Here is a 57,424-nt window from a genome sequence, read left to right as displayed (position 1 = left end):
TGCGTGTCCCGGCCCACGAAGAGGGGGCCGGTGATCCCCTGGCCGGCCCGGTATTCGACGATCGCCTGGGTGATCGCAGCGATGTGGCCCTCATTGAACGACGCCTTCAGGGAGGATCCGCGGTGACCCGACGTGCCAAACGCCACCCGCTGTGCTGGGTCACTCAGGTCTGGGACGACGTCGAAATACGCATCCAGAAGCGAGGAAATATTGACGAGATCGCTGGGGAGGGCGACTGTGCCCGCTCGGTTTGCCATGGCTACAGCATGCCAAAGAACCAGAACTAATACAGCACCGACTGAAAAATGTAGCCGAGTGTTCAGTATAGGCAGCGCGGAAGACCCACAAGATCAGGGTTTGCGAGCGTGGATCCGTTCAATCGAGCCAGCCTTAAGCCGCTCCACTTCGACTACAGCGAATCCGGCGGCTTCCACCAAGGGCAACTGACGGCGAGTGAGATGCTCGCCAGTCGCCCGCGCTGTGACGCGCTCCAGCAGCCATTGCAGCGCGTAGATCGGTGGCCAGGTGCTCGCCACGTGATCGAGAAGAAGCAGGCTTCCACCGGGCGCCAGCACTCGCCTGGCTTCGCCGATTGCCGCGGTCGGGTTGGGTATTCCGCACAGCGAAAGCCCGCACAGGACGGTGTCGAACGAGTTGTCGGCGAAGGGAAGTTGCTCGGCGTTGCCGACCCGCAGGTCCACGTCGCGGCCCAGGAGGGATGCTCGGTTGGCGGCAATGGCAAGCATCGCCGGGCTGAGATCGATCCCGGTTACCTGCGAGTCCGCCGCCAGATGGGGCAGGTTCAGTCCGGTGCCGACTGCTACTTCAAGGATCCGACCGGTGGCCCGGGCACCCAGCCATTCCCGGCCGCCGCTGAACCAAACCCGATCCAGAAAGGCGATTTCCCGGTCATAGCTTTCAGCGTTCCGCTCCCAAACCCGCAAAACCCTTGCCGTCTGGTCTTCTGGTGTGCCCACCGAATACCTCCTCGAGGTGATAAGTTCGCCGTGTACTAAGCCAAACGCAGGAAAGGTGCCATCCCATGAGCGAACAGAACGATCAGGAACGCGACGATGCGGCGGAGTCGGTCGGCGGATCCGATGAAATCGATGCCGGCGGATACGGTGGTCCCGGCCCGGAAAACGAACTGCCAGACGGCGAAAAGATCAAGAGCGGGGACGATGACGAGTCCTAAGCCGCCAGTGACTCCGCTCCGCAGGTGATTGCCAAGGACCGGCGCTAGACCTGGATCTCGCGTTTGAGGATTTTGCCGGTCGGTCCTTTAGGCAGAGCCTCCACCAGCACAACCCGTCGAGGGTACTTGTAGGCGGCGACGCGTACCTTGGTGAACTCGAGAATCTCGGCGCTGAGACGATCGCGGGCCGTACCATCAGTTGGCACAGCTTCGGTCTTGATGCCCACTACAGCGACGATCTCCTCGCCGTGGACTTCATCCGGGACTCCAATCACTGTCGCCTCGGCCACCGCCGGATGCTCGTAGAGAACTTCCTCCACTTCACGCGGATACACGTTGTATCCGCCACGGAGGATCACATCCTTCTTGCGGTCCACAATAAAGATCGCGCCGTCCTCGTCGAACCGGGCCAGATCGCCGGTACGGAACCAGCCGTCGGGGATGGCAGCGGCAGTGGCTTCGTCGTTGTTCCAGTAGCCCTTCATGACACAGTGGCCACGGACTGAGAGTTCGCCAACCTCGCCGGCCGGCAACTCGACCCCATCAACGTCGAGCATGCGGACCTCAACGCCATCCACCGGTGTGCCGATCGAGCCAGGCTTGCGATCGGTTCCGCGGCGGTTGAAGCTGACGATCGGGGACGTCTCGGACAGGCCATACCCTTCCAGGAGCTCAGCGCTGAAGACCCGCTCAAACTCGTGCAGCACCTCGACCGGCAGGGCAGAACCGCCGGAGACTGCAACCCGTAGGGACGACAGGTCAGTGGTGGAAACCGCTGGGTGACGGAGCATTGCGATGTACATGGTGGGAACGCCTTCGAAGATGGTCACCCGATCGCGGGCGATGATCTCCAGCGCTTTTCCCGGTTCGAAACGGGGGAGGAGGGTGACGGTCGCGCCGGTCAGGACCGACGCGTTCAGCGCGCAGGTCTGCCCGAAAATATGGAAGAACGGCAAGCCACCGAACAACACATCGCCAACTGCTGTGCCCATCAGATCCCGGGAGATCTCGGCATTGCGGTGCAGGTTGGTGTGAGTCAGGGCGGCGCCCTTGGGCCGGCCGGTGGTGCCCGAGGTGTAGAGCAAGACGGCGGTGTCCTCGGCAGCTACTTCAGCTATCTGTGGCACCGGCTCCACAGCTGAAAGCTGCTGGAGGAAAGTGCCCGAATCCACTGTGATCACCTCAAGGGTGGTTCCTTGGTCGGCCGCTGCTGCCGTCTGCCCAGCTGCGGACTCCGCCTCGGCTGCTACACCTTCCCAGGCGAAAACCAGGCGCGCCCCTGAGTCGCTCAGGTGATAGGCAATCTCGCGAGCCTTCAGTAGTGGGTTCAACGGGACCACTATCGCGCCGAACCGAAGAACACCGTAGTAGATAAATGCCATCTGTGGAATATTCGGCATGATGAGCGCTATCCGGTCCCCAGGGTGCACTCCTTTCTGTGCCATGAACCCCGATACCCGCTGACTCCATTCTTCGAGCGCCGCGAAGGTGAAGTCCATGTCATCCAGCCTGATCGCCACCGAGTCGGGGTGCTGTTGGGCAGTTAGAGCAAGGTTGTTGGCGAGGTTTGGCACGCGATCTCCTTTGATCAGGCTAGTTACCGATGGGTAACATTCTGTTTCATTGATGCGCGGCGCGCAATGGGGTGGTGAATGGTTGACGACGGCGTCACCTCATGTGGGGTTGGCGCCGTTGGAAATCGAGGAGCTTAGCGGACGCCCATCATCAGCTTCTTGATGGCTGGGGTGCCGATGACCAGCAGGCCGCCGAGCACTATCACCGAGATGCCGAGCACAGAGAAGTAGGTGCCCTCAGTTGACGGATCGTAGCGGCTCGCCAGAATGCCTGACACTGTTGTCCCGAGCGAGATCGAAAGGAAGTTCAGCGCAACCATCTGGGTCCTGAAGACTTCTGGTGCCAGTTTGGTGGCCACCGACAGCCCGATGGGGGAAATTAATAGTTCAGCGACAGTGAAGACCAACAGAATGAGCGCCATGGCGATCAACGGGGTGGTGTTCGCGCCGCCTCCGGCAAATGGCAGGAACATCAGGTAGGCGAGGCCAATGCCAATCAATCCGAAAGCGAACTTCAGGGGTGATGATGGCTGCCGGTCGCCCAGCTTGGTCCACATCGCCGCAAAAACGCCGGCGAGCACGATGACGTACACCGGCACGAAGGAAACGATCCACTCGGGCAGAATCTCAAGGCCGAAGAAGTTCCGGTCCAGCCGTTCCTCGGAGTAAACAATGATCAGCGTGAACAGCTGCTGGTAGAGGGCCCAGAACGCGGCGCCGGCAATAAACAGCGGGATGAAAGCCATGGTTTGCTTTCGTTCCGAAGCAGAAACCTTCGAACTGGTGAGGATGACAGCGAAGTAGCCTGCGGCCGCGAGGATGGCCGCCCAGGCCATGACCTGTGCCAGATTGTCGGTGCTGATCCAGCCGATGAGGAAGGCGACAGTCAGCACCGCAACAGCGGCGACTGCGATGGCGATCCAGCGGAGGTATTGGGACCGAGGAAGTGGGTTCTCGACGACGTGCGCGTCGGGAGAGAAGTTCTTGCGGACTATCGAGTACTGCACTAGCCCGATTGCCATACCCACCGCCGCGGCGCCGAATCCGATGTGGAATCCAGCGGTGTCCCGCAACCACCCCGTGAGCAGTGGACCAAATAGGGCTCCGATGTTGATGCCCATGTAAAAGATGGAGAACCCGGCGTCGCGTCGCTGGTCCTCTTTGCGGTACAGGGTGCCGACCAGCGAAGTGGCGTTTGCCTTCAACCCGCCGGAGCCGATGCCGACTAGCGCTAGTCCTATAGTCAGACCTACCCCGCCGGGGAGGAGGGCCAGGGAGATGTGTCCCAGCATGATGAGGACGGCTGAGTAGAACAGGGCCTTTTCGGAACCCACGACACGGTCCGCCAGCCATGCACCGAGAATCGTTGAGAGATAGACACTTCCGCCATAGGCGCCGACCAGGGTCAGGGCAAGGCCCTGCTCAATGCCCAAGCCACCGTCTGTGACTTCGAAGTACATGTAGAACGCAAGAATTGCCTGCATTCCATAGAAGGAGAACCGTTCCCACACTTCAAGACTGAAGAGATGGGCCAGCATTCGAGGGTGGCCGAAGAATGAGATATCCGCCGAGCGGGGCGGGGAATTATGTGGTGGGCTCATAGACACGATGGTGTCACTATGGCGCGGAGGTGTCACCCGGGCTGGCAGCCAATTCCAGTTGGGCTGACACTGCCAGCAGTTGCGCCTCGGCACTGGGCCGTCCGATGAGCTGGATTCCCATTGACAGCCCAGCGGCAGTGGTCAGAGTCGGCAGCGCTATGGCGGGCAGGCCACAGACATTGACCATTGAGGTGAACGGGGAGTACTGGCATTGCCTGAGGTAATCGGTGTCCCCATCCTCGGAGGTGTACCAACCGATCGGGCGAGGTGTCTGTCCGAGCGCTGGGGTAAGGATGAAGTCATACGCCGAGTATTGGGCAATGGTGTCCTGCTCGAACTGCCGCAGGATGTCGATCGCTGTGACCAGGTCAGCAGCGCTGCTGGATAGCGCCCGCCGCCGCATCGTTCGGGAAAGCGGTGTCAGCAGCCGCTCAGTGCCGGGAGGGATGGGCGCTGTCGCCAGCGACGCCGTCCACACGGTCTGGAACGCCTCATGGTAACGAGTGTCGTAGGTCAGTGCTGTGTCCACCACGTCGTGTCCAGCCGAGATAAGCGCCTCGATTCCCTTTTCATAGGCGGCGCGCGCTTCGGGGTCCAACGTGATCTCGAATGCCGAAGCGAACGGAGAGAGGGTGCTGGCCCCAATTCGGAAGGCGCCAACGGCTTGAAGCGCTGCGTCGAGAAACGACGACGGCGCCGGCGCGGCGCTGGTAGCCCGATAATTCGGGGCGTCCACCATCGCGTCGAGGAGAAGGGCGGCATCCGCCGTCGTGCGCGCCAGCGGACCAGCCACCACAAGCTGGCCCAGATCGGCCTGACCCGAGAGCGCCGGTATCCGGCCACGGTTCGGCTTGAGCCCGATGAGTCCGGTGGCCGACGCCGGTATGCGGACCGATCCGCCCCCGTCGCTGCCCGGGGCAAAAGGGATCATGCCCGAAGCTACCGCAGCCGCGCTGCCCCCGGACGAGCCACCCGGGCTCAGGGAGGGATCGAGCGGGTTGCGGGCCGCCGGGGCAATGTCATTCTCGCTGTGGCAGCTCAAGCCAAACTCAGGCACTTGGGTTTTTCCGAGGCTGATGGCGCCGGCGCGGCGCAGGATGGCGACCAGCGGAGAGTCACTGGTCGCGATCACCGGGGGCAGGGCGGCGGTGCCGAGGCTCGTGGTGACTCCTGCGATGTCGGTCAGGTCTTTGTGCGCCAGCGGCATCCCATGCAGCACCGGGAGTGTCCCCGCGGCCGACGAGCTACGACGCTTGTCGGCTGCTGAGGCCTCCTGCATCGCCAACTCTCCGGTCACTGTGACGAAGGAACCGAGCCCCGGATTGATCTCCTCGATCCGACTCAGGTAGTGAGACGTCAGTTCGCGGGAGCTCAGGTCCCCTCGGGCAATGGCTTCACGCTGAGCCAGGGCTGTCAGCTGGTGAAGTTCGGTCACTGACTACTCCCCAGAAGTCTGGTTTCCAATGGTTCCTCGACTGCTATAGCGTCGACGCTGTCCCCGGCACCGGCCCGAACAAGGTAGGCGCTCTTACCGGGAATCTCGCTGACTGCCTCCACGAGTGTGGTCCCGTGATAGACCAGCCCGACGCCGTCGTCAGTGCAGTGTGTTTCACCCAGGGTTCCGGCGGCCACCATGCGGTGGATCAGCGGCCGTCGTGCCTCCTCGGAGTCATAGTGAACACCGTTTCCGTAGGGAAGGAACCCGAGGCCATTCGTGACCGGTTGCAGTTCCGGTCCGAAGGAGTCGGTTGCTCCGCCACGGAACCAACAGATGGATCCAGCTGAGACACCTCCGAGTACTACACCGGCTTGCCAGGCACGGTGGAACAACTGATCGAGATCATGGACGCGCCAGACGGCGAGAAGGTTTGCCACCGATCCTCCACCGACCCACACCACGTCCTGGGACAGCAGGTGGTCCTCCAGCGGATCGATGTTCGGCATCGTGAACAGGTTCAGGCAGGACCCCTGAAAATCAGCGATTCGGGCAGCCTCGGTGAAGCGTTGGTTCCACTCCCGAGAGTCACCTCCAGCGGTCCCCACATAGGTGACCCTGGGGCGGCGCCCGGTGACACCTGAGAGCTCAACGGCGTGGTGCATCAGGAGGTTGAACTCGAGGTCCACTCGCCGTCCTCTCCGATAGCCCCCCGACGTGGCGAGGATAGTGGGTTGATCAGCAGCCATTGTTACCTCCCGAGTGGGTGCAGCGTTGTGGGCGAGGCCCGCCTCCCACTATAGGCTTGGGCGGAATACGACCCATCGGAAGGGGTTTGCTGATGAACGAGTTTGAGAACGTCTCGATCGAGTCGATTGCCGAGAATACCGCCGTCCTGGATGTCAGGGAGGACTACGAATGGGAGGCAGGACACATTGACGGGGCGATCCACATACCGATGGAGCAGATACCCGCCCGGCTGGACGAGCTCGATCCGGATACCGACCTGCATGTGATCTGCCGGACCGGCGGCCGCTCGCAGCGGGTAGCACAGTGGCTGGTGGCCAACGGCTACACGGCAGTGAACGTCAACGGTGGGATGGGTGCGTGGCTTGAGGCAGCTAAGCCGATGGTTTCCGACACCGACCAGCCCCCCACCGTCCTATGAGAATGAAACCTCTGAGGAAACCATGAGCATGGCCGCTACTGAGGTGTCCTACACCTTCCTGGGCCCCGAAGGCACCTTCACAGAGGCGGCGCTGCTGCAGGTTCCGGGCGCCGACGTCGCCCGTCGGGTTCCGGCGCCGACGGTCAATGCAGCGTTGGACCTGGTACGAAACGGCGTCGTCGACGCTGCGATGGTGCCAATTGAGAACTCAGTCGAGGGCGGAGTAAGCGCCACCCTTGACGCTATTGCGCAGGGCGATCCCCTGCGGATTGTCCGCGAGGTACTTGTTCCGATCACCTTTGTCCTCGTCGCTAAACCCGGGGTTCATCTCTCGGACGTACGCACCATCTCCACCCACGGACACGCGTGGGCGCAGTGCCAATTATGGACCTCCCGCAATATTACCGATGCAGAATATATGCCTGGCTCATCGACTGCAGCCGCCGCCGTAGGCCTCCTGGAAGCTGAGTGTCCCTACGACGCAGCAATCTGCTCCCCCTTGGTTGCTGAACGGCTGGGCCTGGCCGTGTTGGGGAGTCACATCGGCGACGTCGCAGATGCCGTAACCCGGTTCATCCTGGTCAGCCAGCCCAATGTGCTTCCTCGACCAACCGGCGCTGACAAAACCACACTGGTGATCCCCCTGCCAGAAGACCACCCAGGCGCGCTGATGGAAATCCTTGATCAGTTTGCCGCGCGTGGAGTGAACCTGAGCCGGATCGAGTCCAGGCCTACCGGCCAGTTCCTGGGCGACTACTTCTTCAGCATCGATGCTGAAGGCCATCTTGCCGATGCCCGGGTAGCTGACGCGTTGAAGGGTTTACACCGGATCAGCCCCCACCTCCGGTTCCTCGGTTCGTATGCCAGGGCCGACCGCCGCGAGCACTCAGTGGCCAGGCACACCACTGATGAAGCCTTCACAGCCGCGCGGATCTGGGTGGAATCACTCCAGCAGAATGATTAGGTGATTGCCTGCAGTCAGCGCACTCAGGCTGCTTGGTCGCCCCGACTCCGGCGCGGGGCCAAAAGCGCCTCGGAAGGTACCCCTGCGCCCACTTTGAAGGAGGTGCGGCATGCTCAGGCAGACCAATAAATGTTGATCGGATTCTGCGGTTAGGCCACGTGTTTACGAAACGTGAGGTATTTCCTCTTTCCCCGACTTACGGTTAGTGCTGCAAGTCACGAAACCGTTTACGTAAACCGTTTGCGTGAAAGATCTTTCTGTGAGGCCTCAGAGGGGAGGAACCCGTGACAACCATTCGGGATGTCGCCAGAGAAGCGGGTGTTTCACCAGCCACGGTGTCCAGGGTGGTCAACGGCCTGCTGGGCTACACAGACGCCACACGCCAGCGCGTGGAACAGGCTGTTGTGAAACTCAACTACGAGCCCGATTCCCTCGCGCGAACCCTCAAGACCCGTCAAACGTCAGTCATCGGCCTCCTCGCGCCAATGGTGTCCGATGCCCTTGCATCCGAAGTGATGCGTGGAGTTGAGGATGCTGCCCGGGAGCACGGCTACGCTGTCATGCTGGGCCGGACGGGCGTGAAGTCCACCTTCATCGCCGGTTACCTGAGGACCCTTCGCACATACCGCGCCGCTGGGGTCATTCTCATCTCGGCCGTTATTACCCCGGAGATGCGTCAGCTCCTTGGCCCCGCCATCCCGATCATCTCGGTTGCCATCAGTGATAATTCCGGTTCACCAAGCGTTGCGATCAACGATGAACTCGCTGCCTATGATGCCACGCGGCACCTCTTGATGCTCGGTCATCGGCGCATCGGTTTACTCGCTGGTGATCCGGTATCCATTTTTGTGGCAAAGCCTCGGCAGCGCGGCTATGAACGGGCTATGACTGAGGCCGGCTGCGCGACGGTCACCGCCGCCGGCACGTTCTTCTACGAAAGCGGTGCGCCGGGTTTGGCGGAACTCCTTCAGCAAGACCCGGGCCTGACTGCCATTTTTGCCATGAGCGATGAAATGGGTGCCGCTGTCGTCAACGAACTTCAAAAACTTGGCCGAAGGGTTCCCGAGGACGTTTCCGTGCTTGGTTTTGACAACACCTCAACCTCGCAGCACGTCCATCCGGCCCTCAGCACCATCGCTCAGCCGCTTGAGGAAATGGGGCAGATTGCAGTGAGGAAAATTCTTCGGTCACGAGATCTCGGTCCACGGGTGGTTCCGCACCGATTGATCAAGCGCGGTTCAACTGCCACGCCCCGGGCCACTTCCTAGCCGCATTTCACAATTCCCTTCGGCAATATCAACAATCACACAAGGAGCAGTACATGAGGCAACGTCGCCACAACCGGCACATCCTTTTCGGCACGGCAGCACTTGCTATCTCCGCCCTCGCACTTTCAGGCTGCGCTGGTGGCGAAGTATCCGATGACGAAGGGACGGCCCTGTCGGAAGCGGAATTTGAGGGTCGCGGCCCCATCAATTACGTCTCTTCGCGGGATGCTTCGGGCGCTGCACAGGACAGCCTCGACAAATGGAATTCTGAGCATCCCGATGAGCAAGTCACCCTGATCGAGCTACCGGACTCCGCAGACCAGCAGCGCCAGCAGCTGATCCAGAACGCTCAAATTGAGTCGGACACCTTCAGTGTGTTGAACCTTGACGTCGTCTGGACCTCCGAGTTCGCGGCGAACCGTTGGATTCAGCCGCTTCCCGAGGACGCGCTGCCCACCGACAGTATGATTCCCGCGACGGTCAATGCTGCGTCCTATCGCGACACACTCTACGGAGCTCCCTACTACACGGATGGCGCACTGCTCTATTACCGAACTGACCTGCTGGAAGCGGCAGGGATTGACTCGCCGCCAGCAACCTGGGATGAAATGGAGGGCGCCTGTGACGCGATCCTTGCTCTTCCCGAGGGCGATGACATGTCTTGCTACGCGGGCCAGTTTGATAAGAACGAGGCGCTCACAGTGAACTTCACGGAGGCCGTAGCGTCGGCAGGTGGCACAGTGTTCGACGAGGACGGTAGCCCGACCGTCGATACGCCCGAAGCCTTGGCTGGATTGACCCAGTTGAGTGATGCCTTCGCCAACGGTCTCGTTGCGAGTGACGCCATCACATACCTCGAAGAACAGGGGCGACGTGCCTTTCAGGACGGCGAAGTGGTGTTCCTTCGCAACTGGCCATTCGTTTACGCCTCTTTGACCGCCACCGACGGCTCAAGTCAGGTGGTAGACAAGTTCGGCATCAGTTCGGTTCCCGGTATAGGAGAGAATCCCGGCGTCTCAACCCTTGGGGGCCGCAACCTCGCCGTCTCGCCGTTCACGGCAAATAAGGCCACAGCCCTGGACTTCATCAAGTTCTTCACCAGCGAAGAGGAGTCCCGTGCGCGACTCGACAAGAGCTCGCGTGCGCCGGTGTATCCGTCGCTCCTCGAGGACCCCTCCGTCGTGGAGCAGCGACCGTTCTACCCCACGCTGCTCGAATCACTTGAGAACGCGCAACCCCGCCCGAAGGTAGTCCAGTATGGCGCTACCACCACGGCGATCCAAGAAGAAGCGTACGCGGCGCTTACTGGCGATAAGGATCCCGAAACAGCGCTTGCCGACATGCAGTCAAAGCTCGAGGAACTGTCCGCCGATTAACTCCTATCGTGTCCGCCCGGAACCGTCCGTGCGGACACGATAGGTACCCGAACTTGTCCAGCACCCAGTGAGGACCCCATGAGCACGAGAATCGCCGCGTCTCCGCGGTCGCCCGGACGAACAAAGTCCGGTAACCGGAGCGCAGGGGAAGGCCGGATGGCAGCGCTGCTGCTCTCCCCGACCCTCCTCGTCCTGGCCCTTGTCATTGCATACCCACTGGTCTCGGCGCTGTACCAGTCCATGTTCCGTGAGCAGTCTGGCCTCGATGCCAGTGGATTCGTTGCCGAAGGCGAAGTCTTCGTCGGGCTTGGCAACTATGCCGACCTCTTCGTAGGTGAGTCGGGCGCCCGCTTCCTTAACGCATTCGGTAACACCACATTCTTCACCGTCACAACCGTCACGCTCGAGACGGTTTTGGGGCTCTGCCTCGCGATCGCGATGAACCGAGCCTTCCGCGGCCGGAGCTTTCTCCGCGCGAGCATCCTGATCCCCTGGGCTATCCCCACTGCCGTGTCGGGTTTGCTGTGGCGGTGGATTTTTCAATCTGACGGCATCGCCAACAGCCTCATCGGCAGCGAAACCCTCTGGACCGCCGAAGGCGTCGCCGCGAAGGTGGCCATCATCGTGGCTGAAGTCTGGAAGACAGCCCCCTTTATCGGTCTCCTCGTCCTCGCGGGCATGCAGATCATTCCAGAGGAAATCTATGAGGCAGCAAAGATCGATGGTGCTGGCTTCTGGCGCCAGTTCCGGTCCATCACCCTTCCGCTCGTAAAGCCGACCCTCCTCGTCGCGGTGCTGTTCCGCCTCCTCGATGCGCTGAGGATGTTCGACCTACCGTTTGTGCTCATTGGTCCAGGTAAGGAATCGGTCGAAACTCTCTCCATGCTTGCCTTCGACGAATCGAATCAGCTGCGGTACGGCTCGGCCTCGGCCTTTGCGGTCATCCTGTTCCTCTACGTGGCGCTCGTTGCAATCGTGTTCGTCAAGCTCCTCGGCGCGGATGTCGCCGGAACCAAGCAGGTGCGGGCATTGCGCCGGGCCACCAGCACCCGAAAGGCCAAGGCTCTCTGATGACCCAGATTCCCGTTCTCACTCCCGTAGACACACCGGCTGAAGCACCCCCGCGGGTGGTCCGCAAACGTGGCTGGAAGTCCTATTCCGTATACCTGGGCCTCGCAGCAATCCTCGTCTACTGCCTGGCGCCGTTTTATTGGATGCTCGTGTCTAGCTTCCGCCGCACAGCGGACATTTTCGACAACAGCCTCCTTCCCCAGCCGTTCTCTGCTGAGAACTACATCAAAGTCTTCGATGGTTCCACCCTGTTTGGGCAGGCGCTGCTCAACAGCCTGATCGTGGCGGGTGTGACCACGGCAGCCGCCCTGGTGCTGGGAATCTTTGCGGCATACGCCATTTCACGGCTCAACTTCCGGTTCAAATCGGTGATCCTCGGGGTCATCATCGCAACGTCGATGTTCCCCGGGATCTCAGTCGTCGTACCATTGCTGAGGTTATTCACCGACATTGGCTGGATCAATACCTATCAGGCGATGATCGTGCCGAACCTGTCCTTCGCCATTCCGTTGGCGGTGTGGAACCTGACGACGTTCATGAAGTCACTGCCGTTCGACCTTGAGGAAGCCGCCATGATCGACGGCTGCAGTAAATGGCAGGCATTTCGAAAAGTTTTGTTACCACTGGCTGCGCCGGGCGTCTTCACTACCGCGATCCTCACGTTCATCCACAGCTGGAATGAGTTCATCATCGCACTATCAATGGTCAACGATCCAGCTGTTCAGACGGCTACGGTCGCCATTTCGAAGTTCACGGGAGCCACCGAGTTCCAGGCTCCGTTTGGCGAGCAGATGGCGGCCGGCGTAATCGTTACCATCCCACTCGTCATCATGGTGTTGATCTTCCAACGCCGCATTGTTGAGGGCCTCACCTCCGGGGCCACCAAATGAACGATCCATGGTGGCAGACAGCTGTCATCTATCAGGTATATCCTAGGTCTTTCGCCGATGGCGATGGCGATGGCGTAGGGGATTTATCGGGTCTTTTGGCCCGACTTCCGTACCTTGCGTCTCTCGGCGTGGACGGAATCTGGTTGACTCCGTTCCAGCCCTCACCACAGGTCGATCAGGGCTACGACGTCAGCGATTACTGTAACGTCGACCCTCTCTTTGGAACCCTTCAGCAATTCGATCAGCTTCTCGATCTTGCCCACTCGCTGGGACTGCGGATTGTGCTCGACGTCGTTCCCAACCACTGCTCATCAGAGCACCCGCTCTTCCAACAGGCGATCAAATCTTCGCCAGGTTCTGCCGAGCGGGCGCTGTTCCATTTCGCAGCCGGACCGGACGCCGTTACACCCCCGAATAATTGGCAGAGTGTCTTCGGGGGGAGCGCGTGGAGCCGCGTGAACCCCGGCTCGGACTCCGACCTGGATTGGTATCTGCACCTGTTCTCCTCGGCGCAACCTGACTGGAACTGGCGGAATCCCCTGGTGGGGGATTTCTTTGCGGACGTGCTGCGTTTCTGGTTCGACAGGGGAGTCGATGGATTGCGCATCGACGTTGCACATGCGTTGTTCAAGGCTGAGGGTCTGCCGGATGCGGCCACGACCGGCGCCGTCATTGACGGGCTCAGGTCTAATCCACTCGTGTCGGACCAGGAGGAGGTCCATGAAGTGTATCGGCGCTGGCGAACGCTAACCGATTCCTATACTCCGGAGCGCTTCCTTGTGGGCGAGGTCAACCTCGAACCGCATCGCGCTGCTCGGTATACGCGCAGCGACGAAATGCATCAGGCGTTCGCCTTTGCGTTTGTCCGTCTTGGCTGGGACACGAATGAGTGGGTTGCTGTTGGGCGCGAGCTTGAAGCAGCCCGGCTGGAACACGGTGCATCACCCACTTGGGCTTTGGAAAACCATGACATCGTTCGCTCGGCAACACGCTTTGGCGGCGGTAGTCGCGGTGCAGCGCGGGCGCGCGCAGGCCTCCTGGCCATTCTTGGTCTGCCGGGTGGTGCCTATATCTATCAGGGGCAGGAACTCGGGCTTCCCGAGGTTGAGGTGCCCCTTGCAGCCCGGGTCGACCCTATGTGGGAACGTGGTGGAGTTTCCCGCGACGGCGCGAGAGTGCCGCTCCCATGGACGGTGTCACCCGAAAGGTCCCATGGCTTTTCTCTCGCCGACTCAACTTCGTCGCCGTGGCTTCCACTTCCGCCGTCGTGGGGATCATCAGCTGTTGAGGTGCATCAGGAGAACCCGGATTCAACGCTTCGTCTGATCATCTCCGCACTTGAATTACGGCGCCAGTTGGCGTTCAAAGGCGTGCTCAACCCGAACGATGCTGGCGCGTGGCGGGTGGAGAACGGAAACCTGCTCATCTGCGAACGCGGGTCGGATTTCTTAGTTGCTGTGGCCATGGGCGATGAACCAGCACGGTTACCCACGGGCAGCGCGGTGATCATTGCTTCCTCACCCCAAGCCGTGGAGGGGTGGCTTGAACCGGATAATGCGGCCTGGGTGCTACAGAACTAAAAAGCCGTGGGGCAGGGACCCCACATTAAGATCCCGACACCCGAGCCCACCGGCCCTCGTGGCTGGGTAACCTGAACTGGTCAAGGGTATTCACATCGGCACATCCAATTGGAGTTATGACCATTGGAGTGAAGTCGTTTATCCCGCGGGGACAGCCTCCAGCAAAGGGCTCAGCTACTACGCGCAGCGGTTCGGAACGGTAGAACTCAACGAGAGCTTCTAACGTCGGCCTCGCGAAACCACGTCCGCGGGCTGGCGGACAAGGCTTCCTGAAGGCTTCTCCTTTCCGTCAAAGCGCCACGGGGACTTACTCATTGCAAGAAGCTGTATCAGTCCGAGGTGTGAGTAGAGCGCATCACCGGCTGCTGGCAAGAACTCGGTGATAAACGCTCGATCCTGCTCGTCCAGCTCCCGCCGGCCTGCAGTCGGAACGACACGGTGCAGCGTATTGCGTCATGAGCGGTGCAAACCTGAAGTGCGTACTACGGGCAACTGCACCGTTTGTCTTTCTGCGGATGCACGGGACCGACTCCAAGCACCTATGCGGCGACTCTTACTCCGACGCCGATCTGCACTGGTGAGCGGGCCGGATCCGAGAGTGGAAGGGGGCGGGCAAGGACATCTCTGTCTACTTCAACACTGACGGCGGCGGCAACGCGGCGTGGAACGTCGAGACCCTGCTGGCCATTCTCCGCGACGGCCGCCTCCAGAACCCGCCGCCCGGTGCCAGATTCCTAGATAGGCAGTAGGCTGATCTTCTTGATCCGGAAAGGTGGCCCAAATGCCTCGACTTCGCCGCAGTGACTGTGAAAAGCCGGGCATCACCCGCCGTCGGCACGGGAAGGGGTTCGGCTACCGGTCAGCAGCCGGGACTCCGTTGCGCGACCCCTCCGGGCTTCGGCGCATCAAGGAGCTGACCATACCGCCAGCCTGGCAGGATGTCTGGATTGCTCCCTATTCCAACGGACATAGCCAGGCGTTGGGCACCGATGCTGCGGGTCGCGGTCAGTACGTTTATCACACAGCGTGGCGGGAAAAGAAGGATCGCGAAAAGTTCGATCGAGCCCTGGAATTCGGGGAGAAGCTGCCAGCAGCACGACGGGTCATTACTTCTCACTTGCGCAGTGAGGGCATGGCTCGGGAGCGTGCTTTTGCTGCTGCCCTGCGGATAGTAGATTCGGGGTCGCTGAGGATCGGCTCCGAACAGTACGCCGAAACCAACGGATCCTTTGGAGTCACAACTCTGCAGGTGGAACACGTCCGTATCAAGGGCCCCGTGATTACCTTCGAATTCCCTGGGAAAAGTGGTCAGCAGTGGGAATCAAGTGTCAGGATGGCGACCTGGCGGCGGCAATGAGGCCCATGCTGAAGCGCGAACAGGCCGACACCGCCCTTGCCTACCGCACTGCCGACGGCGCATGGCATCGCGTCGACGCATCGCAACTGAACGGGTTCCTCCGGCAAGTCACTGGTGAGGGTTTCACGGCCAAGGATTTCCGGACCTGGCAGGCCACAGTCGTGGCGGCCATGGACCTGGCCCGCAGCGACTTGCTGGCCACCAGCAGGACCGCCCGGCAGAAAGCTGTAGCTGCAACGATGCGCGCGGTCGCTGAGAAGCTCGGCAATACTCCGGCGGTTGCGAAGCGCTCTTATGTCGATCCGTGGCTCGTCGACCGCTTCATGGCGGGTGAGGTTATCGAGATTGGCAGCTATTCCGCCTCCGAAAAGGCTGTTCGCGGTCTGCTTAAAGCGTAGTGATGCTTCCCAGTGGAAGCAGTTCATCAGTACGCTTCACTCAAGGCGCCGGGTCGGCGCGCATGTTCAACGAAAGGCGCATCATGAGCGAGCAGGCTAACGAAGGACACGACGTCACCCCGAATGAGGGCGGCGGAGCCACTTCCGACGAAAACTATCGTGGAGACGCTGGAGACCAGGCCAACGACCTGCGGTTCTCCGAGGAGCAGCAACTCATCAACAGCCAGGCAAAAGGGGAGTTCCCCGACTCGGATACCGAGAATCTGGAGCCTGTGCCAGGCGGAGGGTACACCGGCGCCCAGAAAGAAAAGACAACTGAGGGCGGCTACACCGGCGACCAGGACCCCGAGAAAGAGGGCGAATACACCGACGTTGAGGAAGACCCGTCGGATGGCACTGGCCCGCAGGGTGAGTACACGGATGCCGACACCGAGGGCGGCTCCCGCTAGCCGCGTGCCCTTCGCGCCAACGGCGTGGTGCGCTGATGATCTGGTGACTGAAGTGACCTGACGATCAGCGCGCCGGGGTCGACGGTGACGTCCAGGGAGGTGCATCTCCCTGAGAGGTCGCCGTCGAGCTGGGTCTGGGTGGGATCGGACACTGTCACAGTCACCCGTTGCGCCTGGTAGTAGTTGATCACCGGGATAACGCTGTGAGGTCGAAAGACAATCTTGGTGCCCAGCCAGATCCAGCCCAGGATGCTTCTCGGACTCAGGACCACGACATCGATGTAGCCGTCATCGATTGTCGAATCGGGGATCAATTCTATGCCGCCTGGCAGCCTTGCACAGTTGGCGAAGAGAACGCTGTGCACGGTCCGGCTCTGCGGAGGCCCGCCATCGAGGCTGATCGCGACCCTCTGTCGTTTGCCGGGAAGGCTCCGCAATCCGGCTTCGCTGTAGGCCAGCCAGCCGAACTTTTCCTTCAGTACGTCCTTGGTTGCCGCGACCACCACTGCATCCAGACCAATGCCGCCCAGCACGAGGAAGATATGCTCGGCCCGTTCACCGGTAGTGTCGTTGCGCAACTCGGCGCGTCCCATGTCGATCCGCCGCCCACCGCCGTGGAGGGCCCGGTGCACACTTGCACCCAGGTCCGAGACCGGTATGCCCAGATTGCGTGCCAGTAGGTTCCCTGTTCCCAGCGGAATGAGTCCCATGGCGACTCCTTGATGAGCTACTGCGCGGGCGACAGCCCGCACGGTCCCGTCACCTCCGGCTGCGATAACGACGTCGGCCCCCTCGCGGAGTGCCCTTATCGCCTGCCCATAGCCTGGATCCACGACTGTTGTCTCAAGGACGAGGGGCGGTTCCCACCCCGCCCCGGCGCAGGCCAGCTCGACTTGGCTGCGGGCATGCGGGGCATTGAGTTTTCGAGGGTGCAGCACCAGGGCCACCCGCTGCCGGCCCCTGGGTTCCGGCAGATGGAGGGCGCCTGTTACCGCGGGATGTTCTAGCGAATGCAACCGCCGGACCCCCAACCAACTCACTGCGGAGGCGGCCGCGGCCAGGACCAGGGCGAACAGGAGGATCAGGCGAATTGGCATGATGCACTTTAGGGTATCCCCTCAGGGGAGACTGGCGGGGATCATCGCCGGGCGCCATTGATAGTCTAGGCACGTGATCGATGTTAACGAACTCCGCGAAGACCCAGAGAAATTCCGCACTTCACAGCGCGCCCGCCGCGCCGATGTTGCCCTAGTGGACGCGATTATTTCGGCTGACTCCCGCCGCCGCGAGGTGGTCACCAGCGCTGAATCCCTACGGGCAGACCAGAACGCCTTCGGTAAGCGTGTTGCTCAGGCCCAGGGCCAGGAGAAGCAGGCACTGCTCGCGGAGGTCAAGGACCTTGCTGCGTCAGTGAAGGCTGCTGCGGCCGAGGCAGAGTCAGCCAGGCAGGAGCAGGAAACGCTCCTGCGCAGTCTGCCCAACGCCATCCAGGACGGCGTCCCCGCTGGCGGCGAGGATGATTTTGAGGTGATTAGGACGGTCGGCACGCCACGGGACTTCGGCGCCGAAGGGTTCGCCCCACGGGATCACCTGGAAATCGGCGAACTCATTGGTGCCATTGACATGGAGCGGGGGGCAAAAGTTTCAGGCTCACGCTTCTACTTCCTCAAAGGCGTCGGAGCGCGGCTGGAACTTGCCCTGCTCAACATGGCAATGGAGCAGGCGGTCCAGGCCGGATTCACCCCGATGATCACCCCCACCCTGGTTCGACCCGAGATCATGCAGGGCACCGGGTTCGACGTAGCCCACGACGCCGAGATCTACCGGCTGGCTGAGGACGACCTCTACCTGGTGGGCACGTCGGAGGTGGCAATGGCCGGATACCACTCCGACGAGATCCTCGACTTGTCAGCTGGTCCGGTCCGTTACGCGGGCTGGTCCTCCTGCTACCGCAGGGAAGCAGGTTCGCACGGCAAGGACACCCGCGGGATCATCCGGGTGCACCAGTTCAATAAGGTTGAAATGTTTGCCTATACCACTGAAGAGGAGTCCTACGCCGAGCACGCGAGGATGCTCGCGTGGGAAGAGGAAATGCTCGCCAAGGTGGAGTTGCCGTACCGGGTCATCGACACCGCGGCCGGAGACCTGGGCATGTCTGCCGCCAGAAAGTTTGACTGTGAGGCCTGGGTCCCCACCCAGGAGGCCTACCGGGAATTGACTTCCACCTCCAACTGCACCACGTTCCAGGCCCGCCGCCTGAATATCCGTGAACGGCAGCCAGCAGGCCAGAAGGGCACCCGCGCGGTCGCTACGCTGAACGGAACCCTGGCCACGACCCGCTGGATCGTCGCGATACTTGAACATCACCAAAATGCTGACGGCTCGGTTACAGTGCCTGAGGCGCTCAGGCCCTACCTGGGTGGTCTCGAAGTGCTCCCCGTGCTTGGGGCATCCTGACCCGAACCGTCCGGGCAATGAATCTGGTTCACTTGAGTAATGAAACAATTCACCACTACTGGCATCGAGGACCAGCAGGCCCAGCGTAAGCTCATCGCACTTGATGTGGACGGCACCCTGGTCGACCACGACGGAAATATGACTGATGAGGTAATGAAGGCTGCGCGCGCTGTCGTCGACGCCGGGCATGAAGTCATCATCGCCACGGGTCGCTCACTCGGTGCTGCCCTGCCCATAGTTGAAAAGATCGGCCTGACGCGCGGGTACAGTGTGTGCTCCAACGGCGGGGTGACCCTACGTATCGACCCCACCCTGCCTCAGGGTTTCGAAATTATCGACCGGGTCACCTTCGATCCCAGGCCGGCACTCGTCGCACTCAGGGAGAGGCTGCCGACCGCCAAGTATGCGCTTGAGGATGACGAGGGAAATTTCCTGGCGACCGAACGGTTCCAGGATGCCAGCTTCGGATCCCAGACCCGCACAGTCGAGTTTGAGGAGATGCTCGACGCAGCGGCGGTCAGGGTAGTTGTCTTCAGCACGGACAGCACCACCGAGCAGTTTGGTGAGGCGGTCGAAGCAATTGGTCTCCATGGCGTGACCTATTCGGTGGGCTGGACAGCCTGGCTGGATATAGCCGCGGCCGGCGTGACCAAGGCAAGTGCTCTTGAACTGTTGCGCCGCCGGCTGGATATCGACCATGCGCATACAGTGGCCGTCGGCGATGGACGAAACGATATTGAGATGCTCGCGTGGGCCGCTCGGGGCGTAGCGATGGGCCAGTCCCCCCATGAGGTGCTTGCAGCGGCAACCGAGGTGACGGCCAGCGTGGACGACGACGGCGCGGCGAAGGTTCTGCGCACCCTCGTCTAGGTCCGCAGGAGTGAGGAGCCGGCGCTCGATTCATATGGCAGCGACGACGGCGGCAGCGCAACTGGACCTGCGGTGAGGTCAAGGAGCCTGGCGGCGGCAGGCCGGGTGGCCCATTCCTCAACCCAGTGTGACCTGACCACTGCCTTACTGACGGCCTGGGTAGTGATCCCCAACTCGGCAGCAATCAGTTTCTGCTGTCCTCGGGCTCCTGGCGTCAAGAGGTCCAGGACATTCCACTCGGCCTCTGTCCGGGTGAACACAATCTGGCCCAGGAGGCGAAGGACCGCCTCAGCCTCCGCCGCTACCTCAGAATCGGGGCCCTCCACAGCCAGGGGGATGCGCTCGCCGGTCTTTTGGGCCCGGGTGACGGCCCGCCGCGCGTACACCAGGCCGTAGCCTTGTGCTTCAAGAATATTCTCGGGAATTGGCGAGTGGACCCCACCCACGCCAATTCCGACATGCCATCGGCGATGTCGGAGCGCCGTAAGGGCGACGTCGACTGCCGTCGCGGCACTACCGACGACGCCCTGCAATTCATCACCGGTTGAACGCTGGAATGGCACAACTGTCTCGATGTGCCGCAGGCCACGCAACAGGTCAGCGACGAGGTCCCCCACTTCGCGGGAGTCTCGTTGATTGATCGTCAAAACGTAGAGCATGGCTTCAGTATGCCCGAAGCCATGCTCCATAACGGTTTAATCAACCGATAAACGTTGTTTACTGATGGGGGTTGAACTAGCGGTCCTGCGAGATGGTGGTGGCGTTGTCGACGTCAGCGTCGACGTCACGGCCCTGCGGCTCGTCCTCTTCCCGCTGTTCGCCGAGCTGCTGGAAACGCTTCAGCGAGGCTTCTACTTCAGCTTCGGCAGCTTCGCGATCAGCCCAGTCGGCGGCTTCGACCCACTTGCCGGGCTCCAGGTCCTTGTACCGCTCAAAGAAGTGCTTGATCTCCTCAAGGAGGAATGGCGACACATCGGAAAGGTCCTTGATGTGGTTGAACCGCGGGTCCGTGGGGACGCAGAGGACCTTGGCGTCACCGCCGCCGTCGTCAGTCATGTTGAAAACGCCGATGGGGCGGGACTCAACCAGCACGCCCGGAATCAGATCGAAATCCTGCAGCATCACCATGGCGTCCAGCGGATCGCCGTCCTCGCCGAGGGTGTTCTCGAAGTAGCCGTAGTGGGTGGGGTACTGCATGGAGGTGAAGAGCACACGGTCCAGGCGCAGCCGGTGCGTCTCGTGGTCAATTTCGTATTTGACGCGTGATCCTTTGGGGATCTCGATGGTGACGTCGAGGTTCATGGCACTCTCCTGTGGAATCCTGTGGGCAGGGCGCGGCGGTATGCTCCAGTGGCAGCCGCATCGGTCTAATCTTAAACATATAGGTTTGGGGCGCATCCCGTGGGTTCGAACCAGTTCGACCGGCTACCGATTGGGGGACCTGTATGCTTCGTAGTGCCCGTGTTATCACGGTCGGTCTGCTCGTTGCCGTGTTCGCCAGTCTCGCGGTACCCCTTGGGTTTGCCGTTGTGCCGGTGGTGGTTCGGTCCCTGGAGCAGCCAGAGCCGATTCCTGAGCCCCCGGCTGACGAACGTCAATTGCCCCCGGTCGGGCTCACCCCACCTGCACAGGTGGCAGCCCTCGATCCAGCAGCTCCGCTGCCCAACCCCGCCCTTCTTACCTCAGCCCTCCACGCCGAGCTGAGGTTCGAGGGGTCGGGTGTCCTCTCGGGAGTGGTGGTCGACGCCGCTTCGGGGGACGTCCTCTTCGATGATGGCTCGGGCAATCAGCAACTGCCAGCATCGAACCAGAAGCTGCTCACCGCCGCAGCGGTCATGAGCAAGCTTGACCCGGGGCGACGGTTCGAGACAACAGTGGTTGCCGGAGAACTCGCCAACGAGCTGGTTCTGGTGGCCGGTGGTGATGTTTTGCTCTCCTCGGGAGAATCGGACTCGGGCGCGGTGGTTGGCCATGCCGGTCTGCAGAGCCTTGCCGAGGAAACCGTCGACGCACTGGATCCAGCTGACGGCCCGTTTAACATCCTGCTGGACGACACCCTGTTTATCGGCCCAACGCTCAACGCCGGGTGGCTCGCGGGGGATGTGAATGCTGGCGAGATAGCTCCCATCTATCCATTGGCAATCAATTCATCATGGCGCGATGAAGCAGCATCGAGAGGGCCGCGGTCGCCAGACGCTGCGCTCCATGCCGCGGCAGTGTTCCGGGAGGCGGTGGTCGTAGCCGGCAGTGAACTCGGCGTGGAAGTTGGAGCGGAGGTAATCCGATCGCCTGCGCTCGATGGCGACGCCATTCAGCTCGCCGGCGTCGAGTCGGCAACTGTCGAGCAACAGGTGGAACATATGTTGCTGACCAGCGACAACTACCTGGCCGAAACACTTGCTCGACTAGCGGCACGAGCCAGCGGTCAGCCCGCATCGTTCGGGGGCGCTACCGAAACGATTGAGAGCGCCGTTGGCCAGCTGGAGGTGCCAGGGGAGGGCCTGGTGGTCAGTGATGCGGCGGGGCTGTCGCCCCGGAACGAGGTCTCACCCGCTCAACTGGCTGCCCTGGTGCGCGCGTTGGCAGTTTCCGAGGAGCCGGGGCTGGTTTCGATCCTGAACGGTCTGCCGATAGCCGGTCTCTCAGGGACCCTGCAGGACAGGTACGAGCTGCAGGGCCCTGCAGCGAGTGGCGCCGGTCTGGTCAGGGCCAAAACGGGAACACTCAACGCGGTGACCGCTCTCACCGGCTACGTGGTGACTACCGATGGCCGGCTGCTCGTGTTCTCCTTCATGGCGGGAGGGCTTGACGGCAACACCGTAGCGGCGCGCACAGCGATCGACCGGGCCGCCGCGGCCCTGGCGAGGTGTGGCTGCCGATAGTTGCCGCTTGTTCACAGGCTAGTGTGATCGAATGGACCCCATGGAGAGCAACCTTCCGTCCACCGTCCGGCACAAGGTTCCGGCGCAGCTCATCAACTGGGACCTCGCGGCGTCCACCGCCGCGAAACTCACACCTGCGGGGCCCCAACTAAGTGAGCGCGAGATTGCTGCGGCAGTAGCAGACCTCCGCGCAGCAGCCGAGGCCTCGATCGGCTACGTGCACCAGATCACCGGACTTGACGCAGCCAAGGACCTAAGGGACTCCGACCTGCTGATTGTGGACAGGGCATCGTGGGCCAAAGCAAACACTCAAAGCTTCCAGGCGCTCATGAACCCAGCGCTGGAGCATCTTGCTCGAACCAAGCAGGACCAGCTCACAACCGCCAGCGCTGCCCTGGGCGGAACCGTCACAGGCGCCCAGTTCGGTGCCATCCTGGCCTTCCTCTCATCCAAGGTCCTCGGGCAGTATGATCCATTCGGCCCAGCCAAGAACGGAACGGGCGGGCGACTGATGTTGGTAGCGCCCAACATTCTTGCTGTTGAGCGGGACTTGAACGTTGAGCCAGCCGACTTCCGGTTGTGGGTGTGCCTCCATGAGCAGACCCACCGGGTGCAGTTCGCAGCTGCACCGTGGTTGAAGGACCACATGCTGCAGCACATCTCCGAACTCAGTGAGGGGCTTCTTGAGAAGGCGGAAGGCCTCTCGGAACGGCTGACCAAAGCAGCCAAGGGCCTCACCAGTGCCGGAGCGAAAGCTGACGCGGACCTGGACGCTACCAGCCTGAAGAGCGACAACGATCTCGGGATCCTCTCCCTGCTGCAGGACCCGCAGGACAAGGCGAGAATGTCCCACCTCACCGCCGTGATGAGCCTGCTTGAAGGGCACGCGAACGTAGTGATGGATGCCGTCGACTCCAGTATTGTGCCAAGCGTCAAAACCATCCGCCGCCGCTTCAACGCTCGTGGCAAGTCCCGCGGGCCGGTTGAGAAATTCCTCAGGCGGCTACTGGGGCTCGATGCGAAGATGCGGCAGTACAGCGATGGGGCACGGTTTGTGCGCCGCGTGGTGGACCGCGCGGGCATGGAGGGGTTCAACAGTGTGTGGACCAGCGCTGAGAACCTTCCCACCGAGGAGGAGATCCACGCCCCCGACAAGTGGATCACCCGAATGGGACTGCACAACGGTGGTTAGGCGGCCGCGGCTCAGCCCGGTGGTAGGCAACGCGAGGAATCTGCTTCGACATGCCCTGGCAGCGAGCACCGCTCCGACGGGCTCGCTGATTCTGGTCGCATGTAGTGGGGGCCCTGATTCGCTTGCTCTGGCGTCAGTCGCCGCTCATCTGGCCCGCTCGGGCAACTACCGGGTGGGTGCGGTAGTGGTGGATCATGGGCTGCAACCCGGCAGCACTTCCGTCGCCGGGCGGGCAGCACGAACACTAACTGAGCTGGGACTGGAACCTGTAAGCGTTCGTGCTGTCACAGTCGATGGCCGGGGGAGGGGCCCCGAAGCGGCGGCGCGGGCCGCCCGCTTCGACGAACTGGACGTCGCTGCCGCCGAGCTGGGCGCGTCGGCCGTCCTGCTCGGCCACACGCTCGATGATCAGGCTGAACAGGTGCTGCTGGGCCTCGCTCGTGGATCAGGCACCAGGTCCCTTGCCGGAATGCCAGCGCAGCGTGGTCTATATCTGCGGCCTTTCCTGGGGCTACGACGGGAAGAAACGGTCGAGATCTGCCGGTTCGAGGGCCTCGAGCCGTGGCATGACCCGTCCAACTCGGATCCCAGCTTCGCCCGCTCCCGGGTCAGGACGATGGTGCTGCCCTATCTGGAGGACCAACTGGGACCCGGTGTGGCCCGTGCGCTGTATCGCACCTCCCGCATCCTGGCGCAGGATGCTGACTACCTGGATCGGCTGAGCCAGGAAAGCTATGAGCAGCTTCACGTGATCGACGGCGCCGAGATCCTCCTTCCCGAAGAGGAACTGAGGTCACTACCGCCGTCACTGCGGCAACGCGTCCTGGCGCTGGCTGCGGTCCGGCTGGGCGGGGAGCAACCAAGTTTTGAGAGAATCCGAGCGACTGAGACATTGCTCGAGCGCCGGGGATCCGCTGGGCCGGTGCAGCTCGGTGGTGGCGTGAGCGTGCACCGCCAGGTGCGGGGGAAGTCTGTTCCCCAAGGGGACCCAAGCTATGGCAGTCTTATCTTTAGAAACAACCGCGCGCTTCCCCAAGCCGTCGGTGCCGCCCAATCCAAACCTTCAGGAGCAACTGGTGGATTCACAGGACGTCCATGACGACCTCAAGCATGTTCTCTACACGAAAGAGGAAATCCAGAAGCGGGTAGCTGAGTTGGCGGCGCAGATCGACGCTGACTACGCCGGCCGGGAGATCCTGATCGTGGGTGTGCTGAAAGGCGCAGTGATGATCATGGCTGACCTGGCACGGGCTCTCCATTCCCACGTGACCATGGATTGGATGGCGGTGTCCTCCTACGGATCAGGGACTCAGTCATCGGGGGTGGTGCGCATCCTCAAGGACCTCGAAACCGATCTGATGGGCAAGCACGTACTCATAGTCGAAGACATTATCGATTCAGGGCTGACCCTCTCCTGGCTGAAGTCCAACCTGCAGTCCCGCGGACCGGCGTCAGTCGAGATCTGTACCCTGCTGCAGAAGCCCGAGGCCGCGAAAGTCAGCATCGATGTCAAGTACGTCGGCTACAACATCCCGAACGAGTTCGTCGTCGGATACGGTCTGGACTTTGCTGAAAAGTACCGCAACCTCGACTTCATCGGTACTCTCGCGCCGCACGTTTACGAGTAAGGCCTCGCCACCCCGGGGCTAGGGCGCTGACGAAATCTGTCCGCCCATAGGGAACTTATGCGTGATTTGGTGCGTGGTTGTGTGCAGACGGTGTAAAGCTTGTGTAGCTTCCGTTGCGCGCCGACCGCGCAACGCCGCGATATTGGCTCGTTAAGCAGGAGGGACAGGGTCTCGAAGCCCTGAGACGCATGAAATTTAAGAACCTTTTCAAGGGGCCCATCTTCTGGATTGTGCTCGCGGTCGTGGCGCTGCTGATCATCCTGCCCAACCTGTTCAGCACCAGTAGCTCGCGGGTGGATACCAACGTGGGCCTCGACCTCCTGAACGACAACCAGGTGGAACAGGCGAAGATCTACGACGGCGATCAGCGGGTGGACCTCACCCTGCGCGACGACTACGAGGATATGGGCCGCAGTGTCCAGTTCTTCTTCAGCACTGCCCGTGCCGAGGACGTCGTGGCAGCGATCAACACCTCCGACGTCGATGGCTTCACCGACCAGCCTGCTGAAAGCAACTGGTTCACCGGCCTGCTCGGACTCCTGCTACCCCTCCTGATCATCGGTGCCATCTTCTGGTTCCTGCTCTCCCGGATGCAGGGCGGCGGATCGAAGGTGATGCAGTTCGGCAAGTCCAAGGCAAAGCTGGTATCGAAGGACATGCCCCAGGTCACGTTTAACGACGTGGCCGGCGCTGACGAAGCGGTTGAGGAACTCCACGAAATCAAGGAATTCCTCCAGGAACCAGCTAAATTCCAGGCACTCGGCGCCAAAATACCAAAGGGCGTCCTCCTGTATGGCCCACCGGGTACCGGTAAAACCCTGCTGGCACGAGCAGTGGCTGGTGAAGCGGGAGTGCCGTTCTACTCGATCTCCGGGTCAGACTTCGTCGAGATGTTCGTCGGCGTTGGCGCTTCCCGTGTGCGCGATCTATTCGAGCAAGCGAAGGCGAACGCCCCGGCGATCATCTTCGTCGACGAGATCGACGCGGTCGGTCGCCACCGTGGCGCTGGCGTTGGCGGCGGCAACGATGAGCGGGAACAGACGCTCAACCAGCTCCTGGTTGAGATGGACGGCTTTGATGCCACCTCGAACGTCATCCTCATTGCAGCAACCAACCGACCCGACGTCCTTGACCCAGCACTCCTGCGGCCCGGGCGTTTCGACAGGCAAATCGGAGTAGAGGCCCCCGACATGCTGGGCCGGGAGCACATCCTAACGGTTCACTCTCAGGGCAAGCCCATGGCACCCGATGTTGACCTCCGCTCAGTGGCCAAGAAGACCCCCGGATTTACCGGCGCCGATCTGGCGAACGTCCTCAACGAGGCTGCACTACTCACCGCACGGTCAAATGCCCAGTTGATCGACGACCGCGCCCTCGACGAATCAATTGACCGAGTGATCGCCGGGCCCCAGAAGCGCAGCCGGGTGATGAAGGAGCTGGAGCGCAAGATCACTGCCTATCACGAAGGCGGGCACGCACTGGTTGCTGCAGCACTGCGGAACACTGACCCGGTTACCAAGGTCACCATCCTGCCGCGTGGCCGCGCGCTCGGGTACACAATGGTGCTGCCCAGCGACGACAAGTACTCGATTACCCGCAACGAGCTGCTCGACCAGCTGGCATACGCCATGGGCGGCCGGGTCGCGGAGGAGATTGTGTTCCATGACCCGTCCACCGGTGCGTCCAATGATATTGAGAAGGCAACTGCAACCGCGCGAAAGATGGTCACCCAGTACGGCATGAGCGAACGGATCGGCTCGGTCAAGGTCGGCCAGGGCGGTGGCGAGCCGTTCCTCGGCCGGGATATGGGCCACGAACGGAACTATTCGGACCACATCGCCTACATCGTCGATGAGGAGATCCGTCGGCTGATCGACAACGCCCATGACGAGGCGTATGAAATCCTCACCGAGAACCGTGACGTACTGGACCGCGTCGCGCTGGAGTTGCTGGAACGGGAGACCCTGAACCAGGCGGAAATCGCCGAGGTATTCACCGAGATCCGCAAGCGCGACATCCGCGACGTCTGGCTCTCAAAGGATTCACGGCCAGTTCATGCCCTGCCGCCGGTAGTCTCCAAGAAGGAACGTGAGGAAGCCAATGTAGCCGGCGAACCCGCGCCCGAAACTGTCGCACCGCAGGACCAGATAGCCGATGCGCAGATCGTTGGCGACTTCGATGTCCACGACACCGAGCTACCCTCCCCAGAGTCAGGGGAGGGGTCCCGGGGCACAGGCGGCGCCGAAGGTTCCCAGCCCTAGCCCGTGGCAGGGCAGGCACCGCGTAGGATTGGTCCAGTGACGGATTTTGACGATGAGGTGTTCTCGGCGGCTCTCAAGGCTGCAGGCTCGCCGGTAGACCAGCCACGGATCCAGCGGGCAGTGAGAGAAATTCTTGCGGCCATTGGGGAGGACCCCGACAGGGATGGGCTGGTGGAGACCCCCAAACGGGTGGCGAGGGCGTACGCCGAGTTCTTTGCGGGGCTGCACCAAGACCCCGCTGAGATCCTTTCAACCACGTTCCAGATTGATCATGAAGAACTTGTCCTGGTCAAAGACATCCCTTTCTACTCCACCTGTGAACACCACCTCGTACCGTTCCACGGGTCTGCGCACATCGGGTACATCCCGTCGGCGGAAGGGCGGGTCACCGGGCTGAGCAAGCTGGCTCGCCTCGTCGAGGTCTTCGCGCGTCGACCCCAGGTGCAGGAGCGCCTCACCACCCAGATTGTCGAGGCCCTCATGACGCATCTTCAGCCAAAGGGTGCCATTGTGGTTATCGAATGCGAACACATGTGTATGTCCATGCGTGGAGTGCGCAAGCCTGGAGCAAAAACTGTCACATCAGCCGTCCGCGGCCAGGTGCGCGATCCCGCCACCCGCGCCGAAGCCATGAGCCTGATACTCGGAAGATAGGACACCAGATACCGATGGATTCACTCGCTGCGGCGCCAGGAACCGGGCCCGCGACCTCACCGCTACCAGTCCTCAGGGTCTCCAAAGTGGCGAAGACCCTGAAAGACCTCCCCACTGACCGCTCGCTGGTCATGGGTGTGCTGAACGTCACCCCAGATTCCTTCAGCGACGGCGGACGGTTCGGGAGCTCCGACGAGGCCATTGCTGAAGGCCTCAGGATGCATTACGCCGGCGCGGACATCATTGATGTGGGCGGTGAGTCAACCCGCCCCAACGCTGACCTGACTCTCCCCGATGAGGAACAACAGCGGATCCTGCCGGTGGTCAAGGCATTGGTGAAGGCCGGCGCCCTCATCAGTGTGGACACCATGCACGCTTCAACTGCCGCGAAAGCCATCGATGCTGGCGCAGCAGTGGTCAATGACGTATCGGGGCTGGATTTTGACCCGGCGATGCCCGCCCTGATCGCCGAACGGAAAGTGCCCTACGTTCTGTTGCACCGTCGCGGCACCGCTGCAACCATGGGCTCACTGGCCCAGTACGAGAATGTGGTCGAGGAAGTCATCACCGAGATGAGCCGCGTGCGGGATGCTTTCGTCTCAGCAGGGGTCGATCCCAGCCTGATCATCCTTGATCCCGGCCTCGGGTTCGCCAAGAACGAAGATCACAACTGGTCGATTCTGCGCGCCATTAACCGGCTCAATACGCTCGGTCATCGGGTCTTGATCGGCGCCTCACGCAAGCGGTTCCTGGGAACTCTGCTGACCTCCGCTGGTAAAGCAGCTGCTCCGCAGGAACGGGACCACGCAACAGTTGCCGTCTCGGCGCTGGCCGCTGCGAACGGTGCCTGGGGCGTTCGCGTGCACGACGTCGGGCCCAACCTGGATGCCGTCAAGGTATCTGCCGCGTGGACTGACCAGGCGCCGGGATGACTGTCGTCGCGCAGGACACCATCACCATTACCGGGGTAACAGCGGTTGGCTTCCACGGCGTGTTTGACTTTGAACGGCGCGAGGGCCAGCCGTTCGTCGTCGACGTCGTACTCCACCTCGATCTCCGCCCGGCTGGGAACACCGACGACCTCACCACCACAGCACACTACGGCGACGTGGCGGAGCAGGTGGTCGCCGCCATCACCGGGGCGCCCCTGAACCTGATTGAAGCCCTTGCTGAGCGGATCGCAGTCCAACTGCTCGCCTCATTTCCGGCCAGTACTGTCGAAGTGACTGTCCACAAACCCCAGGCCCCAATCCCAGTGCCGTTTGATGATGTTGCGGTGCGCATCGTCCGTGACCGGATCGGACAGGAAACCCCGTGACCGGGCGGGTGCGCGCGGTGCTGGCGCTAGGAAGCAACCTTGGCGACAGTCACGGCACCCTCTCACTCGCCGTCGCCGATCTGGTGGACAGCTCACGGGTGCGATTGCGTGAGGTTTCACCGGTGGTTAGATCTTCTCCTGTCGGCGGCCCGGCGGACCAGCCCGAATATCTGAATATGGTAATCGAGGTCGAAACGGACCTGGAACCCTACGAATTCCTCGCCCACTGCCAGGCCGTCGAGAACGAACACCACAGAACCAGGGATGTCCGGTGGGGGCCGCGAACCATTGACATCGACATCATTACCTTTGGTGACTACACCTCCGACGACGAGCGGCTCACCATCCCGCACCCCCGGGCCGCTGAGCGTGCCTTCGTGCTCCAACCCTGGGCGTGGATGGACTCAACGGCGCGACTTGACGGGCGCCTGGTGACTGAACTGGTCGGCGAAACCGATCTCGCTGGAATCCGACCATACGAGGGGTCTTACACCCAATGGGTTCCCTGAAGGCCAGCTGGCTGGCGGCTCTTGGGGCGATAGCGGGCATCGTGGGCTGGCTGGTGAACTGGTGGGCGAGCCAGAATGGGTTCACCGTTCCGACTCTTCCTCTGAGTTCGCTGCTGACCGTGGCGGCCATTCTGACAGTTACCCTGGTCTTCGGGTTCCGGGTACTGCGCTGGCGAAACGGCAAACGCGACCGCCCACTGGATCCGATCCTCGCCGCTCGCACAGTGGTGTTAGCCCAGGCGACCGCTTATGCTGGCGCACTGAACGCCGGTTGGCACCTCGGAATCCTGGTGGACCAACTCTCGCTCGTCGCCGTGCGTGGAGTGACCAGTTCGGTCTGGGGAACTGTGGTGCTGGTGCTCAGCGGCGGAGTAATGATCGTCGTTGGAATAGTTGTCCAGGGATTCTGTCGGCTACCACCCGACGATGGCGCCGCCGGCGCTGGGAAACGTGGTCTTGACGACGAGGGGGAGTATGCGTAAGGAACCTATTGATCCGGCCGGGCTTGACTGGACACGGGTCTCACCGAAGTACCTGACTGTACGGTTGCTCGGGTGGGCAGTTGGCACGATTATCAACGTCGCAATCTTCAGCATCCCTCTGGTCCTGCGTCTCACCGATGTCTGGTCGGGCTTCCCGCCGATGTGGGTCGTCTGGGCGTTGCCAATCGGCACCCTGATTCTCTCGATCTGGCGGGGAATCCTCCTTCCCCGGCAGGTGCGGGCCATTGGCTATGCGGAGCGGAATGAGGACCTCTTGATTCGGACGGGTGTCTTCTACCAGCGCACCATGGTGGTCCCCTACGGGCGGATGCAGTACGTCGACGTTGCTGTCGGTCCGATCGAGCGGGCATTCGGGCTGTGCACCCTCAAAATGCACACCGCGTCTCCGGGTACCAACGCGTCGATTCCGGGTCTGCCAGCAGACGAGGGCGCGCGGCTGCGTGAGCAGTTGTCCGCCCGTGGTGAGGCGAAGCTGGCCGGACTGTGACAACCCAGGACCAGACACCACCCGAAAACCCGGTAGCCCCAGACGGGTCGCTGCTGGCGACGTCGGAGGACCAGTGGAGTCGCGTTCACGTCATCTCCCCGCTCGTGCGGGGTTGGATTGCTCTGGTCGCAATCGCCTTCTTCGCCGGACAGGACCTGTTTGAAGGCCTCCTCAGCGGGGACGGCATGCCGAACTTTTCTGACAGCGGGGCACGGCTGCCCTGGGCGATCGCAATCCTTGCGGGGATCGTGGTGCTAGTGGCAGTGGGCTTCCTGTTGTCCTGGTACTTCACCCGCTACCAGGTGACTGAACAGCATGTAAGGGTCAACTCGGGGGTGCTGTTTCGTCAGAATCGGCAGGCGCGGTTGGACCGGGTCCAGGCTATTGACGTAGTCCAGCCATTCCTGGCCCGGGTTTTCGGCTTGGCGGAGTTGAAGTTCGAAGTGGCCGACGCCGGTGAGTCAGCCGTCAAACTCGCTTTCCTCAAACTCAGCGACGCCCAGCGTTTGAGGGCAACGATTCTGGCCCGCGCCGCGGGAGTGAGTATTGATCCGGACCATCCAGATGATATCCAGGAAGCACCCGAGCGTGAGGTGCTCGCTCTTAAACCGGGGCGGGTCATCGCCGCGGCACTGCTCTCCGGGACCACCCTCGTCCTCATCATCGGAGTCGCTGTGATACTCATCTTTTCGGTGACACTTGACGAGGCTGCTCCGCTGGCGGTCATCATCCCGCTGGGTCTCGGTGTGGCAGGTGGCTACTGGGGCAGCATCAAGAATGGGTTCAACTTTCGGGCTGCCATTTCCCCGGACGGCATCAGAGTCCGTTACGGTCTCCTGGACACTCGGACCCAGACCGTCCCGCCCGGGCGGATCCAGGCCGTGGGTATTAGCCAGTCACCGCTCTGGCGGATCAAGGGGTGGTACCGGATGACAGTCAATGTCGCAGGATACGGCGTGTCAGCCTCCGGCGATGCCCAGGCTAGGGCCACCCTGCTTCCGGTGGGGACCCAGGCGGAAGCCCTGCAGATCCTGGCGCTGGTGCTCCCGGACCCCGGTACAGGTGAACCCTTTGAGGTGTTCAGTGCTGGCATGGCGGGTAGAGACAGCCGCGCTGGGTTCGTCTCCACCCCGCGGCGGGCTCGATGGATCGGTCCGCTCGAGTGGCGACGCAATGGCTTCGCGGTGACAGATACGGCTCTTCTGATCCGGTCGGGGTACTTTTGGCGGAACCTCGCAGTGGTGCCACACGAGCGCACCCAATCGTTGGCTCTCCACCAGGGGCCCGTGTACCGCCGTTTCCGGGTCGCCGACCTTTTGCTCCACACCACACCCGGGCCGGTCAGTCCGCGAATTCAGCAAGTAGACGAGGAGACCGCGTGGCAGCTCTTCAACGAACAAGGGGTTCGAGCCGCCGAGGCACGCCGTCGCAGTCTGCCCGAGCAGTGGATGAAACCAGTTGAGGGGGCGGAGGAGGCGCTGATGCCTCAGGTGCCGTCGTATGACGCTTCAGCCCCGGTCAAGGACCTGACGGAACCGGCGGAAGCGGGTCCCGCCCCAGCGGGTGAGGATGAAAGCGCCCATAATGGTCAGCGCTAGCGGAGCACGGCGGCCCGGCCGACTCGGGGTAGGAATCATTGGCGCGGGCAAGGTGGGGGCAGTCCTCGGCGCAGCACTGCGCGCTGCTGATCATGCGGTAATCGGAGTCTCCGCGGTATCCGAGGCAAGCCGGGAACGCGCGGAGATGCTCCTGCCGGGTGTCCCGGTGCTGGAAATACCGGACATCATTGAGCGATCTGAACTGGTGTTGATTGCAGTTCCCGACGATGCCCTGTCTGAGCTCGTGGACGGCCTGGCCAAACTCGGGTCTTGGCAGCCGGGACAGCTGATCGCTCACACCTCCGGACGGTTCGGTATTTCGGTGCTCGAACCGGCACGGCAGATGGGAGCCATTCCCTTGGCACTGCACCCGGCAATGACCTTCACCGGGATGAGCCTGGATCTGGCACGCCTGCCCGACTGCAGTTTCGGAATCACAGCGCCGTCAGCTGTCCTTCCGGTTGCACAGGCGCTGGTGGTGGAGATGGGTGCCGAGCCAGTGGTGATCGATGAATCTCAACGGCCCCTGTACCACGCCGCGTTGGCGCATGCATCAAACCACCTGGTGACGATCACCGCGCAGTCCACCCAGCTTCTTACAGACATCGGGGTCGAGCAACCGCACCGAATGCTTGGACCGCTGATGAGAGCTTCCTTGGAGAACGCGTTGTCAGCAGGGGAGGGAGCCCTCACCGGCCCGGTCGCCCGTGGCGATACGGGAACCGTTGAGGCGCACATTGAGGCACTGAACTCCCAGTCTTCCGAGGACATCAGCGCTGCCTACCGAGGGCTCGCGATTGCGACGGCTCAACGTGCGGTTGACCGGGGACTCCTGAGCCGGGCCCAGGGCGCGGCAATCACTCGCGCTCTCACCATCGATGAGGCGGATCCCTCGTGAGTGAGCACAGGATCCCCCGATTGGTCAGGACCTCTGCGGAACTCCTGGATGCAACCACCGAACTTCTCGACGGTCGCCCAGGCTCACGCAGGGAGGGACAGCGCGCCAGTCTTGGGCTTGTCCCGACAATGGGCGCCCTGCATGAGGGGCACGCTGCGTTGGCGAGGGCTGCACGGGAAAGCAACGATGTAGTTGTTGCATCGATTTTTGTGAATCCGCTCCAATTCGGCGAACAGGCTGACCTTGAGCGCTATCCGCGACAACTCGATCAGGACCTGGAGCTTTTGGGTAGTTGCGGAGTGGACCTCGCGTTTGTACCCGCAGAGGCCGAGATGTACCCAGCTGGGCCCCCACTGATCACAGTGAACTCTGGTGCACTTGGTACTAAATTTGAAGGAGCCGCCCGGCCGGGTCATTTCGACGGAATGCTCACAGTCGTGGCAAAACTATTGCACAGTGCAGCGCCAGCGGTCGATGCCGGTTTTCGCTGCTATTTCGGGCAGAAGGACGCGCAACAGCTGGTCCTGATCCGCCGGATGGTCAACGATCTGGACTTTCCCGCCGAGATCGTGGCAGTCCCAACGGTCAGGACAGCTGCGGGGCTGGCCCTTTCCAGCCGGAATTGTTTTCTCACCGATTCAGAGGAAAGCGCGGCGCTTGTGCTATCCCGAGCGCTGCGCCTCCTCAAGGGCAGGGCCGAACGCCACGAGGCACTGGACCTTGATTCCGCGGTGGCGTTGGTCACTGGCCAGCCACTGGTGACACTGGATTATTTCGAGGTCGTTGACCCAGCGACCCTCGAGCCGTTGGCAGTTAATTGGCGGGATACCCCCTTCACCGGTGAGGCTCTGGTGCTCATCGCGGCCAGAGTGGGGTCTGTTCGACTGATCGATAACGCTCAGTTGGGATGCTGATCCGGCCCGTCTTCCAACTCCTTCAAATGCGTGCGGCGGAACGTAGCCGGTAACCTTATATATCGTGACCACAGATAATTCCAGCACCGCCACAGAAACGCCCCTGCACGATGCGGTGGGCAGCTCCGACGAAACCACCGAGCAGATGCGCATCCGCATGGAGAAACGCGCGCGCCTGCTCGAACGCGGGGATGAGGCGTACCCGGTAAAGCCGGAACGGACACACTCGCTGGCCGAGCTGCGAAAAAGGTTCGGTCAGCTCACCGCTGAGGAAACGACTGGCGAGATCGTCTCGGTGGTAGGCCGGGTGGTGTTTATCCGCAACACCGGAAAGCTGTGTTTCGCCACGCTGCAGGAGGGCGGAGGCGCCCGGCTGCAGGCGATGCTCAGCCTGGCGGAGATCGGTGAACAGTCCCTGGCTGACTGGAAAGCACTGGTTGACCTCGGCGACCATGTGGTGGTGCGCGGCGAGGTGATCAGCTCCAAGCGTGGCGAGCTTTCGGTGATGGCCGCCGGCTGGGGTATGGCCTCGAAGGCCCTGCGCCCCCTCCCCACCCTGCATGCGGGTGTCAGCGAGGAAACCCGTGTCCGGCAGCGCTATGTCGACCTTATGGTGCGCGAGGAAGCGCGAGAAATGGTTCGAAAGCGGGCCGCGATAGTTCGATCCATCAGGGAAACTTTGCATTCCATTGAATACGTTGAAGTGGAAACACCAATGCTTCAGTTGGTGCACGGTGGCGCTGCTGCACGACCGTTTGAAACTCACCTGAACGCGTTCGACCAGAAAATGACGCTTCGAATCGCCCTCGAGCTTTATCTGAAGCGGGCAGTAGTGGGTGGAATAGACCGGGTCTACGAGATCGGCCGGATTTTCCGCAATGAAGGAGTCGACTCAACCCATAGCCCCGAATTCACCATGCTGGAGTGCTATGAGGCGTATACCGATCAGTTTGGAATGGCCGAACGGATGAAGGAGATCATTCTCAATTGCGCCGACATGCTGGGGTCCCGAACTATCGAAACGGAGTCCGGCGTCATTGACCTGGATGGGGAGTGGCGGTGGCTGGGCGTCTACCCAGGCCTTTCGGCAGTGGTGGGGCGTCAAATAACTCCAGAGACGACGACCGCCGAGCTCCGGGAAATCGCTGAAATGCACGAGGTAAAGATTGCTCCGGAATGGGAAAGCGAAAAGCTCGTCCTTGAATTGTTCGGGGAGCTTGTTGAACCTACACTGATTCAACCGACTTTTGTCTACGACTACCCTCCGTCTGCTCAGCCGTTGGCCAGGCCGCACCGGGAGGATCCTTACCTAATTGAGGCGTGGGACCTGATCATCGGTGGGATGGAGCGAGGGACAGCCTTCTCGGAGCTCATTGACCCGGTGGTTCAGCGGGAGCGTCTCGTTGATCAGTCGCGCCAGGGCGCCGCGGGCGATGAGGAGGCTATGCAACTCGACGAGGACTTCCTTCGAGCGCTGGAGTATGGCGCTCCCCCCATGGGAGGCATCGGGCTCGGAATCGACCGGTTGGTCATGTTGTTTACCAATGCGGGCATTCGGGAAACCATCCTGTTTCCCATTCTGAAACCGGTTGGAGATAGTCGTGCTTGAGTATGTTGCCGTATTGCTGCCATCGATAGCTGTCGGAGTGATTTTTTACTTAGTCATGCGTTCAATCTTCAACGCAGATCGCACCGAGCGGGAGGCAATGAGTCAGGCCGATGAGCGTCAGGCTCAGGCGCAACAAGAAGACCCCGTTGCGGCCCCCGATCGCGACGATCCAGCAGAGCCTCGCTGACCGAGTTCTGCTCGCATTTCGACGAAAGTTCCCAAAAGTAGGATTTGTTCTGCACTTTGACGGTTACTGTATGCCTGGCCCATAATTAGGTATACATAACAATGCAGCACAAAAACGCAGGAGCAAACCGTGGCACAAAAAGTAAAGATCCTCCTGATCGATGACCTCGACGGTGGAGAAGCAGATGAAACTGTTCGCTTTGGCCTCGATGGCGTGCAGTATGAAATAGATCTTTCGAAAACCCACGCGAAAGAACTCAGGGCCGCAATGAGTAATTATGTTTCCGGGGCCCGGCGCAGCGCGCAGGTCAAAGCCCGCGCTGCCACGCCTGGCCGCAACCAGGAGGCTGCCCAGGTGCGCGAGTGGGCTCGGGCCAACGGCTACAACGTCTCGGCGCGCGGGCGCGTGAACAGCGAAATCGTTGAGGCTTACCGCGCCGCCCAGCGCTAAGGAGATACCGTGCTGCGCCCCACGGGGCGCAGCCTCAGGTGGGTGTGATATCTCGCCTGTGGCGAACACGCTCCAAAAGCCTGTGCAGGACACGTAGCATCGAATTACGCGTTAGCTAGGAGTGTGCCCCATGTTTGAGAGATTTACCGACCGCGCCCGTCGTGTTGTTGTGCTGGCCCAAGAAGAGGCCCGCATGCTCAACCACAATTACATCGGCACCGAGCACATTCTGCTCGGTCTCATCCATGAGGGAGAAGGCGTCGCCGCAAAGGCGCTTGAGTCCCTCAGCATCTCTCTCGGCGCCGTCCGTGAGCAGGTCCAGGAGATCATCGGTCAGGGCCAGCAGGCGCCGTCCGGTCACATTCCGTTCACGCCCCGTGCCAAGAAGGTCCTGGAGCTTTCCCTGCGGGAAGCGCTGCAGCTGGGCCATAACTACATCGGTACTGAGCACATCTTGCTTGGCCTCATTCGCGAGGGTGAAGGTGTGGCAGCGCAGGTGCTGGTCAAACTGGGAGCCGACCTTAACCGGGTCCGCCAGCAGGTCATCCAACTGCTCTCCGGCTACCAGGGCAAAGAACCTGCGTCAGCCGGAGGTCAGCAGCAGGAGGGGACGCCGGCAGGATCGGTGGTCCTCGACCAGTTTGGGCGAAACCTCACCCAGGCGGCCCGCGAGGGCAAGCTCGACCCGGTGATCGGTCGAGCGCTGGAAATGGAACGCGTCATGCAGGTGCTGTCGCGGCGCACCAAGAACAACCCAGTACTGATCGGTGAACCAGGCGTTGGCAAGACGGCAGTTGTCGAAGGCCTTGCACAGGCGATTATCCGTGGCGATGTGCCTGAGACGATCAAGGACAAGCAGCTCTACACCCTCGACCTCGGTTCCCTGGTCGCTGGCTCCCGTTACCGCGGTGATTTCGAGGAACGCCTCAAGAAGGTGCTCAAGGAAATCCGCACCCGCGGCGACATCATTTTGTTCATCGATGAGATTCACACGCTCGTCGGTGCGGGAGCTGCTGAGGGCGCCATCGACGCGGCATCGATCCTGAAGCCTATGCTCGCCCGGGGTGAGCTCCAGACCATCGGTGCAACCACTCTCGACGAATACCGCAAGCACATTGAAAAAGATGCCGCGCTGGAACGAAGGTTCCAGCCCATTCAGGTCCAGGAGCCCTCGGTGGCGCACACCATCGAGATCCTCAAGGGCCTCCGTGACCGCTACGAAGCTCATCATCGGGTGTCAATCACCGATGAGGCGTTGACCTCAGCAGCCACTCTCGCTGAACGGTACATCTCGGACCGGTTCCTGCCCGATAAGGCGATCGACCTAATTGACGAGGCTGGCGCTCGGCTGCGTATCCGCCGGATGACTGCACCGCCCGAGCTGAAGGAAATTGACGATCGCATCGCCGACGTCAAGCGGGAAAAGGAGTCGGCGATTGATGCGCAGGACTTCGAGGGTGCCGCCTCACTGCGCGACAAGGAGCAGAAGCTCCATGACGAGCGAATGGAAAAGGAGCGGCGGTGGAAGTCCGGTGGCCTCGATGACATTGCTGAGGTCGACGAGGAACTCATCGCAGAGGTTCTTGCCAACTCCACAGGCATCCCCGTCTTCAAACTCACCGAAGAGGAATCCTCAAGGCTCCTCAAGATGGAAGATGAGCTGCACAAGCGGGTTGTCGGCCAGAATGACGCAATCAAGGCGATCTCGCAGGCAATCCGACGGACCCGTGCCGGTCTGAAAGACCCCAAGCGGCCGGGCGGATCGTTCATCTTCGCTGGTCCCACTGGGGTCGGCAAGACTGAACTTGCCAAGGCGCTCGCTGAATTCCTGTTCGGCGACGAAGATGCGTTGATCACGCTGGACATGTCCGAGTACTCGGAAAAGCACACGGTCTCGCGCCTCTTCGGCGCTCCCCCGGGATACGTAGGCTACGAAGAAGGCGGGCAGCTCACCGAAAAGGTGCGGCGCCGTCCGTTCTCGGTGGTGCTGTTCGACGAGGTGGAGAAGGCCCACGCTGACCTGTTCAACTCGCTCCTTCAAATCCTTGAAGACGGCCGGTTGACTGACAGCCAGGGCCGGGTGGTGGACTTCAAGAACACTGTCATCATTATGACCACCAACCTGGGTGCCCGCGATATCTCAAAGGGTGTGATGACCGGGTTCCAGTCCGGTACCGATACCACCACTAGCTACAACCGGATGAAGGCGAAGGTGACCGAGGAGCTCAAGCAGCACTTCCGCCCAGAGTTCCTGAACCGTGTTGACGACACAGTGGTTTTCCCGCAGCTTACGCAGGACGAGATCGTGGAGATCGTCGACCTGTTCCTTGACCGGTTGGGCAAGCGGATGGCTGATAAGGGAATGAGTATCGAGCTCACCCCAGCGGCGAAGGTGTCGCTGGCAACCCGTGGCTACGACCCCTCCATGGGGGCACGCCCGCTGCGCCGCACCATCCAGCGGGAGATCGAGGACCAGTTGTCCGAGAAGATCCTGTTTGGCGAACTGAAGAACGGAGAACTCGTTTCGGTTGACGTCGACGGCGAAGGGGATGAAGCACGCTTCACCTTCGTTGGCCACGGCGCCCCGAAGGAAATCGAGGATGCGCCCGCTGCCATCGAGGCGACAGTCCCCGACTAAGTAGTTGGTGACCCTCCGATCAGTGTGAGGCAACGGCCCCTGGCCGGCACGGATGTGTCGGCCAGGGGCCGTTGCTTTGTCCACGGCTTGGATAGGCCGTACCCCAGTCGCCTAAGTGCCTGAAGCAACTTATTACTCTCTCAGAGAAGTCACTGTGAACCACACCACACCCGGTGATAGACAGGGTTCATGACATCCGAATCGTTAGAGTTGCCCGAAACCCAGTTCCACGACCTGGACCACTTCATCGCGATTCCGCGGCTTGGCTCGTTGGTGCTGAGCCCCGACGGCACGCGACTCGTAACGAGCGTCGCGACACTGAACGCCAAGTCCACCGAGTATTCAACCGCCCTCTGGGAGCTCGACCCTGCGGGGGAGAAACCAGCCGCGAGGATTACCCGGAGCGCAAAGGGCGAGGCGGGAGCTTCGTTCCTGGCCAGTGGAGACCTGCTGTTCACCTCAGCACGGCCCAATCCGGATCGAGACGATGATCAGGAGGCCACGACTGCCCTCTGGCGGCTACCTTCGCAGGGCGGGGAAGCTCGAATGGTGCTCTCTCGTCCTGGTGGCATCAACGGGGTCCTGACGCCGTCGGATGCCGATTCAGCCGTGCTCGTCGCTGAGGTCCTTCCCGGCTCCGCTGACGAGACCGACGACGGCGAACGCCGCACTCTCCGGAAAGACACCAACGTGGGGGCGATCCTGCACTCCGGCTACCCGGTGCGCTACTGGGACGCGGATCTGGGCCCGGCAGAGCCGCGCTACTTTGCGATGGAGGAGCAGGCTGCAAGTGGTCGCCGTCCCACCGTCGATGCGGAAACGCCGCTGCAGCTCCGTGACATTACCGGTGGGGCGGGTGCAACGCTCAGGAATGCCACGGCGGTGATTAGTCCCGACGGCTCAGTGGTAGTGACCTCGTTGAGTATCCCGATGGGCCGCGGGGACGGCCGAAGCGTCCTGGCCCGCATCGATGTGGCCACCGGACAGCGCACTGTCCTCCTTGATGATCCAGGTTATGACCTCTCGCCTGGGCCGATAAGCCCCGACGGCAGCACACTGGTGGTACACCTCTCCCGGCGTACCACTGCTGAGATTACCCCGCAGCAAACGGTCGCCTTACTCTCTGTTGCCGGTGGCGAGCTCACCCCGCTTGCGGAGGGGTGGGACCGCTGGCCCTCCCCGTCAGTGTGGCTGCCCGATGGCAGCGCAGTGCTTGTCACAGCCGACGAGGAGGGGGCGTCCCCGGTGTTTTTGATCGACGTTGCCGCTGGTGCGGTGACCAGGGTGACCACTGATGCGGCCTCCTATACCAATGTTGTGGTGTCGCCAGATGGCGGTACAGCCTACGCATTGCGCAGCTCCTACGAATTCCCTGCAGAGGTTGTCAGGATAGACCTCGCCGGACGGAAAGTAGTGACGCTCCCGGGTCCGGTGGACAGGCCCGCCCTGCCGGGGCGCCTTGAGCGGGTCGAGACGACCGCTGATGACGGGCAGGAGATTGGGTCCTGGCTGGTTCTGCCCGGTGGCGCAGACGCTTCCAACCCTGCCCCTCTTCTGCTGTGGATCCATGGCGGCCCACTCGGGTCCTGGAATGCGTGGAGCTGGCGGTGGTCACCGTGGCTACTTGCGGCGCGGGGATATGCGGTCCTCCTTCCTGACCCAGCCCTGTCCACGGGGTACGGCCAGCGCATGATCGACCGCGGTTGGGGCCAGTGGGGAAAAGCGCCGTTCACCGACCTGATGAGGGCGACTGACGACGTCGTTACCCGCCGCGACATCGACGAGACACGCACGGCAGCGATGGGGGGCTCCTTTGGCGGCTACATGGCGAACTGGATAGCAGGACATACCGACCGGTTCGACGCAGTCGTGACCCATGCCAGCCTGTGGGCGCTCGATCAGTTCGGCCCTACCACTGATGCCTCCTACTACTGGGAGAAAGAGATGACCCCCGAGATGGCCGCGGAGAATTCACCGCATCATCACGTGGAGAACATTTCGACACCCATGCTGGTGATCCACGGTGACAAGGATTACCGTGTACCCATCGGCGAAGGCCTGCGGCTCTGGTACGAGCTGCTCTCGAGGTCGCAATTGGCGGCAGATGAGAATGGCCGCACCGAGCACCGGTTCCTGTATTTCCCGGATGAGAACCATTGGATTCTCAAGCCTCAGCACGCGAAGGTCTGGTACTCAGTGGTTGAACACTTTCTGGCACTCCACGTTCTGGGTAGCACGACAGACCTCCCACCTGAACTGGGACTGTAACCGTGGCTCGTTCAGGACTTTGTAGACTGCATTAGTGAGTTCAACGTTCAGAATCAGGCCCGCCCGCACCTCCGATATCCCTGCGATCAAGGCGCTCGTGGCCCCGTTGGCGGACAACCGGGTGCTGATGGCGAAGGAGACGGTCGCCTACTACGAGGGTCTGCAGGAGTTCCGTATTGCCGAGGACGACGACGGCGTGCTTGGCTGCGGCGCCCTGCACGTCATGTGGGAGGACCTGGCCGAGATCCGCACCCTTGCCACGTCCCGTGACGCGCAGGGGCGCGGTATTGGCACGGCACTGGTGGAGAGACTGCTTGACGATGCGCAAGCCCTCGGCGTCGAACGTGTCTTCTGCCTGACCTTTGAAACCACGTTTTTCCAGCGTCGTGGCTTCCATGTGATGGCTGACCAATCTGCGGTCGACCCGGCTGTCTACTCGGAACTGCTCCGCTCCCATGATGAGGGAGTCGCCGAATTCCTTGACCTTGCCAGGGTCAAGCCAAACACCCTGGGGAACACCCGAATGATCCGTCAACTAGGCGACCGCTCAGCAATAAGGGTGGCAAACCGGCCGCAGGATGGATAAGCTAAGGGGGCTTGGCATCTATGGCGATGCGAAAGCGGGTCCCGGAACCGGGCCCGACACACCGAGCGAAAGTAGGTCAGACTATGGGTGCAGACGACAAGGCAGCAAACTCCGGCGAGAAGCTGGGCGGCAAGATCAAGGAAGGCGTTGGCAAGCTCACCGGCAACGAGAAGATGGAAGCCGATGGCCATAAGGACCAGGCCTCGGGTGACCTGAAGAACGCCGGCGAGAACGTCAAGGACGCCTTCAAGGGTGACAACCGCTAGATCTGGTCCACCGGGTTTCGCCAGCGTTCATCGATCAGCGGAAGCCCAACTGATGACTGGAGTTGTGGGAGGGCCGAGTGTAAGTAACTCGGCCCTCCCACAACCCGTTAAACCAGTAGTTCCACCTATAGGCAAGCAGGTGGGTGGGGGGTAGGGTTCAGACAAGGCCAGCAGGTCCGGCGGGCCGGTAAACCTATCAACCCCGTGTCCTTTCACCAAGGAGCCGCCATGAAAAAGCTCATTAATGACCCAAAACAGGTAGTCACCGAGTCCGTCGAGGGGTTCGGGGCTGCCCACGCAGACCTGGTCAGGGTCCACGCTGACCCGCTGTTCATCACCCGCAAGGACTCACCACGCCAGGGGAAGGTGGGTCTGGTCTCTGGCGGCGGCAGCGGCCACGAACCGCTCCACGCCGGGTATGTCGGTAGGGGAATGCTCGACGCAGCAGTGCCCGGAGCCATGTTCACGTCTCCCACTCCCGACCAGATTCTTCCGGCCACCACGGCTGTTGATGGTGGCGCCGGGGTGCTCCACATCGTCAAGAATTACACCGGCGACGTGCTCAACTTTGAGACCGCTGCCGAGCTGGCCGAGGCTGAAGGCGTGACAGTCAGAAGCGTCCTGGTGAACGACGACGTCGCCGTTGAGGATTCGCTCTACACAGCTGGCCGACGAGGAGTTGGTGGAACTGTGCTGGTTGAGCGGATCGCTGGTGGCGCTGCCGAGCGGGGGGACACCCTCGACGCGGTGACTGCCGTTGCGCAGCGGGTGATCGACAATGTCCGATCAATGGGCGTGGCACTCGCCGCGTGCACTGTCCCACACGCCGGGCGGCCGAGCTTTGATCTCACCGACGACGAAATCGAGATCGGCATCGGCATCCACGGAGAACCGGGCCGGCATCGCATTGCGATGGAGAGCGCCGACGGGATCACCGGACGGCTAATGGAGCCGATTCTTGCCGATCTCAAGGTCGACAGCGGCGAGCGGGTGCTGCTTTTCGTCAACGGTATGGGAGGAACCCCGGCCAGTGAGCTCTACATCGTCTATCGGCGTGCTAAGCAGATCCTCGAAGAACAGGGAATCATCATCGAACGCTCACTTGTGGGCAACTACATCACTGCGCTCGAGATGCAGGGGGCCTCGATCACCGTCCTGAGGCTTGACGACGAAATGATCGAACTGTGGGACTCGCCTGTCCAGACAGCCGCGCTTCGCTGGGGAGTCTAGGCGTGGCTGAAGGCTCCACCACCACTCTGACGTCGGCATGGGTTATCGGGTGGCTGCGCGAGAGCGCCAAAGTGGTGGGCGAACACCGGCAGGAGCTGATCGATCTTGACCGGGCGATCGGCGATGCTGATCACGGCGAAAACCTCGACAGGGGGTTCTCGGCACTGATGAAGAAGCTCGACGACGGCGAGCGCCCCGCCACGCCGGCGGCCGCCCTGAAACTCGCTGCAATGACCCTCATGTCCTCGGTCGGGGGCGCCGCTGGTCCCCTTTACGGGACTGCCTTTCTACGCGCGGCGGCCTCGCTCGGTGACACCGAGCAGGTGGGCCCCAACGAGATCGCAGCGCTGCTGAGGGCCGCACGGGACGGCGTGGTTGCCCGGGGCAAAGCGGAATCAGGTGACAAGACGATGGTTGACGCGTGGACGCCGGCCGTGGAAGCGGCTGATACAGCTGCAGGGGCCGGTGCGTCAGCTGTTGAAGTGCTAGCTGCGGCAGCCAACGCGGCGCATGCCGGGGCGGCGGCCACTGAACCGTTGATCGCACGGAAGGGGCGGGCAAGCTATCTTGGCGAACGCAGTGCTGGCCACCTCGATCCGGGTGCTGTCTCAACCAGGTTGATACTTCAGGCTGCAGTTGATGCGGCAGGGGACCACCTGTGAACGTTGGACTGGTTATTGTGTCGCACAGTTCAAAGATTGCCGAGGGCGTCTGCGACCTTGCCCAGCAGATGGCACCGGACGTCAACCTGGTGGCGGCCGGTGGTGTCGAAGACGAGCGAGGAATCTCCCGGATTGGAACCAGCTTCGAAAAGGTACTGGAAGCAATTTCGTCTGCCGACAGTGGCGCCGGCGCTGTCATCCTGACCGACCTCGGATCAGCGGTGATGACAGCAGAGATGGCCCTCGAGTTTCTCGACAGCGGGAATCGATCGCGGGTCAGGCTCGCCCGTGCCGCGCTGGTTGAAGGGTCAGTTGCAGCTGCTGTCGAGGCCCAAACCGGTGCCGACGCTGACGCGGTGATGCTGGCGGCCGAGGCAGCTGTGGTAGCACTGGATCCCACAGTCCTCGAGCCGTTTGTCAGTCACGCTGCGGCAGCGCCTGGGGAGGAACCGACGACGCCGACCGCCAAGGATGCATCAGTGGAGGGGGAGTGGGAGCTGCCCAATCCGATGGGCCTGCACGCGCGGCCGGCGGCAACCCTCGCCCGGATGATGAGTGAGCTCGACGCCGAGGTGACTGTCAACGGCGTCGACGCGAAGTCAGTGATGCTTCTCATGAGCCTCGGGCTCGGTCAAGGCAAACTCCTGGCGGCGTCAGCAGCCGGCCCCGACGCGCAGCAGGCGATCGACCAAATTGGCGATCAGGTGACTGGCGGATTCGGCGAGCTTCAATGACGTGCTCGAGCTAACCGGGGAGTGAGACACCGGCATCGGTCTCGCAGGCGAGGCCGTCTTTCAGCAGGCCGTCCAATGCCCGTTCCAGCTGGTCCTTCGGTGCCTTCAGACCGTGCAGCTTCATCAGCGGGGACAGCTGGGCGCCAGGGTTCGGCCCGGTCGCAAGGTCAACTGGTTTGGCGACGAGTAGTTCCCTGACCACCGGCACCGATGCGTCCCTGAGCACGCCCATCATCGCCCCGCGGACCTGGCGGTCGGTCCCTGCCCATGACTGACCCTTGGGGGTGAAGTGCGGTTCCGGCCGCCCGGCGGCCACCCAGGCGCAACTATCGAGGACCGGGCACTGAGAGCACTTGGGCGATCGAGCGGTGCAGACCAACGCGCCGAGTTCCATCACGGCAGCGTTCCACCGCACTGACTGGGCGTCGTCGTCGGGCAGAAGCTCAGCTGCCCGCCGCATTTCGGCGGCGGTGAGCGCGGGCGCGGGCAGCGCATCCCCACCGACCAACCGCGCGTGGACCCTACGGATGTTGGTGTCCACAACCGTTTCACGCTTACCGAATGCGAACGCTGCCACAGCTGCCGCTGTATAGGTGCCTACCCCCGGCAGGGTGAGAAGCTCCTCGAAAGTCTCGGGTACCGTGCCGTTGTGATGTTCGACAATACTGCCGGCAGCTGCGTGGAGGCGAAGGGCCCGGCGCGGGTATCCGAGCCGCCCCCAGTGCCTCAGAGCATCGCCGGACGGCGCGTCGGCGAGGAGCACCGGTGTGGGCCACCGTGACAACCAGTCGTTGAACACAGGCAATACCCGCACCACCGGTGTCTGCTGCAGCATAAACTCACTGACCATTACCGACCACGGGGTGCGCCCCGGCCCGCGCCACGGCAGGTCCCGGGCCGCAGCGTCGAACCAGTCGATGATGCGCTGGTGCAGCAGGGTTGTTGTTAGCGGGTCCATAGACACTCCTGATAGTTGACCATCAATACTGTACTGACCGGCGTGGTGTGACAGATATCCGGTGCTCAGGTCCCTAGCCTTAAGCAATGGATTCCCAGGGGGGCCCGCCACGGGGCGGGCCACAGGACAGGCCACCGCGGCCAGCCGGCGCGCGCCGACCCGGCCCTCGGGTGTACCGCCGCCGCAGGATAGTGGTGCTGGTCCTGGCGCTGATGGCCGTTGGCGGGCTGGTGTGGGCAGGGATCGTCCTGGCCTCTCTGATCAGCGGTAGCCAGAATGCTGACGATTCCGCCTCGGCACCGACCGGATCGGCTCAGCCCGCACCAACTGCTTCTCCATCAGCGCCCGCGGCGCAGGCAACAGAATCAGCTGTACCTGCTGAACCATCGCCGTCCGACCCGTCCTGTGACCCCGACCTGGTCCAGGTCAGTGCGTCAACCGATGCGCAGTCCTATGCACCGGATCAAGACCCGGTGCTCACCCTGACTGTGACCAACACCGGGGATGTGGATTGCCCGGTCAATGTTGGGACCTCGCAGATGGAGTTTCTGGTTACCAGTGGCGACGATCGCATCTTTTCGTCAGCCGACTGCCAGGACGGTGCCGAGGACCTTTCCCGGGACATAGCGCCCGGAAGTTCCGAGGAAGCCAAGTTCACGTGGGAGCGGAACCGCAGCGTACCAGGCTGCGAGGAGGTCGAGGAGAACGCCACCCCGGGTTCTTATGATGTGAGAGTATCGCTCGGTGAACTCACCAGTGAAGAGGCGACTTTCGAGTTGCAGTAATCATCACATGAAGCGGTCCAGGAGGCTGGTCTCGGCAATCCTCGACAATCCTTCGCGCACTGTGCGTGCCCGTTGCTCTCCAATACCGTCAACAGCCATCAGGTCGTCGATATTCGCGGCCATCAGGTTCTGCAGGCCACCGAAGTGGTCAACCAGCCGATTCGCCACCGCCGGTGGGACAGCCTTAATGCCCGAGACCAGCCGGAATCCCTTGGGCTGGACCACTGCGTCGAGGGAGTCGATCGAGGGGTTGAAACCGACAACACTGGCAATAGTGCCGAGGTCGATCAGGTCTGTGGAGCTGAACTCCTGCAATGTAGCGAGCTGTTCCTCCACCACCAGTGAGGCGGCACCGAGGTCGAGATAGTCTCTGAGCACCATTTCACTGCCGGGGCCGAGCCCGGTGGTCAACTCTTCGACCTGCAGGGATAGTAGCCGTCCATCCACGCCGAGCTCAAGGACATACTGCGAGATTTCTTCCGAGATACGCCGGACCATCTCCTGACGCTGCAGGGTAACTGCCACATCCCTGACCGTGACCATCGCTTCGATTTCCAGGGCTGACAGGGATCCGGTGACCTGGTCGAGGCGCGCGCGATAGCGTTCGAGGGTTGCGAGCGCCTGGTTAGCGCGCGCCAAAACTGGTTCGGACCCCTCCAGTACGTGCCGCAGCCCATTGATGTAGAGGGCGATGATGTGCATCGACTGGCTGACTGAGATGACTGGCAGACCGGTTTGGATGGCCACCCGCTCCGCGGTCCGGTGCCGGGTTCCCGATTCCTGGGTATAGATCGTGTGATCGGGGACCAACTGCACGCCAGCCCGCAGTATGTTGCTCGCGTCCTTGTCGCAGACGATCGCACCATCCATCTTTGCGAGTTCGCGGAGCCGGGTTGGCGAGAAGGTGATGCCAATATCGAATCCGCCGGAGCAGATCGAGTCGACTGTGCGGTCAAAACCGAGAACGATCAGTGCACCTGTGCGACCGCGAAGGATGCGTTCAAGCCCATCACGTAGCGCTGTGCCGGGCGCTACGCGCGCCAAAGTGGCCTTTAACGCGTCTTCCGGGCTGCGAACCATAGCTACTTCCTTCCGGCTACCGACCTTGCCAACCGTTATCCGGATCAGCAAGGCCCCACCGCGCAGGCACCAGCGCAGCCGTTCCAATCCTAGTGGGCGTGCCGCCTAAACCCTGATACCGGTTATGGGCGCAAATGTGTAACAGTTGCTGCGCGGCAGGGTTGACGGGTTAGAAGAGCAACTCCAGGGCTTCGGTCAGGGTGGAGACCTCGTGTACCTTAAATCCTGCCGGAATCCTGCCGGGACCGTTGGGTGATGCTGGCACCACAGCGTGGGTAAAGCCGAGCCGTTCGGCCTCCTGGACCCGTTGGGCAATGCCGGGGACTGGCCGCACCTCCCCTGCGAGGCCCACCTCGCCGAAGGCAATCAGCCGGGCTGCAAGGGGCTGGTTGGTTTTCGCCGACGCAATGGCAAGCGCGACAGCCAGATCCGTTGCTGGCTCACTGAGTTTGACGCCCCCAACTGTCGCCACGTAACTGTCATCTTTGTGAAGGCTCAGGGAGGCCCGTTGCTGAAGCACCGCCAACAACATGGCAACCCGTGAGCTATCGAGGCCGCTGGTCGCCCGCCGTGGCTGCGAGTTCGGGGTCTCGGCAAGGAGGGCTTGCACCTCGGCCAATAAGGGTCTGCGGCCCTCAAGTGTCACAGTAATACAGGTCCCTGACACGGGGTCCTTGGTGCGTGAAACGAAAAGTCCGCTGGGATCTGCAAGTCCCTCCACTCCGGTCTCGGTCAGGTCAAAGCACCCCACCTCGTCGGTAGGGCCGTACCTGTTCTTGATGGCCCTCATCAGCCGGAGCCGTGAGTGCCGGTCACCCTCGAACTGACACACCACATCCACCAGATGCTCCAGGAGGCGAGGCCCGGCGATCGACCCGTCCTTGGTGACATGCCCGACCAGAATGGTAGTCATGCTTCGGGACTTCGCGGCGGCTATCAAAGATGCCGCCACCTCACGTACCTGGGTCACTCCTCCGGCGGTGCCGTCGACGGCGGCGCTGCTCAGCGTCTGGACTGAATCAACAATAAGTAGCGACGGGGACAGTCGCTCCACCTGCCCCAGAGCCTGTCCCAGGTCGGATTCGGCGGTGAGGTAGAGGGTTTCAGCGAGAGCACCGATTCGCTCAGCCCTCAGTTTGACCTGGGCCGAGGACTCCTCGCCGGTGATGTACAGAACATCCTTGCCGAGCCGCGCAACCCGGGCTGCGACGTCGAGAACAAGGGTGGACTTGCCCACTCCCGGTTCTCCAGCGAGCAAGATCACCGCGCCTGGGACCAGCCCCCCACCGAGTACTCGGTCAAGTTCACCAATCTGGGTTGGCTGGTAGGACGCAGCTGTTGCATCCACCTGTGAAATACGAAGGGCGGGGGAGGCTACAGCGACCGCCGGCGTCGTCCTCGCAACAGCCTGGCCGGTTTCCTCAACCGTCCCCCAGGTCTGACACTCGCCGCACCGCCCTACCCATTTGGCGGTGGTCCACCCGCATTCACCGCACCGGTAGGCGGGGGCAGATGTTCGTGCCGGACGTGCTGTCTTTGTTGCCATGATCTCTAACGTACCGGCGGGTAGTGACATGCAGCGGCAAAGACACCTTCGCTGACGCCAGCTTTGACCAGGCTCACAGTTTCGGCAGGTACCCGGCGGCCTCGTCGTGGGGGAGGCCCGTCGATTCGAGGAGGTCAACAATGAGCGGGCGGTACAGCAGCACCAGCCCCTCCCCTTCGAGCCGCTGGATTCTCAGGAGACGCGGGTGCAGCAGAGTGGCGATAGCTGCCAGGTCTTCGCGGGCCTGCCGGAGGGACAGCTCCCGTTCGGGGGCACTGGACGCCGAGAGCGCGCGACCCAGCACGTCGACGGCGTCGGCGGTGTCCTCGATAACCTGCGATAGCTCCTGGACCGCCTCGTCGGTCAGTGCAGCGTGGTTGATCACCGAGGTCAGCCGCCGGGTGAACACCCGGGAGTTCCGGACGGCGAGATCGATCGATTCGATTGATCCGCTGAGCTCGCCCAGCTCCTGGCGGTGCCGCCGGTAGGCGGGGGAGAGCCGCGCCACTTCCTGTGCTGCACCCATACTGCCTGAAAGCCCCTCCATCAGGGGCTGGCAGTTGCGCGCCTTGATCAATGCATGCCAAGCGAGTGTGGGATCGCTGCGGGTGAGCGCCGATGAGGATTCACGAAGCACCGCTGACAGCTCACCGAGTAGCTCCCTGACATTGGTCTTGGGCTCTCTGCGTGGATCCTTTGGCGCGAGCACAACTATCACCAGGGCGAACAGCCCGCCGACGATAGCGTCGACGCTGCGGGTGAAAGGTCCACCGTCAGGGGCTGGCAGCAACACGACAAGAAGCGATTGCAGGCCCAGCTGCGTGGTGAAAATGGTCCCGCTGTCAAGGAATCGGGCCAGGAGGATCGAGACAAACAAGACGACTGCCGCCTGCCAGATTCCGGTGCCGAAAACGGCCAGCAGAACATCCCCGAGGGCGATGCCGAGGGTGCAGCCCAATCCAACCTCCAGCACCCGCCGAAGCCGAGGGTCGCGGGTAAAGCCCAGCGCAATCATCGAGGAGGTAGCGGCGAACAACGGGCCGCTGTGGCCGAGGACCCGTTCAGCGAACACATAGGCGCCCACCGCACAGACAGTCATCTGGATCGCTGGAATCACCGAGTTGGAACTGCGCCGGAAGCCCACCCGCGTCCGGTTGCGAACAAAGGAGCGGGCTCGCGAGGGAAATGATGGCCGCGGCATGGAACCCAGCCTAGCCCCGGTTTCCCGGGTGTGGAGCCGATACCAACCGATGGGATCCGCACAGCACCGGAGGCGGTTTGGCAAGACTGCTGAACGGGCCGATCGCAACTGTACGTTTCTCGTTCATCCTCCGTTAACTTTGGTCAGTCAGTCTCTTTACCTGTGGGGCCTAGCTTGAATTGGTACGCACACCGGATTGCTCACGTTTCCGGCTTCAAAGGTGCCCACAGCACTGGTTTTCGACTCCCTGGAAGGGGCAACATCAAGTGAAGGTTCTTCGCTTTGGCCGCGCAGCGGCAGTAATCTCCGTCGCCGCGCTCGCACTGACCGCCTGCGGCACTGACAGTGCAACCGACGAGCCAGCAGAGACCACCGGAGACAACGGCTCGGTAGAAAGCACCGTCACTGGCACGCTGACAGGCTCTGGTGCTTCTTCTCAGGGCGCGGCAATGACCGCCTGGCAGACCGGCTTCACCGAAGCCAACCCCGACGCTACAGTGCAGTACTCACCGGATGGATCCGGCGCAGGACGCGAAGCTTTCCTGGCCGGTGGCGTGCAGTTCGCTGGTTCGGATGCCTACCTGGATGAGGAAGAGCACGCTGCGGCGCAGGAGGTCTGCGGACCCGAGGGCGCCTTCAACATCCCTGCCTACATCGCACCGATTGCCGTGGCATTCAACCTGCCAGGTATTGACGAAGTGAACATGGATGCCGAGACCATCGCCTCAGTCTTCCGCGGCGACATCACCAACTGGAATGACGAGGCAATCGCTTCCCAGAACGAGGGAGTGGAACTCCCCGACCTGGCCATCACGGTTGTCCACCGCAGCGACGAGTCGGGCACCACCGAGAACTTCGTCGACTACCTTGCCGCGGCCGCGCCTGACGTGTGGACCGATGAGGTCTCGGGTGACTGGCCAGCCGAGATCGTTGCCGAGAACGCTCAGGGCACCAACGGAGTGGTCTCGACCACCTCCGGCACCGAAGGGGCAATCACCTACACCGACGCTTCAGCTGTCGGTGACCTGGGTCAGGTCCTGGTACAGGTTGGCGAAGAGTACGTTGCTCTCACCCCCGAAGCTGCCTCGCGTGCCGTAGAGGTTGCCGAGCCCGCGGAGGTAGAAGGCGCACCTGAGATCGACATGTCCTTCAACCTGACCCGCGACACCACCGAGTCTGGTGCCTACCCAATTGTGCTGATCTCCTACCACGTCTACTGCACTGCCTACCCAGACCAGGAGACGGTCGACCTGGTCAAGGCATTTGGCTCCTACGCCATCAGTGAAGACGGGCAGGCGGATGCCGCTGATTCGGCCGGCAACGCTCCGATCTCCGAGGGGCTGCGCGAGCAGGCCCAGGCCGCAATTGATTCGATCACGGTTGCCTCCTAGCATGCTTCGGCTACCCCGCCCGGTCTTTATCGACCTGGCGGGGTTGTCCTTTGCGCTCAGCTACTAGGCTGGGTATGCAGTCACCTCCTCCACCACTGACAACGCCTACTTTTGGCGGCTCAGCCGGAACAGTCCAGCCTCACGTGCATCGAAGGGTTCACTAGTGTCCACGAAGACGGTGTCAACGAACGCGTTGCGCAACGCCGGCAGCAGCGGCCAATCAGGGGACAAGATCTTCTCGACCGCCAGTCTGCTAGCTGGTTGTCTGATCCTTGCCGTGCTCTTCAGTGTGGCAATTTTCCTGTTGGGCCAAGCCCTCCCCACCTTCGCTGCCGACCCAGCCGATATATCCGGCGGCAACGGATTCTTCTCCTACATCTGGCCGATAGTCATCGGTACTGTCATAGCCGCGACCATCGCGCTGATCCTCGCCACACCGGTTGGTATCGGCGTCGCACTCTTCATCTCGCACTATGCACCACGCCGGCTCGCCCAGGGCTTTGGCTACCTGATCGACCTTCTGGCGGCCATCCCGTCGGTAGTTTATGGAGCGTGGGGCTATGCGGTGCTGGCACCTCAGTTGGCGCTGGCCTATAACTGGCTGGCAACCAACCTGGGGTGGATTCCCATTTTCGAGGGGCCTGCCAGTAATACCGGCCGAACAATGCTCACTGCGGGGATAGTTCTCGCTGTGATGGTCCTCCCAATTATTACCTCTCTCAGCCGGGAGATCTTCCTCCAGACTCCCAAGCTTCATGAAGAGGCATCGCTGGCGCTCGGCGCCACCCGCTGGGAAATGATCAAGATGTCGGTGCTGCCGTTCGCTCGCCCGGGGATCATCAGCGCCGCCATGCTGGGGTTGGGGCGAGCGTTGGGCGAAACCATGGCTGTTGCACTTGTCCTCTCCGGCGGGGCGCTTACCGCCAGCCTCATCCAGACAGGTAACCAGACCATCGCCGCGGAAATCGCTCTCAATTTCCCTGAAGCATTTGGGCTTCGACTGAGTGAACTCATCGCCGCTGGCCTGGTGCTCTTTGTCATCACCCTGGCCGTGAACGTTATCGCCCGGTGGATTATCAGCCGCCACAAGGAATTCTCAGGTGCCAACTAATGTCTAACGCAACCATGACCCGGCGTCCTTCCCAGTTCACCAAGAACAAGCTTCCGAAATGGTCCATCTGGGCCGTGTTGGCTGGCGCGCTGATCCTCGGTGCAGCTGTTTCGGCTCTACTCGGGTTCAGCCCGATCACTATGGCAATCTTCGCGGCGGTCTTCTTTGTCGTCGGCGGCACAGGGGTTTCGGCCGCGGTGGAAGGCGGACGTAAAGCACGCGACCGGCTCGCTACCTACCTGGTCTACGGCGCGTTTATTGTAGCGGTATTACCGTTGATCTCGGTGATCTGGACAGTGCTTGAACGTGGCATGCCAGGACTAACCTACAACTTCCTCTTCCGTTCAATGAACGGGCTTACTGGCGCCATCGACAACCAGACTGTGATCGACGGTACTCCAGTACTAGGCGGCGCTTACCATGCAATCCTGGGCACCCTGCAAATCACGCTGTGGGCCACGATTATCTCGGTACCTGTGGGTTTGCTGGCTGCAATTTACCTGGTTGAGTACTCTACCGGCGGTCCGCTCAGCAGGGCAATCACGTTCTTTGTCGATGTCATGACCGGCATCCCCTCAATTGTCGCCGGCCTTTTCGCTGCGGCCCTGTTCGGGCTGATCTTCGGCCCAGGCACCCGGACCGGATTTGTGGCCGCGGCCGCCCTGTCGGTGCTGATGATCCCGGTGGTGGTTCGTGCAACCGAGGAGATGTTGAAGATCGTACCGAACGAGCTTCGTGAAGCCTCGTTTGCCCTGGGCGTGCGAAAATGGCGGACCATTACGAAGGTGGTCATTCCGACAGCGATTTCGGGCATCGCCTCCGGCGTTACGCTGGCGATCGCCCGTGTGATTGGTGAAACCGCACCGATTCTGGTCACGGCGGGTTTCGCCCGGGGAATCAACCTCGACGTCTTTAGTGGGTGGATGAGTACCCTTCCCACCTATATTTACTATCAGATCATTACCCCAACGTCGCCAACCAGCACCGACCCCAGCACGCAGCGAGCCTGGGCGGCCGCTCTGATTCTGATCATCCTCGTGATGCTCCTGAACCTTGTCGCCCGCCTCATTGCCCGGATGTTCGCTCCAAAAACCAGCCGCTGACCGGCGCTGCACAACCACTAAGGATTTAGATGTCAAAGCGTATCGACGTCAAGGATTTGAACGTCTACTACAGCAAGTTTCTTGCCGTTGAGGATGTTAACGTAACCATTGAGGCCCGTTCTGTCACTGCCTTCATTGGGCCATCCGGCTGCGGTAAGTCGACCTTCCTGAGGACATTGAACCGGATGCACGAGGTCATTCCCGGTGCGCGTGTTGAGGGCGAGGTGCTGCTCGACGGCGATGACCTGTACGACGATGGGGTGGACCCCGTGCACGTACGAAGCCAGATCGGGATGGTCTTCCAGCGGCCCAACCCGTTTCCTACCATGTCCATCCGTGACAACGTGCTCGCTGGTGTGAAGCTCAACAGCAAACGCATCAGCAAATCCGATGCCGATGCCCTCGTGGAGAAGTCGCTACGCGGCGCCAATCTGTGGAACGAGGTTAAGGACCGTCTCGCGCGTCCGGGCTCCGGTCTCTCTGGTGGGCAGCAGCAGCGCCTCTGTATTGCGCGGGCCATCGCAGTGTCGCCCGAGGTAATCCTGATGGACGAGCCCTGTTCAGCGCTGGACCCCATCTCCACGCTCGCCATCGAGGACCTCATCAACGAGCTGAAGAATGACTACACGGTGGCGATTGTCACCCACAATATGCAGCAGGCAGCCCGAGTGTCTGACAAGACTGCCTTCTTCAACATCGCCGCAACCGGCAAACCGGGGAAGCTGATCGAGTTCGGACCCACAACAGATATCTTCAACAACCCGAAGGAGAAGTCCACCGAGGACTACGTCTCCGGCCGGTTCGGCTGAGCCGACCCGGTCCTCGACGGGTCTGACTAGAGAAGCGGGCTCATCGCCAGGAAGAGGATGCCGCCGATCAGGGCGGTCACCACCGCCGTCGAGAACCACACGAGTAGCACTTTCACCACTTCGCGCCCCCGGACCGTAGGGAACCTCTGGTTGGCGCCGGCGCCAAGGATGGCCGAGGTCATGGTGTGGGTGCTGGAGAGCGGCATCGCCAGCGAAATGGAGCCGACGAAGAGCATGGCCGAGCTGACACCCTGGGCGGTCATACCGCGCAGCGGGTCCACCCGCACCAGACGGTGGGACAGGGTGTGGGTAATTCGCCAGCCGCCGAAGAGCGATCCGGTAGCCAGCAGGACCGCTGCGAATATTTGCACCCAGAGTGGAATGTCGGAGCCTGTTGCGACTCCGCTTCCGATCAGAGCGAGGACCACCACCGCCATGGTCCGCTGCCCATCCTGCAGTCCATGACCGAGCGCAAACACGCCGGCCAGCACTGACTGGGCCATCCGGCTGCCCGAGTTCACCTTCCGTGGCGGGCTGTAGCGAACCAGCCAGATGGCTGGAAACACTGCCAGGTAGGCGAGCAGATAAGCCACCAGGGGTGAAAGAAGCAGGGGTAGGGCAATCTGCAGGAGGAACACCTGCTCGGAGTCCGCAATCGATTCCCCACCCACCAGGGCCGAGGCCCCGCCGGAACCGATCAATCCGCCGATGAGAGCGTGTGTGGACGACGACGGTTTGCCGCGATACCAGGTGAAGAGGCCCCAGCTGATTGCCGCGATCAGGCCAGCAATCAGAATTCCGAGCCCCACCCGGCCGGGTGGAACACGCAGCGCGTCACCGGTGAAGAGCAGAGCGACCCCGGTGCCGAGGAGTGCGCCGATGAGATTGAAGAAGGCCACCAAAAGGACCGCGACGCTTGGAGTGAGGGCTCTTGTGCGGACGGCAGTGGCGACAGAGTTGGAGACGTCGTGGAAACCGTTGAGAAAAGCAAACCCTCCGGCCAGCAGCACAACTATGCCGAGGAGGACAAACTCCATCTACGATTCCTTGACGAGGATGCTGCCCACGTGTGTAGCGACCTTGCGGATGTCCTTGGTGACATCGACTAGCTGATTGGCGACATCGCGGTGCCGGGCGTAAACCAGAGGCTTGTGATCATTGAGGATTTCTGAACACCAGATCCGGTGAGTACGCTCGGCGCGTTTCGCCAGCCGGAGGATCTCGATCCAGTACTCCTCCAGCTCGTCCATCGAGTTAAGGCGTTTCATTGCCCCAGCGGTCAGCTCCGCCTGGCGGGTAATCACCTCCAGCTGCTCGGTGGCCCGGCGGCTCAGCTTGCTGAGCTGATACAGGGAGATGAGCTCGGCTGCTCCGTCGAGTTTTTCAATCGCTTCGTTCAGGAGCCGGGACAGGGCGTAGAGATCCTCCCGAGGAAGCGGGTTAACGAAGCTGCTGCGCATCGAGGTGAGCAGGGCAAAGTGGAGGTCTGTCGAATTGGCCTCATGCTGATGCAGTTCCTCGGCCAATCGATCGTAGTCGCGCGTCGCGGCGCCGAGGATTCCCGACATGGTGCTCACGCCCAGTACAAGTTGCTGCGCCATGTCGGAGAGCAGCACAAGGCCAGCGTCCTCCTGCGGAAAGAGGCGAAGCTTCACGTGGGTACCTAACCTGCCGGGCGTCGAGTCAATGAGGTGCTGCCTAAGAATAACTGACGGGTCCGCTGAGGCTCACTTTGGTTTATCCGCTCGCGTCACGGTGACCGGTTGAGCTGGCTGTGGCACTCGAAATATCTCGCTGTTGGCGCAAAAATGGTGCCGAACCGGGAGCGCCTCTCGGCGGAAGGCCGCTCGAAGCGGCTAAATGTTGAAGCCCGGGGGTTCCACGGTCCGACACCACTTTCAGTCTTCTCCTCCGGTGCGCTCATGTCAACATTGGCCACCGGCAGCGTTGCGGTCTAGGGCGTGTCTCCTAATTCTTTGAGCCAAATAGTGATGGCTCGGAGTACGACTCCTCCGCGGTACGTGAGGGCGAGTTTGTCGTACCGGGTGGCCAGACCGCGCCATTGTTTGAAGGTGTTGAAGGAACGTTCAACAACGTTGCGCCGTTTGTAGGCTTCCCTGTCGAGACCGACGGGTCTTCCACCACTGCGGCCGCGGCGTTTACGGTTCGCTTGCTGGTCGGAGCGTTCCGGGATGACCGCCTGGATCCCGCGGGAACGCAGGAGGTTCCGGTTAGCTTTGGAAGAATACGCCTTATCTCCCAACGCCCGGTCCGGCCTGGTCCGAGCCCTGCCTTTGCCTATCCGCGGGACGT

At 61.8% G+C, this 57,424-nt stretch carries 58 protein-coding genes and 1 pseudogene (1 of these 59 cut by a window edge); 43 read left to right on the top strand and 16 right to left on the bottom strand.

Translation table 11 applies throughout. The annotated features are described in order from the left end of the window. Both pgm and Y703_RS0113975 read right to left on the bottom strand, forming a co-directional pair. Positions 1-257, bottom strand: partial view of a phosphoglucomutase (alpha-D-glucose-1,6-bisphosphate-dependent) gene (gene pgm / locus Y703_RS0113980; protein ID WP_026553201.1) — the 5' portion only. It extends 1,378 nt beyond the left edge of the window; only the first 257 of its 1,635 coding nucleotides appear in the window; it begins with the start codon at positions 255-257; its stop codon lies beyond the left edge, outside the window. Positions 258-350: 93 nt separating this feature from the next. After that, entirely contained in the window at positions 351-977 is a 627-nt protein-coding gene (locus Y703_RS0113975; RefSeq protein ID WP_173400639.1) for a class I SAM-dependent methyltransferase, read from the bottom strand. Positions 978-1,042: 65 nt separating this feature from the next. On the opposite strand from Y703_RS0113975, the gene Y703_RS22225 reads away from it, so the two are divergent. Further along, positions 1,043-1,195: a hypothetical protein gene (locus Y703_RS22225; RefSeq protein ID WP_155849541.1), complete on the top strand. Its 153-nt coding sequence runs from the start codon at positions 1,043-1,045 to the stop codon at positions 1,193-1,195. Positions 1,196-1,239: 44 nt separating this feature from the next. Here Y703_RS22225 and Y703_RS0113965 read toward each other — a convergent pair whose 3' ends face one another. The 4 genes from Y703_RS0113965 to Y703_RS0113950 form a co-directional block, all read right to left on the bottom strand. Continuing rightward, positions 1,240-2,769, bottom strand: a complete 1,530-nt coding sequence (locus Y703_RS0113965; protein ID WP_026553199.1) for a long-chain-fatty-acid--CoA ligase — start codon at positions 2,767-2,769, stop codon at positions 1,240-1,242. 134 nt (positions 2,770-2,903) lie between these two features. After that, positions 2,904-4,370, bottom strand: coding sequence for a peptide MFS transporter (locus tag Y703_RS0113960; RefSeq protein ID WP_026553198.1), 1,467 nt, complete (start codon positions 4,368-4,370; stop codon positions 2,904-2,906). 16 nt (positions 4,371-4,386) lie between these two features. Continuing rightward, positions 4,387-5,805 carry an amidase gene (locus Y703_RS0113955; protein ID WP_026553197.1) on the bottom strand — a complete coding sequence of 473 codons (1,419 nt, stop codon included), beginning with the start codon at positions 5,803-5,805 and terminating at the stop codon, positions 4,387-4,389. Beyond that, on the bottom strand, positions 5,802-6,554 hold the full coding sequence (locus tag Y703_RS0113950) for a Type 1 glutamine amidotransferase-like domain-containing protein (protein WP_026553196.1): 753 nt from the start codon (positions 6,552-6,554) through the stop codon (positions 5,802-5,804). Before Y703_RS0113950 ends, Y703_RS0113955 begins: the two co-directional genes overlap by 4 nt. 92 nt (positions 6,555-6,646) lie before the next feature. Here Y703_RS0113950 and Y703_RS0113945 point away from each other — a divergent pair, with 92 nt between their 5' ends. The 11 genes and pseudogenes from Y703_RS0113945 (at position 6,647) to Y703_RS20035 (ending at position 16,326) form a co-directional block, all read left to right on the top strand. Then, positions 6,647-6,973, top strand: coding sequence for a rhodanese-like domain-containing protein (locus Y703_RS0113945; protein WP_026553195.1), 327 nt, complete (start codon positions 6,647-6,649; stop codon positions 6,971-6,973). A 28-nt stretch (positions 6,974-7,001) separates the two neighbouring features. Then, positions 7,002-7,937 carry a prephenate dehydratase gene (gene pheA, locus Y703_RS0113940; RefSeq protein ID WP_026553194.1) on the top strand — a complete coding sequence of 312 codons (936 nt, stop codon included), beginning with the start codon at positions 7,002-7,004 and terminating at the stop codon, positions 7,935-7,937. Positions 7,938-8,221: 284 nt separating this feature from the next. Further along, entirely contained in the window at positions 8,222-9,205 is a 984-nt protein-coding gene (locus Y703_RS0113935; RefSeq protein WP_081743553.1) for a LacI family DNA-binding transcriptional regulator, read from the top strand. A 53-nt stretch (positions 9,206-9,258) separates the two neighbouring features. Continuing rightward, positions 9,259-10,581 (top strand): ABC transporter substrate-binding protein, encoded by a 1,323-nt coding sequence (locus tag Y703_RS0113930; protein WP_026553192.1) that lies wholly within the window; start codon positions 9,259-9,261, stop codon positions 10,579-10,581. Between the two features lie 78 nt (positions 10,582-10,659). Further along, positions 10,660-11,652 (top strand): carbohydrate ABC transporter permease, encoded by a 993-nt coding sequence (locus Y703_RS0113925; RefSeq protein ID WP_253908057.1) that lies wholly within the window; start codon positions 10,660-10,662, stop codon positions 11,650-11,652. After that, complete coding sequence (locus tag Y703_RS0113920) at positions 11,652-12,542, top strand: carbohydrate ABC transporter permease (RefSeq protein WP_081743552.1); 891 nt, start codon at positions 11,652-11,654, stop codon at positions 12,540-12,542. Before Y703_RS0113925 ends, Y703_RS0113920 begins: the two co-directional genes overlap by 1 nt. Then, positions 12,539-14,122 carry an alpha-amylase family glycosyl hydrolase gene (locus Y703_RS0113915; protein WP_026553189.1) on the top strand — a complete coding sequence of 528 codons (1,584 nt, stop codon included), beginning with the start codon at positions 12,539-12,541 and terminating at the stop codon, positions 14,120-14,122. Before Y703_RS0113920 ends, Y703_RS0113915 begins: the two co-directional genes overlap by 4 nt. Positions 14,123-14,198: 76 nt before the next feature. Continuing rightward, positions 14,199-14,871 (top strand): annotated as a pseudogene (locus Y703_RS21695) (DUF72 domain-containing protein). Between the two features lie 32 nt (positions 14,872-14,903). Further along, positions 14,904-15,479, top strand: coding sequence for a hypothetical protein (locus tag Y703_RS23190; protein ID WP_253908055.1), 576 nt, complete (start codon positions 14,904-14,906; stop codon positions 15,477-15,479). A 5-nt stretch (positions 15,480-15,484) separates the two neighbouring features. Continuing rightward, on the top strand, positions 15,485-15,877 hold the full coding sequence (locus Y703_RS23185; protein WP_253908054.1) for a site-specific integrase: 393 nt from the start codon (positions 15,485-15,487) through the stop codon (positions 15,875-15,877). A gap of 83 nt (positions 15,878-15,960) precedes the next feature. Continuing rightward, on the top strand, positions 15,961-16,326 hold the full coding sequence (locus tag Y703_RS20035) for a hypothetical protein (RefSeq protein WP_155849540.1): 366 nt from the start codon (positions 15,961-15,963) through the stop codon (positions 16,324-16,326). Here Y703_RS20035 and Y703_RS20030 read toward each other — a convergent pair. Next, positions 16,323-17,423 (bottom strand): diacylglycerol/lipid kinase family protein, encoded by a 1,101-nt coding sequence (locus Y703_RS20030; RefSeq protein ID WP_051427604.1) that lies wholly within the window; start codon positions 17,421-17,423, stop codon positions 16,323-16,325. The two genes, Y703_RS20035 and Y703_RS20030, sit on opposite strands and share 4 nt — an antisense overlap. A 73-nt stretch (positions 17,424-17,496) precedes the next feature. Here Y703_RS20030 and serS point away from each other — a divergent pair, with 73 nt between their 5' ends. Then, complete coding sequence (gene serS / locus Y703_RS0113895; RefSeq protein ID WP_026553188.1) at positions 17,497-18,783, top strand: serine--tRNA ligase; 1,287 nt, start codon at positions 17,497-17,499, stop codon at positions 18,781-18,783. A gap of 39 nt (positions 18,784-18,822) precedes the next feature. After that, positions 18,823-19,653, top strand: coding sequence for a Cof-type HAD-IIB family hydrolase (locus Y703_RS0113890; protein ID WP_026553187.1), 831 nt, complete (start codon positions 18,823-18,825; stop codon positions 19,651-19,653). Here the strand turns inward: Y703_RS0113890 and Y703_RS0113885 are convergent. Both Y703_RS0113885 and Y703_RS0113880 read right to left on the bottom strand, forming a co-directional pair. Next, complete coding sequence (locus tag Y703_RS0113885; RefSeq protein ID WP_026553186.1) at positions 19,650-20,312, bottom strand: hypothetical protein; 663 nt, start codon at positions 20,310-20,312, stop codon at positions 19,650-19,652. The two genes, Y703_RS0113890 and Y703_RS0113885, sit on opposite strands and share 4 nt — an antisense overlap. A gap of 76 nt (positions 20,313-20,388) precedes the next feature. Next, a complete protein-coding gene (locus Y703_RS0113880; RefSeq protein ID WP_026553185.1) occupies positions 20,389-20,955 on the bottom strand; it encodes an inorganic diphosphatase in 567 nt (188 codons plus the stop codon). A gap of 143 nt (positions 20,956-21,098) precedes the next feature. On the opposite strand from Y703_RS0113880, the gene dacB reads away from it, so the two are divergent. The 24 genes from dacB (at position 21,099) to dhaM (ending at position 45,127) form a co-directional block, all read left to right on the top strand. Continuing rightward, a complete protein-coding gene (gene dacB / locus Y703_RS0113875) occupies positions 21,099-22,535 on the top strand; it encodes a D-alanyl-D-alanine carboxypeptidase/D-alanyl-D-alanine endopeptidase (RefSeq protein WP_035765255.1) in 1,437 nt (478 codons plus the stop codon). 40 nt (positions 22,536-22,575) lie between these two features. Continuing rightward, complete coding sequence (locus Y703_RS0113870) at positions 22,576-23,727, top strand: zinc-dependent metalloprotease (RefSeq protein ID WP_026553183.1); 1,152 nt, start codon at positions 22,576-22,578, stop codon at positions 23,725-23,727. A gap of 19 nt (positions 23,728-23,746) precedes the next feature. Further along, positions 23,747-24,826: a tRNA lysidine(34) synthetase TilS gene (gene tilS / locus Y703_RS20025; RefSeq protein ID WP_051427603.1), complete on the top strand. Its 1,080-nt coding sequence runs from the start codon at positions 23,747-23,749 to the stop codon at positions 24,824-24,826. After that, complete coding sequence (hpt, locus tag Y703_RS0113860; protein ID WP_026553182.1) at positions 24,804-25,355, top strand: hypoxanthine phosphoribosyltransferase; 552 nt, start codon at positions 24,804-24,806, stop codon at positions 25,353-25,355. Before tilS ends, hpt begins: the two co-directional genes overlap by 23 nt. 188 nt (positions 25,356-25,543) lie before the next feature. Further along, a complete protein-coding gene (gene ftsH, locus Y703_RS0113855) occupies positions 25,544-27,616 on the top strand; it encodes an ATP-dependent zinc metalloprotease FtsH (protein WP_026553181.1) in 2,073 nt (690 codons plus the stop codon). 36 nt (positions 27,617-27,652) lie between these two features. Next, positions 27,653-28,270 (top strand): GTP cyclohydrolase I FolE, encoded by a 618-nt coding sequence (gene folE, locus Y703_RS0113850; RefSeq protein WP_026553180.1) that lies wholly within the window; start codon positions 27,653-27,655, stop codon positions 28,268-28,270. Positions 28,271-28,284: 14 nt separating this feature from the next. Then, the gene (gene folP / locus Y703_RS0113845) at positions 28,285-29,202 is read left to right on the top strand and encodes a dihydropteroate synthase (protein ID WP_026553179.1); all 918 of its coding nucleotides are present in this window, start codon (positions 28,285-28,287) and stop codon (positions 29,200-29,202) included. Then, a complete protein-coding gene (gene folB / locus Y703_RS0113840; RefSeq protein ID WP_026553178.1) occupies positions 29,199-29,588 on the top strand; it encodes a dihydroneopterin aldolase in 390 nt (129 codons plus the stop codon). Before folP ends, folB begins: the two co-directional genes overlap by 4 nt. Next, positions 29,585-30,097, top strand: a complete 513-nt coding sequence (gene folK / locus Y703_RS0113835; protein WP_026553177.1) for a 2-amino-4-hydroxy-6-hydroxymethyldihydropteridine diphosphokinase — start codon at positions 29,585-29,587, stop codon at positions 30,095-30,097. The genes folB and folK overlap by 4 nt, the downstream gene beginning before the upstream one ends. Next, positions 30,085-30,579 (top strand): DUF3180 domain-containing protein, encoded by a 495-nt coding sequence (locus tag Y703_RS0113830; protein ID WP_026553176.1) that lies wholly within the window; start codon positions 30,085-30,087, stop codon positions 30,577-30,579. Before folK ends, Y703_RS0113830 begins: the two co-directional genes overlap by 13 nt. Next, a complete protein-coding gene (locus Y703_RS0113825) occupies positions 30,572-31,087 on the top strand; it encodes a PH domain-containing protein (protein WP_026553175.1) in 516 nt (171 codons plus the stop codon). Before Y703_RS0113830 ends, Y703_RS0113825 begins: the two co-directional genes overlap by 8 nt. Continuing rightward, on the top strand, positions 31,084-32,685 hold the full coding sequence (locus Y703_RS20020; protein WP_081743551.1) for a PH domain-containing protein: 1,602 nt from the start codon (positions 31,084-31,086) through the stop codon (positions 32,683-32,685). The genes Y703_RS0113825 and Y703_RS20020 overlap by 4 nt, the downstream gene beginning before the upstream one ends. Beyond that, positions 32,672-33,583 (top strand): Rossmann-like and DUF2520 domain-containing protein, encoded by a 912-nt coding sequence (locus Y703_RS0113815; protein WP_026553174.1) that lies wholly within the window; start codon positions 32,672-32,674, stop codon positions 33,581-33,583. Before Y703_RS20020 ends, Y703_RS0113815 begins: the two co-directional genes overlap by 14 nt. Beyond that, positions 33,580-34,497, top strand: coding sequence for a pantoate--beta-alanine ligase (panC, locus tag Y703_RS0113810; RefSeq protein WP_253908053.1), 918 nt, complete (start codon positions 33,580-33,582; stop codon positions 34,495-34,497). The genes Y703_RS0113815 and panC overlap by 4 nt, the downstream gene beginning before the upstream one ends. Before the next feature lie 145 nt (positions 34,498-34,642). Then, positions 34,643-36,106 carry a lysine--tRNA ligase gene (gene lysS, locus Y703_RS0113805; RefSeq protein WP_253908063.1) on the top strand — a complete coding sequence of 488 codons (1,464 nt, stop codon included), beginning with the start codon at positions 34,643-34,645 and terminating at the stop codon, positions 36,104-36,106. After that, a complete protein-coding gene (locus tag Y703_RS0113800) occupies positions 36,099-36,293 on the top strand; it encodes a hypothetical protein (RefSeq protein WP_026553171.1) in 195 nt (64 codons plus the stop codon). The genes lysS and Y703_RS0113800 overlap by 8 nt, the downstream gene beginning before the upstream one ends. A gap of 129 nt (positions 36,294-36,422) precedes the next feature. After that, on the top strand, positions 36,423-36,743 hold the full coding sequence (locus tag Y703_RS0113795) for a histone-like nucleoid-structuring protein Lsr2 (protein ID WP_026553170.1): 321 nt from the start codon (positions 36,423-36,425) through the stop codon (positions 36,741-36,743). A 130-nt stretch (positions 36,744-36,873) separates the two neighbouring features. Then, positions 36,874-39,381, top strand: coding sequence for an ATP-dependent Clp protease ATP-binding subunit (locus tag Y703_RS0113790; protein WP_026553169.1), 2,508 nt, complete (start codon positions 36,874-36,876; stop codon positions 39,379-39,381). Between the two features lie 189 nt (positions 39,382-39,570). Beyond that, entirely contained in the window at positions 39,571-41,649 is a 2,079-nt protein-coding gene (locus Y703_RS0113785) for a prolyl oligopeptidase family serine peptidase (protein WP_026553168.1), read from the top strand. A gap of 34 nt (positions 41,650-41,683) precedes the next feature. After that, a complete protein-coding gene (locus Y703_RS0113780; protein WP_026553167.1) occupies positions 41,684-42,235 on the top strand; it encodes an amino-acid N-acetyltransferase in 552 nt (183 codons plus the stop codon). A gap of 83 nt (positions 42,236-42,318) precedes the next feature. Continuing rightward, a complete protein-coding gene (locus Y703_RS0113775; RefSeq protein ID WP_026553166.1) occupies positions 42,319-42,501 on the top strand; it encodes a CsbD family protein in 183 nt (60 codons plus the stop codon). 228 nt (positions 42,502-42,729) lie between these two features. Continuing rightward, entirely contained in the window at positions 42,730-43,731 is a 1,002-nt protein-coding gene (dhaK, locus tag Y703_RS0113770) for a dihydroxyacetone kinase subunit DhaK (protein WP_026553165.1), read from the top strand. Between the two features lie 26 nt (positions 43,732-43,757). Then, positions 43,758-44,393 carry a dihydroxyacetone kinase subunit DhaL gene (dhaL, locus tag Y703_RS0113765; RefSeq protein WP_026553164.1) on the top strand — a complete coding sequence of 212 codons (636 nt, stop codon included), beginning with the start codon at positions 43,758-43,760 and terminating at the stop codon, positions 44,391-44,393. Then, a complete protein-coding gene (gene dhaM / locus Y703_RS0113760; protein WP_026553163.1) occupies positions 44,390-45,127 on the top strand; it encodes a dihydroxyacetone kinase phosphoryl donor subunit DhaM in 738 nt (245 codons plus the stop codon). The genes dhaL and dhaM overlap by 4 nt, the downstream gene beginning before the upstream one ends. Before the next feature lie 10 nt (positions 45,128-45,137). Here the strand turns inward: dhaM and Y703_RS0113755 are convergent, their stop codons facing one another. After that, positions 45,138-46,085 (bottom strand): HhH-GPD family protein, encoded by a 948-nt coding sequence (locus Y703_RS0113755; protein ID WP_026553162.1) that lies wholly within the window; start codon positions 46,083-46,085, stop codon positions 45,138-45,140. Between the two features lie 86 nt (positions 46,086-46,171). Between Y703_RS0113755 and Y703_RS0113750 the strand changes: the two genes are divergently transcribed. Further along, positions 46,172-46,870, top strand: a complete 699-nt coding sequence (locus Y703_RS0113750; RefSeq protein ID WP_026553161.1) for a hypothetical protein — start codon at positions 46,172-46,174, stop codon at positions 46,868-46,870. A 3-nt stretch (positions 46,871-46,873) separates the two neighbouring features. Here Y703_RS0113750 and disA read toward each other — a convergent pair whose 3' ends face one another. From disA to Y703_RS0113735, 3 genes are all read right to left on the bottom strand, one after another. After that, a complete protein-coding gene (gene disA, locus Y703_RS0113745; protein ID WP_026553160.1) occupies positions 46,874-47,950 on the bottom strand; it encodes a DNA integrity scanning diadenylate cyclase DisA in 1,077 nt (358 codons plus the stop codon). 169 nt (positions 47,951-48,119) lie between these two features. Further along, on the bottom strand, positions 48,120-49,496 hold the full coding sequence (gene radA, locus Y703_RS0113740; RefSeq protein WP_026553159.1) for a DNA repair protein RadA: 1,377 nt from the start codon (positions 49,494-49,496) through the stop codon (positions 48,120-48,122). A gap of 73 nt (positions 49,497-49,569) precedes the next feature. Continuing rightward, on the bottom strand, positions 49,570-50,697 hold the full coding sequence (locus tag Y703_RS0113735; RefSeq protein ID WP_026553158.1) for an FUSC family protein: 1,128 nt from the start codon (positions 50,695-50,697) through the stop codon (positions 49,570-49,572). A 266-nt stretch (positions 50,698-50,963) separates the two neighbouring features. Here Y703_RS0113735 and pstS point away from each other — a divergent pair, with 266 nt between their 5' ends. From pstS to pstB, 4 genes are all read left to right on the top strand, one after another. After that, complete coding sequence (pstS, locus tag Y703_RS0113730; protein ID WP_026553157.1) at positions 50,964-52,088, top strand: phosphate ABC transporter substrate-binding protein PstS; 1,125 nt, start codon at positions 50,964-50,966, stop codon at positions 52,086-52,088. A gap of 178 nt (positions 52,089-52,266) precedes the next feature. Beyond that, entirely contained in the window at positions 52,267-53,199 is a 933-nt protein-coding gene (pstC, locus tag Y703_RS0113725) for a phosphate ABC transporter permease subunit PstC (RefSeq protein ID WP_026553156.1), read from the top strand. Further along, positions 53,199-54,302, top strand: coding sequence for a phosphate ABC transporter permease PstA (gene pstA / locus Y703_RS0113720; RefSeq protein ID WP_026553155.1), 1,104 nt, complete (start codon positions 53,199-53,201; stop codon positions 54,300-54,302). Before pstC ends, pstA begins: the two co-directional genes overlap by 1 nt. Positions 54,303-54,331: 29 nt before the next feature. Next, the gene (pstB, locus tag Y703_RS0113715; protein WP_026553154.1) at positions 54,332-55,111 is read left to right on the top strand and encodes a phosphate ABC transporter ATP-binding protein PstB; all 780 of its coding nucleotides are present in this window, start codon (positions 54,332-54,334) and stop codon (positions 55,109-55,111) included. Positions 55,112-55,137: 26 nt separating this feature from the next. Here the strand turns inward: pstB and Y703_RS0113710 are convergent, their stop codons facing one another. The 3 genes from Y703_RS0113710 to Y703_RS0113700 all read right to left on the bottom strand — a co-directional run. After that, on the bottom strand, positions 55,138-56,148 hold the full coding sequence (locus Y703_RS0113710; RefSeq protein WP_026553153.1) for an inorganic phosphate transporter: 1,011 nt from the start codon (positions 56,146-56,148) through the stop codon (positions 55,138-55,140). After that, positions 56,149-56,766, bottom strand: coding sequence for a DUF47 domain-containing protein (locus Y703_RS0113705; protein ID WP_026553152.1), 618 nt, complete (start codon positions 56,764-56,766; stop codon positions 56,149-56,151). 299 nt (positions 56,767-57,065) lie between these two features. Next, positions 57,066-57,424: IS5/IS1182 family transposase (locus tag Y703_RS0113700; RefSeq protein WP_026553151.1), on the bottom strand; the 359-nt coding region annotated here is incomplete at its 5' end.

This window comes from Arthrobacter sp. H20, from assembly GCF_000520515.1.
Classification (GTDB): Bacteria; Actinomycetota; Actinomycetes; order Actinomycetales; family Micrococcaceae; genus Arthrobacter_D.
Note: the sequence above shows the minus strand (reverse complement) of the source record. Positions and strands in the feature narration are given on the sequence as shown.

Coding starts and splice junctions, on each gene's coding strand:
- Y703_RS0113925 (WP_253908057.1), top strand. CDS start 10,660: ATGAGCACGAGAATCGCCGCGTCTCCGCGGTCGCCCGGACGAACAAAG.
- Y703_RS0113785 (WP_026553168.1), top strand. CDS start 39,571: ATGACATCCGAATCGTTAGAGTTGCCCGAAACCCAGTTCCACGACCTG.
- Y703_RS0113885 (WP_026553186.1), bottom strand. CDS start 20,312: ATGCTCTACGTTTTGACGATCAATCAACGAGACTCCCGCGAAGTGGGG.
- Y703_RS0113750 (WP_026553161.1), top strand. CDS start 46,172: ATGGATTCCCAGGGGGGCCCGCCACGGGGCGGGCCACAGGACAGGCCA.
- Y703_RS0113945 (WP_026553195.1), top strand. CDS start 6,647: ATGAACGAGTTTGAGAACGTCTCGATCGAGTCGATTGCCGAGAATACC.
- lysS (WP_253908063.1), top strand. CDS start 34,643: ATGCGCATCCGCATGGAGAAACGCGCGCGCCTGCTCGAACGCGGGGAT.
- pstB (WP_026553154.1), top strand. CDS start 54,332: ATGTCAAAGCGTATCGACGTCAAGGATTTGAACGTCTACTACAGCAAG.
- Y703_RS0113915 (WP_026553189.1), top strand. CDS start 12,539: ATGAACGATCCATGGTGGCAGACAGCTGTCATCTATCAGGTATATCCT.
- Y703_RS0113930 (WP_026553192.1), top strand. CDS start 9,259: ATGAGGCAACGTCGCCACAACCGGCACATCCTTTTCGGCACGGCAGCA.
- disA (WP_026553160.1), bottom strand. CDS start 47,950: ATGGTTCGCAGCCCGGAAGACGCGTTAAAGGCCACTTTGGCGCGCGTA.
- Y703_RS0113815 (WP_026553174.1), top strand. CDS start 32,672: ATGGTCAGCGCTAGCGGAGCACGGCGGCCCGGCCGACTCGGGGTAGGA.
- Y703_RS0113825 (WP_026553175.1), top strand. CDS start 30,572: ATGCGTAAGGAACCTATTGATCCGGCCGGGCTTGACTGGACACGGGTC.
- Y703_RS0113710 (WP_026553153.1), bottom strand. CDS start 56,148: ATGGAGTTTGTCCTCCTCGGCATAGTTGTGCTGCTGGCCGGAGGGTTT.
- Y703_RS0113755 (WP_026553162.1), bottom strand. CDS start 46,085: ATGGACCCGCTAACAACAACCCTGCTGCACCAGCGCATCATCGACTGG.
- dacB (WP_035765255.1), top strand. CDS start 21,099: ATGCTTCGTAGTGCCCGTGTTATCACGGTCGGTCTGCTCGTTGCCGTG.
- Y703_RS0113790 (WP_026553169.1), top strand. CDS start 36,874: ATGTTTGAGAGATTTACCGACCGCGCCCGTCGTGTTGTTGTGCTGGCC.
- Y703_RS0113830 (WP_026553176.1), top strand. CDS start 30,085: ATGGGTTCCCTGAAGGCCAGCTGGCTGGCGGCTCTTGGGGCGATAGCG.
- radA (WP_026553159.1), bottom strand. CDS start 49,496: ATGGCAACAAAGACAGCACGTCCGGCACGAACATCTGCCCCCGCCTAC.
- pheA (WP_026553194.1), top strand. CDS start 7,002: ATGGCCGCTACTGAGGTGTCCTACACCTTCCTGGGCCCCGAAGGCACC.
- Y703_RS0113775 (WP_026553166.1), top strand. CDS start 42,319: ATGGGTGCAGACGACAAGGCAGCAAACTCCGGCGAGAAGCTGGGCGGC.
- Y703_RS0113960 (WP_026553198.1), bottom strand. CDS start 4,370: ATGAGCCCACCACATAATTCCCCGCCCCGCTCGGCGGATATCTCATTC.
- ftsH (WP_026553181.1), top strand. CDS start 25,544: ATGAAATTTAAGAACCTTTTCAAGGGGCCCATCTTCTGGATTGTGCTC.
- dhaK (WP_026553165.1), top strand. CDS start 42,730: ATGAAAAAGCTCATTAATGACCCAAAACAGGTAGTCACCGAGTCCGTC.
- Y703_RS0113890 (WP_026553187.1), top strand. CDS start 18,823: ATGAAACAATTCACCACTACTGGCATCGAGGACCAGCAGGCCCAGCGT.
- Y703_RS0113870 (WP_026553183.1), top strand. CDS start 22,576: ATGGAGAGCAACCTTCCGTCCACCGTCCGGCACAAGGTTCCGGCGCAG.
- Y703_RS23185 (WP_253908054.1), top strand. CDS start 15,485: ATGCTGAAGCGCGAACAGGCCGACACCGCCCTTGCCTACCGCACTGCC.
- folB (WP_026553178.1), top strand. CDS start 29,199: ATGACTGTCGTCGCGCAGGACACCATCACCATTACCGGGGTAACAGCG.
- Y703_RS0113880 (WP_026553185.1), bottom strand. CDS start 20,955: ATGAACCTCGACGTCACCATCGAGATCCCCAAAGGATCACGCGTCAAA.
- pstA (WP_026553155.1), top strand. CDS start 53,199: ATGTCTAACGCAACCATGACCCGGCGTCCTTCCCAGTTCACCAAGAAC.
- Y703_RS0113950 (WP_026553196.1), bottom strand. CDS start 6,554: ATGGCTGCTGATCAACCCACTATCCTCGCCACGTCGGGGGGCTATCGG.
- Y703_RS23190 (WP_253908055.1), top strand. CDS start 14,904: ATGCCTCGACTTCGCCGCAGTGACTGTGAAAAGCCGGGCATCACCCGC.
- Y703_RS20030 (WP_051427604.1), bottom strand. CDS start 17,423: ATGCCAATTCGCCTGATCCTCCTGTTCGCCCTGGTCCTGGCCGCGGCC.
- Y703_RS22225 (WP_155849541.1), top strand. CDS start 1,043: ATGAGCGAACAGAACGATCAGGAACGCGACGATGCGGCGGAGTCGGTC.
- Y703_RS0113735 (WP_026553158.1), bottom strand. CDS start 50,697: ATGCCGCGGCCATCATTTCCCTCGCGAGCCCGCTCCTTTGTTCGCAAC.
- Y703_RS0113920 (WP_081743552.1), top strand. CDS start 11,652: ATGACCCAGATTCCCGTTCTCACTCCCGTAGACACACCGGCTGAAGCA.
- folP (WP_026553179.1), top strand. CDS start 28,285: ATGGATTCACTCGCTGCGGCGCCAGGAACCGGGCCCGCGACCTCACCG.
- Y703_RS20035 (WP_155849540.1), top strand. CDS start 15,961: ATGAGCGAGCAGGCTAACGAAGGACACGACGTCACCCCGAATGAGGGC.